Origin of the sequence: Paenibacillus sp. GYB004 (assembly GCF_036577605.1) — a bacterium.
GTDB lineage: Bacteria > Bacillota > Bacilli > Paenibacillales > NBRC-103111 > Paenibacillus_AB > Paenibacillus_AB oceani.
Genome location: NZ_JARBDB010000017.1, coordinates 57,672 through 115,342, shown reverse-complemented (window position 1 = coordinate 115,342; position 57,671 = coordinate 57,672). Strand labels below are relative to the sequence as shown.

Genomic DNA, 57,671 nt, shown 5'->3' with positions numbered 1-57,671 from the left:
TCGCCCATCTGCTTCATCGCCGCGAACATGCCCGTATTCAGGCGAGGGCAGCCGACATTTTCGTTTTTGACCCCGTAGCATGTATGAAAATCCCATACGTCGTTATATTCCGGCAGCGGGATGTGGAAAAAGGCAAGCGCCGGAAGCGGCTCCCCGCTTCGCTGCGTCAACGCCTCCGATTGCCGGATATACCAGTCCACCTGATTGCGCTCGAGCCATGCGTAGCTTTTGATAATATGCTTCGGCGCGCTGCAGCCGGTGTCGAAAAAGTAGAAGGCCGCCTTCGGGTCTTCCCCATCCGCAGCGGATGCGACCGTAACCATGTAGTTGCCGACGCCCGTCACATCGTCCGGCCCTGCCTCCGCATAACAAAGCGGCCGCCGCGAAGCGGCTTCCATCATCTCCTCGCGGGTGCACATATCATGCTCCGAGTCGTGGTTTCCGAACGTAAACGCGTAAGGAATCCCGTACGACTCCGGCAACGCGAGCAGCTCCAAAAACTGTCCGAGCTGGTCGGGACAACGGTTGCCTTTTACCGCATCGCCCGTAAATACGACGAAATCCGGCCGCTCCGCTTCCAGCACCGATTGGACAGCCGCGATCGTGCGGAGATCTTCCGGTACGCCGCCCTCATAGTGAAGATCAGCGATCTGAACGATCTTAAACGTCCCGTCCGCGCGAAATTGAAGCTTCTTCTTCTCCGCCATTCCGATTGATTCTCCCTTCGTACGATTCGTAATTGTGACGCTCCCGGGGCAGTCGGCTCATCCTGCAGCATTCGGCGCCATCGCCGGTTCGCCGGGCTGATGCTCCGGCTGGCTGTACACCGCCGATCCGTCCTCCAGCCGCAGCCAGCTGTCGAAGCCGCGCTTGCCCTCGGACAAGCGGATGATCCGCGCCCCCCGCGAATGTCCCTCTCGTATGTTGCCGTTAAATCCGGTCGTCCGGCCGTAGCACAGCCGGATTCCGGCCAGTTCGCCCCAGTAATCGTTGGAATGGTCGTGGCCGACAAACGTTCCCATCACATCGCCTCTCTCCACCATCGCGGCGAATACGCCCGTATTCAACCGCGGGCAGCGTACCTCCGCAAGCCGGTGCCCGTAGCAGGGACGGGTGTTCCACACTTCCTCGTATTCCGGCAGCGGGATATGGAAAAAAGCGAGCCCCGGAAGCTTGGCTCCGTGCCGCTTCTCGAGAGCCGCAGATTCGGCTGCGAACCATTCGGCTTTATCGCGGGAAATCCATTCGCTTCGCCCGTCCCGGACGGCCCGCTCCGGCGCGTTGCATTCACTGTCGAAGAAATACAGATTCGCCGCCGCCCGCCGGACCGCTTCTCCCGAAGCGATAGGTGGCGGGAGCGAGTCCGCCGGCGCTGTCAACGCCGTCCGCTCATCCCCCTCTGCGATTCCTCTCCGGGCGGCGGAGGCGTCCGATTCCAGCACGGTCAGCGTGTAGTTGCCCGTCCCGCTGACGTGCCCCGGCCCCGCCTCGGCCATACATAACGGCCGAGCGGCCTCCATCTCCATCAGTTCCTGGCGGGTGACCCCCCGGCGGGAATCATGATTGCCGAAGACGAACGCATACGGGATGCCGGCGTTCTCCGCGATCGCCGTCACTTCGCGGAACTGCGCCCGGGGATCGGGTCCGCGGCTGCGAATCTGATCCCCGGTATACACGACAAGGTCCGGCTTCTCCAGCCGCAACACTTCCTCCATCAAAGCGAGCGAGCGCACATCCTCCGGCGCGCCTCCGCCGTTATGCACATCGGCGAACTGCACGATCGTAAACGTTCCGTCGTCGCGATATTTCAAGTTCGGTTTTGTTTTCATTTCCATCGCCTATTCCTCTTGTCAACTTAATCATCATCACGCAAACCGCACCAGCTTGCCCTCGCCGGGCTCGAGAGACACGCTCAGTTTACCCGACTCCGGACGAAGCTCCGTCTGCAACCCCTGCTGCCAAACCTGCACCGGCTCCTCCGGACGGGACAGCCACAGGTTTATCGTATGCGCAGCCTCGAAGCTCTCGTTGACGACCAGCGCGTAGGCGTGGCCGCCGCCGTTCCGGAAGCAGCCGATAATCGCCGCATCGCCCTCCAGACGACGCACCGGACCGAATTGCGTCAGAGTGCCGCCGAACGGCGGCTGTACATTGCCGTGGGTCATCACGCCGACCGACTCAAGCGTCGACAGCACACCGCCCAATCCGGCAATTTCCCGGTTGACCGACTGCACTTCGCCGTAATGCCGGGTCCGGTTGCCCGCCCGGTCGATCATCGCGTCGCCGAACGTCTCTCTGCCGTTATCCGGCGTCCAATAAGTGAAATATTGAATGCCTTTCGCACCGAAAGCGAGGCTCGTATATACTTGCCAACGGATCTCCGCCGCGGAAGGATCGCGGTTCGAGCGGTTGAACGCCAGCGTCTGAATGAACAGCCAGAACGGAACGTTATGCCGCAATGCGGCTTGGCGGATCAACTGCAAGTTGGCGAAATAATCCTTCGTAATCGTCAGCTCGCGTCCCTGGCGCGGAGTCAGAAACGGGTAATGGTCGTAAGACAGGATGTCCGGCCGAAACTGCTCCATATACAGCTCGACGTACCGCTCGTGATCGACGCCTCCCCGCTGCTCGTCGGAAGCGTAGGTCGGAAACAAATTCACATACGCCAATCCGTGCGGCACCGCTTCGGAGTACGCCGCTTTCAAAGCGGTCAGATGCTCGTACTGGGCGACAGACGGTTCATCAATGAACAAATTTCCTCCAAAGGCGGGATGGCCTGCAAATTCACCGGCGATTTCCCCGACTTTGTGCAGGTCGCCCCGGGACAAAGCGAACAGTCTCGTGTCATAAACGAGATACCGCAATCCGTTCGCCTGCGCAGCATCCAGCGCCTTGTGAATATATTCGGTCCCTGCGCCGTATTCGGCCAGGCCGATCACGAACGTAAACCCGGCTTCCTTAATCTCGCGATACCGCTCTTCCGATATATGCTGCGGCGGGGGCGACACCCATAGTCCGATCGGGATTCCGGCCCCCTGCGTCCAAGTCGAATGGTGTGACGGATTCGTCGGATTCGTCGATTTCATCGATTGGCACCTCCCTATGCGCCAGAACGGTTGGGTCCTGGTTAGCGTGATGGGGGCGCCGCAGGTGCAGCGCCCGGCAATGAATCGGCTTTACATCGCGCCGGTTGAAGAAGCCCGGCGTTTGAACGTCGCGCAAGCAGACTGGATTGGATAGATAGCGGGCCCTTCCTTTACCAAGGGTCGAGTCCGACCAGCTTGCGTCCGAGCTCGGTCAACCGGGCGGGGCCGTCGCTGTTTTTCAGCTCCCACTCGCGTTCATCTGCCGGGAACATGGACGGACCTTTGCGATTTTGCCAGCCTTCGACCACTTCCGGACGCGTCACTCCCGGCTTGGCGGGAACCATAGTGATGTATTGGGCAAATCTGGGCTGATCCGTATAATTTTGCCCGTTGCCGTGCGCCAGCAGGAAGTCCCAGATGAGCAGATCGCCGGCCTCGCCGGGAATCGGAACGATCTCATGCCCCTTAACGTCGGGGATCGTCGGATGGCGGTCCTCCGGCTGCGTCTGAAGCCACTGCTCGAAGTCGCGGTAAATGCTCGGCACGCACTGGAATCCGCCCTGATCCGCCGACGTGTCGGCCAAGTACAGCACGCCCTGCACCGGACGCGGCCGGGGAAGCGGGAAAGTCAGATTCGACGTATTCGTATCCCAATGAATAAAGCCGGTATTAAACTGCGTAAAATCGTCGCGCCGCGGCGGCTTCATATTAACCCGGTCAATGCTCACCCACAGCTCCTTCACCTGCATCAGCTCGGCAAACGCCTGATACAGCCGCGGATGCTGACGGTTATCCCACATCGTCTGGTGCTGATACAGCGGAATCATACCCGCGCTCTGGTGTTTCCACAGCGAATCCATCCCGGCGGCAGGCCGGTACCAGCTCTCGGGATCGTCCGGCTGCTGGCCGGTAAATTCCCAGATTGTTTCGATGAGCCGCTCGCAGTTTTCCTTCGGCACTGCATTTTTCACAAGCAAATATCCGTTCGTATGAAAAAAGTCGCGCATCTCCTCAGTTACGACAGCTTCCATCTCTCCACACCCCTTACCGGAATTTGAGAGCCGCGTGTATCGTCCCTTCCTCCGCCGCTCCTTGCCTCACCATGGGTCAACATGCTTATGGTTATGCCTTTGGCCTTATGACCGCCCATTCGTTGAACTTGTGCCGATAATTCCCTTGCCGCCCGTCCGCTTGCGATGTTCCGACCGCTTCATCCGTATAGCCGCCCTGAAGCGGGTTCGGGTTATCTTGCTGCCTCCGTCTCGTGTTCTTGCTGCGAGTGTACGGGAGCCGGCTCGCTTTGCTCAGGCGCCGTTTCGACCGGTTTCGGCGATTCGTCGATGAGCTTGAAGTACCGCGCCAACCAGTACGGGTGCAAATAAACGGTTCCGTCCTCCAGCAAATGTCCGTCGCCTGCGTCGCAAATATAAGGCGTTTTGTCCCAGCGGTGCATCGGACGTTCCTCGTAGGGCAGCGGCTCGCTCAGCAGCTTGTAGCCGTGGCGCTGCAGCTCCGGATGGAACCGGATATCGGCCCGGTGGCTGTTGACGACCTTCCAGTGGATCATGTCGAGCGGCATCTCCGCCAGCGTCTGCACCGCGTTTTCGATATCGCACGCTTTCCCGGTCAACCCGCCGTACACCGAGTTCCAGAACGGGGACCGTTCCCGCCGCTCGAACTGCCAATGGTGCTCCAGACTCATCATATACAAAGCCCGCAGATCCGGATCGGTCTCGTACAGGAGCAGCGGAACGTACGCATGGAAGCCGAGATTGTCGTCGATGCTGCTCGCTTCGCCGAGGTAGGTCCGTTTTTGCTCCAGCGTGTTCATGCCGTAGTGATAACGGGTAACCAATTCGCGGTAAGTCCGCTCGTACTTTTCGTCGCCCGTTACATGCGAAGCCGTCTTCAAAAACGAAAGCAGCTGCAGCGAGTTGATTCCGCGCTGGTCGAGCCATTTCGCGTCGCGGTTCAATTTCTCCGGCGTCCATACCGCCCAGGTTGTCGGCAAGCCGTCCACATCGGTCAGGCAGTAGTCGTGCTCGAGCACGTGATCCATAATCGCCCGGACGCTTTCCCGGATCAGCCGCTTATCGTCTTCGTCCGCAACCAGATCGTAATAGATCGAATACGCGTAAAAATGTCCGGTAAGCTCGTCGCTCGACGTGTCTCCTTTCCATTCCCATTCGCCGTCCGGCGACAAGCGCCATTCGGGATTTTCCCGGTGCTTGCCAAACTGCGCTTCTGTCCGGTGGCAGATCGAGCGGGCAAAAAATCCCGGCCTGCCGGTAACCGCCAGCAGCCGCATCACCGCATGCATGGAGCGCTTCGCCTTCGCCTTTGCATGCTCGTCGCCGGTTACGGCGTAACGGTAGCTTTGGGCCGCTACATAATCGGACGTCCACAACCCGTCGTTGTCGGAGATCCGGACGCTGCCGCTTTCGATATTACCTTCCTCCTTCAAGCCGCGCCGGGTGACATAGTCGTAACGGGTCTCGTACCGCTCGACCATCCGATCGATATGGTCCGCCTTCTCTTCGAGCGTCATCCAGCGCGCTGCGATACGTCCGACGCCGCCGGCCGTGGCGAACCAGGCCGTCCCGTCCGGCTCTAGAGCGATGGCGCGGACCTCGTCGTGAGGCAGCCATCGTTTGGAGGCGAAATAGCGCATCTGCCCGTCTAGCAGCCGGATCGCTCCGCGCGACGTGCCGAACCATCGCGCCCCGTCCCCGCCCCGGACGATGACGCGCACGTCTTCATAGGCGAGACCTTTGGAACCGTCCAGCTTGTAAAACAAATCAGTATTGTCGTGGATGCATATGCCTTTATCGGAGGCGATCCACAGATGGCCCCACTTGTCGGCGGACAGGCCGCGCAGGTCGTCGGTGTCGATGCCGCCGTCTCTGGCCTCCATCTTAAACCAGTGCGGCCGCTTGCCGGAAAGGGCGAACAGCCCCGAATCGGTCGACGCGTAAACGTTGCCCTGACCGAAGACGGCAATGTCCCGCACCTGCGCACGGCCGAACGCCGCTATCCGCTCCCAGCCTTTCGCCCCGGAGCGGTACAGCGCTTCAGGCGTCGCCGCCCAATAGGCGCCGTCGTCGTCCTGCGTCATCGCGACTACCCGGCCATCCGGTCCGTCCTGGCTCCACTTCCCTCGCCGAAGGCGATACAGCGCGTCTCCGGCCGACACCCATAAGCTGCCTTCGGGGTCTGCAAACAGCATCGAGACCGCTTCTCCCGCCGGAGGGCCATTGTCGCGGCCGCCGTCGACCGCCTCCCAACCGTCGCCGCTTAGTCTGGCGAGACCGGCAGACGTCCCGGCCCATACGGTACCGTCTGCCAGCGCTACGGCATTCGTTTCATCCGAAGGCAGCCCTTGCCGGGTCGTATACAACGTTCGCTCCAATTGGGGATAGCGGCCCAGCAAAAGAGTCGCCCTAGCCTGATTATTCATCTTACGCCTCCTCCGGGAATGAATATGTAAACTAATGATCGCAACAGCAGTCCGATTCCTCTAATGCTGAAGCGTGTCGAATCAATTTCCAGGTAACATTCGGTAGTAATCGTACCGCAACGGGGTCGGATTCGGGTTCGGATTCGGATTCGCACGCGAACGATTCTCGCCGTCCTTGGCGCAAACTTGGCGTACTTCCGGCACCATTCACCCAAACTAGCGTACTTCCAGCATCATTCGCCTTAATAGGGGACGTTTGAGACTCTTATTACTCCCAAATCCGCGTTCGTGGCCGAAATAAGATGTGCTAGAAGCTCTTATTCCATGGACGCCCTGCTCAGCCGCCCCCTGCCTTAGCGCTCACTTGGAGAAAAGCGGTTGGAAATCGCCGATGTACCTCAGATCGAGCCCCTGTTCGCCGAAGTGCAGCCAATACATCGTCCCGTTGCTTTGTAGGAAACGGACGTCGCTGCGATGGTCGAGACCGAGCGCCGCGCACAACAACCGGCGGTTAAACCCGCTGTGCGAAAACATCGCCACCCGCTCGTCGCCCGGGAACTCCCGGCGAAGCCGCTCCAGGATGCGCAACGCCCGGTCGTGGCCCATCGCTTCGTCCTCATTGCCCGCGCAATACCATCCCTCGGGCTCCACCTCGTCTTCGAGATCAACTTCCGGGTACATCCGTTTCAGCTCCTGCTCGGAAGGTCCCCGGTACTCCCCTTTGGAACGCACTTCGAACGTCTCGATCCAGACGCGGATCGGCAGTCCGGTCGTCCTTGCCAGCGGCTGCGCCGTCTCAATCGCGCGCATCAGCGGGCTGGAGACGATATGCGTCAGACCGGCTCCTTCCATGCCTGCTCTTACTTTTTCGGCCTGACTGCGGCCGAGCTCGGTCAGTTCTCCGTCAGCCATATCGTAAGAAACGGTATTGCCGATCGACTGCCCGTGGCGAATCAGAAATAAATCCATAATGGCCTCCCCGTCTACTAAACTATTTTCGAATCTATCGTGCCGATCGACACCAAACCAATTAACCCACTTGAAAAAGAAAAAGGATAATCTCCTCGATTATTCAATAGGAAGTGCCCCGGATCGCGGTGGTGCGGAGTCATGATGCAGTTGCCGGGAGGATGATCAACAAAGTGCAGTGACCATTTAATTTACATTTAATTCACAATTAATTTACAATTGATTTCGCATTAATTTAACATACGTTGACTTTTCAAGATCCAAATCAATGTGCAATTCATGGTAGCAGGTCGTTATTCCAATTTAGTTATTGCAACCGCTGGTGCAGTTCATTTTGCGAAAGCAATTCAATCTGCGGTTCATTCCGCGAAACGATGATTCATTTTGCACATTTTGCGATTCATTGTGCAATACTTTGCGATTGATTCTTCTTTCGCAATCCGCTTTGCAATTCATTCTGCAATTCATTCTTCAATCCGCTTTGCAATTCTTTCTTGCAATTCATAATGCGATTCGATGCTACAACTCCTATGGCTAACCATGTTGTTACTCGACGATACAACTCGATAAGTCCTGCCGAGCTGCCCGGTCTCCCCATTCGCCCCCGGGAAGCCGCCCCCTAGAAAAAACACAACAATCCAGCACACACACTCGCCCTGAAATACTCCAACAATCACGATCCAGTGGCCAACAACCCTCCCCGGATCACCCGAAAAACCGCAGTCCCGCCTCCAGCTCGCCCGCGCAGAGCCGCGTCGCCTTCGTTGCCGCCAGCAGCGGGGAACGATCGTATTCGACGCTTTTCATCTCGATGCGGCCGTCCGTGATCGTCATGTAATGGGCGTCCTTGGACGGATCGTCCTTCCTCCGGTAAGACACGCTGCCCGGGTTCAGCCACAGCTCCCGGTCGCCGAGATAATGAACGGCTCTGCGGTGCGTATGACCGAAGATCAGCCGCCGGTGCTCCGCTTCCCGTACGTCCTCTTCCGCATGTGACTGCCAGTATTCGTTGAACTGGTACAAGCTTTCGATCGTCTCGTATTTGTAGTACAGATGCTGCATCCGGTAACCGAAACCGTCCATCCAGAAGGAGACCGATTCCGGAAGCCGCTCCAAAAACGTGATGTCGTCCTCGCCCAGCTTGCCGGCGTTATCGTGCTTCCATTTCCATTCCCCGGCCGGTGTATCCTTCAACTGATTCGGCTGGCGATACAGCGCGGCGACTTTGCGGTCGTGATTGCCTTGCACGCAGACAGCGTGATGCTCGCGCATCCAGGCGATCACTTCTCCCGGAAAAGGTCCGTAATCGACCAGATCACCGGCGCAATAGACGATATCGCTGTCGTTCTCCTTGCTCCATACGGCTTCAAGGGCATAAATATTGGCGTGTACGTCAGATAAGACGAGTGCCTTCAATCGTTCTCCCTCTCTTCCCCGCATCGGCCTCTTGCAGGCCGGTGCCGCACATCCTTCCACATATAGCCGGTCGGCCGACCGGGCGGCAACACATCCCGAGCGGCCGGTTCCCGGCTCCATTCCAGCTATTCCCCGCACGCTTCACACCTTGGAAGCCGCAGGGCCCTCCTGTGTAAATAAAGGCCGCGGTCCCCCGACATACCTGACGACGATCTCCGGCTCCTGCAAGCTCAGCCAGTAAATGCTGCCGTTGCTTTCCTCGAAGCGGACGGCGCTTTGATGATCGAGTCCGAGCGCGGCGCGCAGCAGAAACCGGTTGAACCCGCCGTGGGCGAACAAAGCGACCCGTTCGTCGCCGGGAAATTCGCGGCGCAGCCGCCCGAGCACGGCCAGCGCCCGCCGGTGGCCCAGCTCCGGCGTCTCGTCGCCGGCATACAACCAGCCGTCCGGCTCCATCTCGTCCTCGATAACGATCCCCGGATACGCACGCTCCAGCTCCTGCGCCGTTGGGCCGCGATACAGGCCGCGGTCGCGCACCTCGTAAGCGTCGATCCATACCCGGATCTGCAAGCCGCTGGACCGGGCCAGCGGCTGCGCCGTCTGCAGCGCACGTACGAGCGGACTGGAGACGATATGCGTCAGGTCCGCCCCCTTCATGCACTCCGCCACATACCCGGCCTGCCGCAAGCCCAGCTCCGTCAAGTCGCAGTCGGGCATATCCTCCTTGCACGTATTGCCGACGGATTGACCGTGCCGAATAAGAAACAGCTCCATTACACGTTCACCGCTTCCCCCGTCTCCGCCGAACGGTAGAGGGCCTCCAAAATTTGTTGGACGATGACGCCTTGGCGTGGGGTCGACAGCATCTCGCCCTTGCCTTCCAGCGCATCAATAAACGCTTCGAGCTGAAGCTGATGCGAATCGGGATCGGGCAGCTTCGGAGCCGTAATATCCACGACGGTGCCGAATTTGTTCTGAAAGACGGCCCCGGTCTTGAAATCGCAGCCCCCTTTCGTCCCGTGCAGCAGAACGGTGTTGTTCGTATGATTCGGCATATGCACGATAAAGCTTGACTCGATCAGGAGAGTCGCTCCGTTCTCGAAGCGGATCATCCCCATAGCCAAGTCCTCAACCGTGTAGTTCCGGTAATCCCACGGCGTGGGAACCGTCTCGAACGGTTTCGTGCCGAGCTCCCGGTACGTAGCCCCCATGACCTGCACCGGCTTTGGAAAGTTCATGTACCATAAAGCCAGATCGAGCATATGAACGCCGATATCGATCAACGGACCGCCGCCCTGCAGCTCTTTGTTGACGAACACGCCTCCGGGAATCCCGTTGCGGCGCATGGCCGTAACCCGCCCCGCATAGATGTCGCCGATCTCCCCGTTGTCGATAAAACGTTTGATATACTGCGCCCTACCCTTATACCGGTTGTTAAATCCGTAAGCGAGTATTTTGCCGGACGCTTCCGCGGCAAGCTCCATCTCGACCGCCTCCGCGGCGGTCATCGCCGGCGGCTTCTCGCACAGCACATGGCAGCCCGCGCGGAGCGCCGCGATGGCGGCCGGTGCATGGAACTTGTTCGGGGTGCAGACGCTGACCGCGTCGAGCTCGACCTGCGCGAACATGTCGTTGTAATCGGTAAACGTATGGGCGAATCCGTGCGCCTCGGCGTTATACTTTAGCGTCTGCTCGTTAACGTCTGCGATCGCGACGAGCTCAACCCGGTCGGCGTGTTTTTTGTAATTGGCGATATGCGCCGCCTGAGCGATGCCTCCGCCGCCGATAATGCCGATTTTCAATTTCCCCACAGCGGCTCTCTCCTCCTTTATCGGTTACTTGGTGCCGAGCGATTTCTGGATGTCCGCCTTCAGGCCGTTCAGTTGCCGTTCCATCGTTTCCTCAATTTGCGTCAAGATGGCGCGGGAATCCTGGTTTTTCTTAATGCCTTCCTCCAGCATTTCCGCCCAGATCTTGGAGGCGTCCGCATAGGCGGGAGTGCGCGGCGACATTTGCGACTTCTTGATCGCTTCGACTCCAAAAGCGGCCGCATTTTGTCCGCCGAACCCGGCAATCGAATTGTTTTTCACGGCCGGCAGTTCCCAAGACGGCATATACGGAGACAAGCGCAGCGACTTCACGTATTCCTCGGTCGCAACCTCGGACATAGCAGCAAACTTCGCGTATTCCCATGCCGCTTCCTTGTTTTTGCCTTGCGACGGAATGACGTAGACGTCGAAGCCCCAGCCCTTTGCCGAGCCGAGTGGCAACTGCGCGAGCCGCCAATTCCCGAAATTGTCCGCTTTGTTGCCGCCTTTTTCATAAAAGCTGCCCAGCGAGCCAAGCAGGTTGAAATACGTGATCAGCTTGCCGCTGTTGAGCGCTTGGTCCGTCTCCTCTTTCGAGGCGGTAAAGGCGAGATCGAGCTGTGCGGCACGCTTGGCGAAATCGATCGCTTTGACGTAGGTGTCCCCGTTGCGGAGATATTTCATCGAGCGATCGTAGAAGCTCGTATGCGGAGCGGCGATGTCCGTCACTTCGCTCAGCCGTCTGAACATGTAGTGACCTTTCTGTCTTAACTTCTTCGCCATGTCGAAGAAATTTTCCGGATCGGAGACGAACTTGCTCACCTCGTCAGGCTTGCTCGGGAAGCCGTTCTGCTCGAAAATGTCGTTCCGGTACAGCATGACATAAGGAGAATACGTGTACGGAAGGCCGATCAGCCGTTTCTCGTCCATCGATTTGGACAAGTTCCATGCCGCCGGCAGGAAGTCCTTCTCCAGTTCCTTGGCGTTGTACGGCGGTGCATACAAATCTTCCAGCCCGCTGGCCGTCCCGAACTTCCACAGATGGGCTTCCCACACGCGCGCCACATCGGGCGCTCCGTTGCCTGCGGCCAGCGCGACGACGACGGCGTCGACATGCTCCTTCGGAGCGCTGGATTCGATTTTCACATTGGGATGCAATTTCATGAACGCTTCAGAGACAGCCGGACTATCGCCCCAGACGACTAGCGTACCGGACAGCTCCTTTTTGGCGACAGCCGCCTTCGCCTCGTCCGCGGGCGTTTTCTCCGAACCTCCCGACCCTCCGCACGCGCTGACCGTTAATGAGACGAACAACAAGCTTGCGATCAGCTTCATTCGCTTAACTCCATGCATCGTTCTCGCTCCCTTTTACGAGTTTGGGATAAAACGATAACCAAGGTTCCCGCCGACACTGCGCTTACTTCGCAACAAATTTTTTCATCTCGGCAATTTCCGCCGCCAGCTTTTTCTCGATCGCTTCCTGGGCTTGCTGCATCAGAGCCCGGGAATCCATATTTTTCTTCAGTCCTTCGTCTACGATTTCATCCCAGATGTCCGTTGCGCTGTCATCCGCCTTGACCATCGCTTCATACTTCATGCCGTCCATAATCGAAGCGCCGAACGCCAGCGTGTTCTGACCGCCGAACGCCGGATCTTTCGTATCCTTGAACTCGGGCAAATTCCACGACGGACGGTATGGCGAGATTTGCGCCGTTTTCAGGTTTTCTTTCAAAGCTTCTTCGCCCATCGTAATAAACTTGATATATTCCCAAGCCGCTTCCTTGTTTTTGCTCTGAGAAGGGATCGAGTAGGTGCCGTATCCTTGCCCGTACACTTGGCCAAACGGAGTCGTCGTCACTTTCCATTTGCCGTAAGCTTCCGACTTCGAGCCGTCCTGGAACGTGGAGACGCGGTAGAGCCCTCCGAAGTAAGCGACGAGACGTCCGTTGTTGACCGCCTGATCCGTTTCCTCTTTCGTTCCGCTGAAGACGAGCTGCAGTTGGTTGGCGCGCTTGAGATAATCGAGCGATTTGACGTAAGACTCGGTATTGCGGATATATTCCATCTTGCTATTGAAGAACGTGTCGCCGACGGTAAACGTAGACATATTACCCAGGCTGCGGAAGAAATAATGGCCTTTGCTTCTCATTTTCATCGCCATGCTGAAAAACTGCTCCGGATCGGAAACATACTTTCCGACTTCCTTCGGATCGGAAGGGAAACCGTTCTGCTCGAATATATCAGCGCGATAAAACATGACGTAAGGCGTATACCGCCACGGAATGCCGAACAGCTTCTTGCCGTCAAGCGTCGTCGACATCTTCCAGGCGCCGTCGACGAAATCTTTTCTCAGATCAACGGCGTTGTAAGGAGCCGCGAGCAAATTTTCGAGACCGTCGACTGTACGGAATTTCCAGTAGTGGGCCTGCGACAATTCGACGACGTCCGGAGCGCCGCTGCCGGCGGCCAGAGCAACGATGGTAGCATCCTCATGCTTGCTCGGCGTATCGAGAATAAGCTTGACATTCGGATATTTTTTCTGAAACAGCTCATTCACGGTATCCCCGGCGGAAGATCCCCACACGAGCAGGTCCCCTTTAATATCCTTCGCGGCCTCCGGGTTATCCTTGCCAACGTTCCCGAGCTCCTCCTTGCCTCCACAGCCGCTTAATCCGATCGCAAGCAGTGCGATCGCCGAGAGCAAAACAAAACGCTTCATTTTTTTCGCTCCTTCACCGTATAGTTCCTAACAAATTCATTACCCCTGGCTTGCATGGCTAGACCCACGTTTGCTTCATGCTCAGACCCGCTTATGAATAATCTCTCCAACTGAACTGCGGCTTGTTCGCCGCTGCGCATCCCCCCTCTCGATACCGGTTATTCGCCGGCTATTCCGGTCCTCTCGACGCTTTCCACGAAATACCTCTGCGTGTACAGATACAAGATCAGGATCGGCAGTATCGTCATAAGCGCGCCCGCCATCATCTTCTCATGGTTCGTCGGCAGCTGCCCGATTCCGTCCTTCGCGTCGCCGCTCTCGGAGATCGCCTCTTTCTGCTGACCGAAGTTGGACTCCCGGAAGTTGCCCAGCATCTGATTCAGCGTGAACGTATTCGTCTTCTTCAAGTACAGATCGGGAAAATACGAATCGTTCCAGTGCCAGACGATCGAGAACAGGAACACGACGAGGATCGCCGGCTTCGCCATCGGCAGCATGATCGACAGGAACGTGCGGAATGCCCCCGCGCCGTCGATGCGCGCCGCTTCTTCCATCTGATGCGGCAAGCCGCGGAAAAACTGCATGAACACCATGACGAACAAGGCGCCGCGCAGTCCGTGCCCGAACAAGTTCGGAATGAGCAGCGGACTGTACGTATTAAGCCAATTCAGCCGGCTGAACAGCAGGTACAGCGGGACGACGATCGCTTGCGGCGGCACGAGAAAGGTGAACAGCAGCAGCACGATCAGCACCGTATAACCCGGGAACCGGTAACGCGCGAACCCGTAACCCGCGATCGAGCAGCCCACCAGATGGAGCAAGGCGCCGCCGACGGACAAGATGATGCTGTTGATGAAATGCTCCATAAACCCCATGCCCCGGAAGGCGAAGGCGAAGTTCTCGAAGCTGATTCCTTTCGGAATCCACTGTACCGTACCGTCGGCCGCATCCCGCGCCGTCATCAGCGACTGGCTGATCATGAACAGCACCGGATACAGAAAGACGAACGATAAGCTGAGGATGATCACGTAGTGGAACACCCCGGTCGTGATGTCCGCAGTCCGGCGTGCTCCAGACGTCTGCCAGAGCGGCAAGGCGGATTGCGTCCAACCGGGCAATTTCTTTTTGTAGGCAAGAGTGACCTGCGCTTCCTTCATTGACGCTACCTCCTTTCCTGCGACAGTGCCGTAGTATTGCGGAACAGGAAAAACACGATGCCGATGATGACGAATATGCAGATGGAGTAGATCCAGCCGACGGCCGCGCCGTAAGCGAAGTTGAACTTATTGAAGATCAGTTCGTAAATAAACCGCATCATCTCGTTCGTCACCGAGGTGAACGAGTCGACGATCGAGAACAAGGTGCTGATGAACAGCATCGGCATGAGCATCGGGAACGTAATCTTCCAGAAGCTCTCCCACCCGGTCGCTCCGTCGCACTTCGCCGCTTCGTACAGCGTAGGCGATACGGTCTGCAGCCCGGCGAGCAGGATCAGGATCGGCACGCCCGCGCCCCACATGACGAGGGTGAGCGAATCCATCATCGTCAGCAGCGGGTTCAGCAGCTGCAGCGGGATGTATTCGGCCAGCGTCTCCTTAAGCCCGGCCTGCTGGAAGATCGGCAGCGTCGCCGCCCCCTGCTTCGTCAGCGTCGACAGCGTCTGGCCGGTAGCGATAATGACCGGCAGGAAGAAGACGCCCCGGAAGAAGACCCGCCCCTTCATCGGCCGATTGAGCAGCAGCGCGCTGAACATCGAGAAGATGAGGATCAGCGGCACGTGCACGATCATCTTCACCATCGTCGTCTGCAGCGTCGGCAGCAAGTCGACGTCGACCGTGAAGGCGTGGCGGTAATGCTTGAGGCCTACCGGAGTGGAAGCGAGCTTCCCTCCGGTCAGCTTCAAATCCTGAAACGAATAGATGATCGATTCGATGAGGGGCATCGCCATAAAGACGGCGAACCCGATCACCCATAACGATACGAAGGCGTATCCTTCAAACATCGTCCGCGTACGCAGCGACAGTCGCAGCTTTGTTTTCATCGTCCGCTCCCTCCCTGTACGACGGAAAACCCGCCGGGACTGACCGTAACACCGTTCACGGTCCGGGACAGCTGCCCGTAGTTGACGACGATGGTTACCCCGTTGCTGTAAGTCGTCCGGTATACGTCCTGCATGACGCGCTCATGCCCTGTAATCGTCGCGTCCACGACTTTATTTAGCGCTTCCGCCGCCTTGCGGTATTCTTCGGCCGCAGGTTCGAGCCAAGTGTCCGCTTCCGAGCTGAACAAGCCGTCCATCGGCGTCCGTTTCAGCTTGGAGGAGTTTTCATGCGTCAGCTGATATTTCGGCACGGCTCCGTATTCGACCATACGCAGAAACGACTTCTTCGGATCTTCGCGCAGGTTTCCGGCTTCCGAGGAATACGGGATCAGGCCGTGCAGCGCAATCTGATAAAACGGTACGGTGGCGTCCTCGTACGTGTAATGGCTCGAATCGGCCGGAGCTCCATCGATCCGGTCGGCGAACCCGAACGTATACGCGTTGCCTCCGGTTACCGCTACGCTGCCGAGCTGCTTCCGGGTCAGCTCCATCGCTTCCTGCCACAGCGCAATCGTCTGCTTGCGGTACAGCGGCGAAGATACCCGCAGATCGCTGTACAGCTTCTCGCCCATATAGTTCAGCCGCAGTCCGCTGACGTCCAGCTCGGCATACCGGGCAAGCTCCGGCTTCAAGTAGTCGTTCACGGCTACGCCCGGATTGAGCATATGGTACGAAGTTCCCCGCTTCACCTGCAGGGTGGCCGGATGCGGATCATAAAACGTCAGCACTTCCCGCTTCATCCCGTAGATCGCGTCCTGCGACGCCCGGTAGTCGCCTTTGGGGGCGAACGGCTTCACGTAGTTCGCATCCAGGTACACCGGAATTTGTTTGGATTTGGCGTATTCGATCAGACTCGTAAGTCCGGCGTCGCCGCCAAGCTTGCCGGCTACCGGGAAATGCTGCGGCTGCTTGCCGTACACGCCCCCGTCGGACCAGCCCTCCAGCACCAGCTCCAGCCGGTTCACGCCTTGGGCGGCGAAACGGTCGATCGTTTCCTTGGCCTGCGCAAACGTCGTCATCCCGATATAGGTGCTGCCGATAATCTCGTCGCGGACGACGCCCCCGACCAGATGAAGCCGCAGCGGAAGCTGCTCCTGACGGACCGGCTTCACGCCCCGGTCTTTCATCAAGTGGTCGCGGTACGCTTGCGCCATGCCCACGTATCCGCTCTTGTCTCCTTCGAGCAGCACGTAGCGGACTTTGCGCTCGCCTTCCAGCATCGCGCCTTGGAAGAACGGAACTTCGCCGGAATCCCCGATGAAAATGCTGTCGCTGCTCCGGTACGTGAATTCGACCGACGAGCGGTAGATGTCTACGTTCTGGTAGCCGGAAGGAGCGGCGATAATATTCGCGTCGTGTTCGCCTTCCGTAACGATGCCGACGAAGCCCTGGTCGCCGCGCTTGATGCCGAAGACGGGCAGCGCCACCCGTTCCTGCGGATCGGAGTAGATGTCTTCCTTCGGATTTTTCGTGACGACGCTTTTCGTCTGGCTGTCGAACGCCTCGTCGCCGCCGTAAATCGATTGGTAAAACTGATCGTAGTATTCCAGATGCTCTTTCTTGAACTCCATCAGCGCGCCGGCTCCGTCCGGATAAAACACGAAACCGTTCTCGCTCGGATGTCCCGAACCGAAGTAAGGCAGCGGTTCGACACTGACCACTTTACACTTGTTCTCCTCGACGATTGAATCGAACGGGACGTTCACTTCGAAGCCGTCCGGAGTCAGCTTGTATTCCATGGCAAAGCTGATGCCAAGCGAGATCAGCTTGTAGTTCACCCGGACCCCGCCGTCGATCAGCGCCGGAGTAAGCGTCCCGGCTTCCTTGTACGGGTAGGTCGGGGAAGCCGACGTTCCTTGCGTGTAGCGGAGCGTCACCGGATTTTCCACGATCGGCTTCTGATGGCTCGCGATTCCTTCCTGATTTTCCGGGTATGTGTACCAGCGCTTGCCGGTCGCCGGGGATTCGAGGTAAACCATCCCCTTGCTCTCGTCGTAGTACATCGCCAGACTCCCGTTGCTCGCCACTTTTTTGACTTCCTTACTGGAGCGGCCGTCCAGACCGACCATTTGAATCGGTCCTTCGTCGTTCGTATTCGTACAACTGTTCAAAAACGTCTCTTTTTCCGTTTTCACTCCCGCGTCGCGCGCTGCCTTGGCTCTTTTGGCTTCCTGCGTCAATTTATAGTCGTAGGAGAGAGCGGCTCCGAGCAGTGTGCCGATCAGGATCGTATGAAAGCAGATCCGCGCAATTCGTTTTAACATACCCTCCCCCTCCTCTACACCCTCAGATTCAGCTCTTTTACGATGCCGAACACGAAATTGAACGCCTGATTGACGAGCCCGTAAATCATGATGAAGACGAACCAGATGATCAGCATGCCGACGATGGTCAGAAGCAGAATAAAGATCAGCTTATACAGCGTAAAATCATGGATGATCTTCACCTTCATAATGAGCAGAAAAGCGACCCATACGAACAGGAATCCGGTCAGAAAGACGTAAACGGGCATCTCCTGAAGCGTCATCACGTTCGTCAGCAGCGAGATCGGGATGATCAGCAGGGCGTATGGCGCCAGGGCGTAAGCGCTGCCGACCAGAATCTCCTTGAACCGCCCTTCTCCGTCCTGAATCGTGCTGACCCCCCAGTTGGAGACGGACCATGTCAACCACAGCACAATAATCGAGACGGCTTCGGTCACGAACGAGATCTCGAATGCCTCGCGCTGCTGGTACAAAATGCTGGACAACAGCAGGGAGATCATCCGGAAGGCGATCACCAGGGCGATCATCAGGATGCCGTCGCGGATTCGCGCCCGTCCCGGTTCCTGCAAATCGTTGTAGAAATCGATCGGGTGCGCGAGCACTTGTTTGGTCATATTCAAAAAGCTCATGGCGCGCCTCCTTCCGTCCGCCGGACCGCATAAAACTGTTTATTCAACCGCAGCTTCCGGCGGCGGCGCCAGCCGAGGAACATCCGGAAGACGATGGCGAACAGGATCACTCCGGCGACAAACCATACAAAGTGTTCGCGCATATAGTTTTTGCGGTGCTCCAGGTAAGCGAGCGAATATTCCCTGTAAGAGCGCGCGGTTTTGAAGTATTCCATCGCTTCCTTGTACTGTTCCTGCTTGTATAGCGCCTTGCCGATCGCCAAATACGCCAAGTTGTAGTTGCTGTTGCGCTTCAGCACATCCATCCACGGTTCCTTCGATTGCTCGTACAGACCGTCCGAGTACAAGACCGACGCCCGGTGAACGAGATCGCCGAATTCGGTCGTGCGGAAACGGTCGATCCGGTTTCGCGTCTCGTCGGCGATATAGATGACGCCCTTGGAATTGACGGCGATGCTGGAAGGCGTAATCATCAGTCCGTCCTGCGATCCGATCCCGCCGAACACGAAGAGCAGATTGCCCAGGCTGTCGTACTGGAACGCTTTGCCGGTCATCTGGTCGAGCACCGTAATGAATCCTTGATTGTCGACCGTTACGCTGACGAACACGTGCTTGCGCTCCTGCTGCTTGCCTTTGCTGTCCGTGATGACGCGGAAGCGGGTGTCGCCATAGCGGCCCAGGGCCGATTCCTGGGCGTTCAGCGTATCGACGCCCACGGCGCTCAGCCGTTTCGTCTGCAGCGTATCGATGCCGAGCGTTGTCGTATAGATGAAGCCGTCCCGGTCTTGAAACAGGTTGGAGAACTCGGGCGGCTTCTCCGTAGCCATTTGCGCTTTTTGCTCTTTCGTCGCAATCAGTCTCGTAATGATTCGCGTCACGCTGAAGGGCACGTGGTTCGCTCCGAAGAAACCGGCGAACTCCCCGTTCGGGTCGAGCTGCATCAGCCCCTGATACAAACCGTCGACGACGACGAACATATAGCCGCGCTTATCGACGACGAGCTTGGAGGGGACGAACTGGAATTTGTCCCCGAGCAGCGGGTTTTTCGGATCGCGGTAATCCCGCACGAACTTGCCTGCGGGATCGAAGACGGCGATCCGGCTGTTTTTCGTATCCGCTACATAAACGGTTCCGTCATCGGTGACGAATACCCCTTTCGGACTGTTCAGCTTTCCTTCCCCTTCGTCCGTCCCGAACACCCGGAGCAGACGGTTGTCGCCGGACAGATGGACGACACGGTTGTTGCCCGAGTCGACGACGTACAAGGAGTCGTCCGCCGCGACGAATAAATGCTGCGGCGCCTTGAACGGACCGGACTGCCCGTCGTATCCGTCGATGGAATCCAAATATACGTATCCGTTCAAGGATGGGACCGGATTGTCTTTATGGTCGTACACGTACCCGCTGTAAGGAGTCACGGCGTAAGCTGACGGCGCAGCCAGGACGGAGAGCAAAACTGCAGCGAGTATGAGCGCGACGGTTCGGCTCATCTTCAAAGTGATCCCTCCTATGCTTTGATCCCGGAATGAGCCATCGTCTCCATCACTCTTCGTTGGGTGACGATAAACATGACCAGCGTCGGGATGATCATGAGCAAACTTGCGGCCGCCAGCGCGCCTACCCTGGCTACCGATCCCGCCCCTCCGCTGATCGTTCCGATCGCGTAGGGCAAGGTTTTCATCTGATCCGTCGTCGTGTACAGCATCGCCGGACCGGCGTTGTTCCAGGCGCCGATAAAGGTCAGCAGCGTCATCGTCGCCACCGCCGGCATCAGCATCGGCATGACGACATAGATGAACGTCCGCCATTCTCCCGCGCCGTCCATCCGGGCCGCTTCGAGCAGCGCGTCGGGGACGGAATCGAGATACTGCTTCATCAGGAACAGTCCCATCGGCGCGGCCAGCCCGGGCAGGATGAGCGCGAAGTACGTATCCATCGTGCCGCTCCGCGACATGATGATATACTGCGGAATTTGCGTCACCTGCGGGGCGAACATCAGCGCCAGCACGATCAGCTTGAACAGCGGCTCGCGAAACGGCATCGTCTTATGCTTGCTGAGCGGATAAGCCGCCATCGCGCTGATGAATACGCCGGCAGCCACGATGGCAATCGCGACGAACAAGCTGTTGAAGACGTAACGCGAGAACGGAACGACAGAAGCTTCCGTGGCCGCGAACAAGTCGAAAAAATTGCGCATTGTCGGATTCATGACGAAAAATCGCGGCGGAAACAAAAACAGTTCGGACAGCGGCTTAAACGCCGTTGTAATCAAGTAAACGAGCGGCATCACCATCAGCAGGGCGAACACGGTCATGACGGAGTACAGGATCATCCCGCTCCAATCGAACCGCCCCCCCTTGATCAGCGCAGCGCGGCTGGACATCCGATCAATCCCTTTCCCCGAGTATATTAAAGATGAATCGGTTCAGGCCGACCATCATCATGAACAGCACGACGGCAATTGCCGAGGCGTATCCCATATCGAACCGTACGAACGCGTAGTCGTCGAGATGGTTCAAAATCATATGCCCCGCGTACAACGTACTCGGAGAGCCGGCCAGCTGGGCGCTGATCTCGGACACCTGCAGCGCGTTGACGACCGTGATGACCGCTCCGAACAGCAGCATCGGCTTCATCGAAGGGAGCGTGATGTACCACAGCTCCTGCCAGCGGTACCGCACACCGTCGATCACTCCCGCTTCGTACAGATCGCGCGGCACGTTGGCGAGTCCGGCGAGGAATGCGAGGAACCCTGTCCCCATGCTCATCCACAGAGATACGAGGATGATGACCGGCAATATCGTCTGAACGTCCTGCAGCCAGATGAACGGTTCGGTGAGGACCCCGAGCTTGATCAGCCAATAGTTGATCAGCCCGTACCGGTCGCCGGAAAACAAGTACAGCCAGACGACGGACATCGCGATCGAGCTTGTAATTGCCGGCGTATAAAAGCACAGCGTATACAAAAACCGGTATTTCTGCGGAATCTGACTGATCAGCCACGCCAGAATGAAGGACATGAAGTACCCGATCGGCCCTGTAAATACGGCGAACATCAGCGTATTGGCGATGGCCTTCAGGAAGATGTCGTCGTCAAGGAACAGATTGCGGTAATTGGTCAATCCGATCCAGCGGGGCGGCTCCAAAATGTTATAGTAGGTCATGCTGAGGAAAACCGCGGTGAATACCGGTACGACCGTAAAGATGAAGAACAGGATAAAAAACGGCGACAGAAACAGAAAGGAGGTGCGGTGGCGGATGATGCGCGTCCACAGGCTCGGGTTTGCGCCCGCTGCGGCCTTCGTCTTTTTCGTCTTCTCTATCGCCGGGCGAGTTATGGCTTCGCTCATCGGCTCCCCACCTCCTTATCGGTTCGCATGCCGACCGTCTCCCGGTCGAGCCCGAATTCTTCACGTTTTTTCTTCAGCTCGCGATTGACTTCCTTCACGCCGTCCTCCATCGCTTCGCGGACGTTTTTCCCTTTGAGCACGATCTCGTTCCAGATGTTGTTGACATACCGGGTAGTCAAGTAGTCGCCGGGCACGATTTCTCTTTCCCGGAACCATTCCCATTGCTCGAGAATCGCTTCGATATCTTTTTGCGGCCAAGGCAAGTTCATCAACGCCTCGACGTTGGCCGTATTCCAGCGGGCTTCGACGCCCATCAGCGCTTCCAGTTCGGTTCCGAACCGCTCTTGCACCGGCGCGCTGACCCACCATTTCAGAAACTCCCATGCTTCCTGAGACTTTTTCGTGTTTTTGAAAATAATTCCCGTCTGCGAGGCGCCGCCCACCGACCGGTCGATCTTGCCGTCCGGACGCTTAATTCCCGGCATCGGCAGCATCTCCCACCAGCCCGTCAGTTCCGGAGCCGCGGTCATCAGCTGCACGTATGTCGAGTAGTCGGCTACGCCGATCGGCATCTCCCCGGAGCGGAACCGGTTGTAGAAGCTTGCTTCCTTGCTGATCTTGTAGTTCGTATACAACCCCGTCCACATCTTCATCGCCGCCAGCGCCTCGGCCGAGTCCAGCGCGGACGACTTCCCGCCTTCGCGGTAGAAGTCCCCTCCTTGCTGGAACAGGAACGGAGCGAATTCGCTTATCGCACCGGCCGTGCTGTGGGAGTAGAAGAAGTCCATCCCGTGGCGCTGCAGCGTCGGGATGATGTCCATCACTTCCTGCCACGTTTGCGGAATTTTCGTAATGCCGAGCTCTTGCAGAATATCTTTACGGTAAAACATCATCGAGAAGTTCTGGTTTTCCGGCAGAGCGTAGTTGCCGCCCTGGAACCGGTATGGGATGAGCGCCCCCGGGCGGAAGCGGTTCGCCACTTCCTGATAGTCAGGGTAATCGCTTAAGTTCTTCAAGCCGTCCCGCAGCGCGAAATCGATCGGGATGACCGGCTCGACCCCAAGAGCGACGTCAGGCGCCTTCCCGGAAGTAACCGCGAGCATCAGCAGGTTCATCGCGCCGGCCGGGATGACGTTGATATCGACGTTAATGCCGGTAGCGGTCGTAAAATCTTCGTCGGCCATCTGCTTAATAATTTGCGCCCAGTCGCGGCCGCGGGCGACCCATACTTTCAGCGGCTCTCCCTCGTCTTCCTCGCCGGTGATCCCGATACTCCGGTAATCTTTGGTGAACGAGGTGAAGAAGTCGTACATGCCGACACCCAGCTTCGTCGCGAGGCCTGCCGTCGCTTTCGGCCAAGGCTGGTCCGGCGATTTCACGATCAGGTAGTCGAGCTGAAGCCTTTGCTTGTTCATCGACGTAATCCAGCCGCTCAGCTGCGACTGCGTATCGGACAACTTGTCGGACCGGCCCGCGATGCTGTCGGTATTCGCCGCCAGATCGACGAACAGGTCGCGGGCGGTGGCGATCGAGGCGAGCTCCGGACTGCCTTTCTCGGTTCCCATCTCGTACATGCTCTCAATCGCCTTCTGCAGATCAAGCGCCATCAGATGAAGCCGCGGCACCAGGTTCGGAATATTCCGTTCGAGCTCCCATTCCCGGTTCGGATCGGGATTCGTTCCGATGACCATGATGATTTCCCGGCTCAAGTAAGACAGCCGCTGCGAGACGTCCTGAATCCGCTCGAACACTTGACCGAGCTGGCCGACCTGCACTTCCATGCGGAGATTGTGCTTGCCCTTCTCCAAGTAATACAGATAAGGAGTGTCGCCCCCGCCCAATCCGCTCACCTGCCACCGCTGGGAATACGGGAAGTCGACGGCGTTCATTTCCTTGAAGGGGACTACCCCGTCAATCGTTACGGTCCGCTGAACCGGAATTTCATTCAGCCAGGAAGCGAGAAACCGTGAGCCAATCTGATACAGGCCCGATTCGGGCACTTCGATCTCCCATTCGATCCACTGTCCGCCGTCACGCCAGGAGCTTCCCCCGATCGTATTCAGCAGCGTGGCGCTCCGGTTGAACGGCTCGGTCGCCGGCTCGCGGTTGTCTTTGCGGCGCAGCGTCGGATCGGACTTCAGCTTGGCGTCTTCCGCCTGCACTTTGATCAGGCTGTTGCTGATTTCCTTGTAGCTCCGCTGTTTGTAAGTTTCCAGCACCTCCGCATAGGTCGGGATAACAACCGGCGAAAATACGCGAAGCTCGCCGATCGCAGCCGACTCGCGGGTATGCTCGATCCGGATGTTGTGCTTGCCCTTGGTCAGGTAATAGCGGAACGGTTCCTCCGCCCGCGCTTCCGGATCGCGGAATTCCCGGTACTGCCAGCCGAACACTTCCTCTTGCTTCGGATTGAACTCGTTGCCCATCTCGTCGAACCGGGTCGGAGCCGCTTCCTTCCACATCCGCTGGAACACGATCCGCTTCGACTGGAAGAACGGATATTCGCCGTCGATCCGGACGCTGCGCTGGACGGACGCTCCTTTTTCCTTCATCGCGTAATACAGAATGCCCATCTGATAAAATCCGGACTCAGGGATATCCACCTCGTACTCCACCCAGCCGCCTTCCGCGGTCAGAGCGGCCACGTCTCCTCTGCGTCCTTCCGGATCGCGCTGCCGGGAAGCCCCGGAGCCGCTGATCGCGGTATAATCGGCCCCCTTCACGACGATCTGGTGGCCTTTCGTATCCTTCGCTCCATCATCGCCGGCTTTCTGGTAATAAGCCAGATACGAAGGCTCCAGCCTGGAGCCGATATCGCCCTCGGCGAGAATCGAGCGCTGGTCCACATCACCGTATTCCGGCACGCCGGCCATCGCCGTATCGCTAAATCCCCGGGATTGGTACCACCAGACGAACGCTGCGATGAGCAGGGCGGCCGCCAACAGGGTTACCAAGTTTTTGCGAAGCACCTTGAACATGACACTCCCCCCAACAAGCAAACTCGGGATATTTCTTCCTTCTTGAAAACTTAATTCCTGATCCTAGATGTACCGCGGCCCATTTTCTTACTCGTTAAAGAATGTATACCTTCGTTTAGCGATATCGGCGAAGATCGACATTCTTTATCCGGAGCAAGCCGCTTGCCACAGGCGCATGTGCGCTGCCCGCAAGCTTAGCCCTCAAACTTTTCTTAATGATTAAATTATAGTGCGAGAATGGCTGGAATGCATGTTAATCCCTTGTAAATTTTAGCCTCGGCTTACGTTTCCTTCATCATCCGCTCCGCCGCTCTCAGCCAAACCGCCATTCCCCGTTTGGCCGATTCGTTGGCGCTTTTCCCTTTCCGTGTAAGCGGATCCATCGGAACGCCCCGCAAGGAAGCCAAATATTTGGCCGTCGCCGGATACCCTTTGCCGAGCACGCCGTCGAGGAAGACGAGCAGCTCGTGCAGCCGGTCGACCGCTTCCGCATCCCCGGCCTGTTCCGCCCGCCAGTAAGCGAGCAGCACGTCGGCCGCCGCCGCCGAGGTCGTAGCCATAATTCCCCGTGCACCCCCGCGCACCGCATCCGTCAGATAGGACATATTCGCCTGGAACACGATCCCCCCGGTAGCGCTTTCAATTTTCGCTCGAATGCCTTCGGGTGTGCATGTCGTATCCTTAATGCCCGCAACTCCGTGCTGCGACACGAGGCGCCCGTACACCGCCGCCTCCACTAACCGCGGGGAAGCTAGCGGACATTCGTACAAAAAGACCGGCAGCGGCGACTGCTCCGCCAACCGGGCGAAATAATTCTCGAGCCTGCTCTGGTCTTCCCCCATCGAGCCCGGCGGAATCAGCACGATGCCGGAGACCCCGGTCTCGGCCATGCGCTGCAGCTCCTCCGCATGTTCGTCCGGGTCCGGCTGCACGTTGCCGGTCGCTACCACCGGCGTGCGCCCCGCTCTCGCGGCGGCGCGGCGGGCCAGCTCCAGACGTTCCTGCAGCGTCAGGCATTCCATCTCGCTGCTGCCGCAGACGGCGAACAGCGCATGAGGCTCATGGGACAGCTGCCAATCCACGTAGCGGTCGTACAGACTCCAATCGATCTCTTTGCTCGGCGCAAAAGGGGTGAGCAGCAGCGCATGCACGCCTTCGAACCGTTCCCGTTGCTTCCCGTTTGCCGATGCTTGTATGGACATAACTCCATCTCCTTCTGCTATTGAAGCCGGAACCTTTTATTGCGATTGGTACGTTTTGAGGAGCTTGGCGGTTTCGTCGAACCGGTTCAATATTTCTTGCGGCGTTGCCGATCCAGCGCGACCCAGCTTCCGGACGGACACCGCCGCGGCGAGATGCGCGAACGCCGCCGCTTCCGGTCCGGCGCAGCCGGCGCCAAGCGCGGACAGGAACGCGGCCGTAAACGAGTCGCCTGCACCGACGATATCGATCGGCGGCGCAACGGCAGCGGTCGGGATATGCGTCACGTGGCCGCTCTCGAACCAGAGCGCCCCCTTCTCCCCCATCGTCACGCAGCACGGAGCTTCCACACTTCTGGCGAGCCGCATGCCGGCTTTCATAATCTCGTGCTCCGAGGACGGATGGAATTTCAGGCTGCCGTAACACCAGCGCAGCGCTTCCAGCTCATTGGGCTTCACGATCACTCCCCGGTACTTGCCGATATTCTCCCGGCTGTCGATGACGACCGTCTTGCCTTTGCCCGCCCAGTACCGGAGCCGGTCGCGCAGTGCCGTGCCGATCGCTCCGCTCTTGAGCTGATCGGTTGCGCCGATGATATCGACCTTGGCGGCCATCCGGTCCAGCTCCGCCACGAGCCTCCGCTGCATCACCTCGTAAGGGGCGTCCATGTTGATGAAATCGATGCGCGGCGCTTCCTGCTGCGCATCCTGCAGGCCGTGCAGGATCGTCTTGCAGTAAGCCGGGGTAACCCGGTTCGGATCGGCCAGCATATACGAATCGTCGATCCCGCGGTTGCGGAACGCTTCCTTGAGCAGCGCCCCTCGCCAGTCGTCGCCGACGATGGAGCAGAAGCTTACTTCGGCGCAGCCCAGCTCGCGGAAATTAGCCGCCACGTTGCCGGCGGCGCCGGGCGCGAACTGCTCCCGGATCACCGGCAAGTTATGATGCGGCGTCTCGCGCGACAGCTCGCTGACCGTCATGTCGGCATGCCAGTACATATCGAGACATCCGTCTCCCACTACCCCCGCTTTTAACGTAGAGATGCGGTCCAAAATCTCGATAACCCGCCCGCGGGTCAATCCGCTATATTGTGGAACGGAAGATAAACTCAATAATTCCTCTTCCATCGAATGATTGTCTCCCTTCCCACCTTCGTCTTGGACGCATCCGGCGGTCGTTCTTCCCGTGCAAGTTCAGAGCTTAGCCTATGGGATGAAAAGATGTCGGCCAGCGGCCGGCTCTCCTCTTCAAGCCTCATCTTTCGCTCTGAATTTGAACTAGTGTGCGCTCAGCGCCAGCCGGAACGTCTTCAGCTCGAACGGTTTGAAATAAGCGTTAAAGTGATGCTCGCCATGCTCTACCGCAACCGGCTCCAGCTCCGACAGATTGACTTCCTCGGCTTTGCTCAAGCTATAGTGAACCTGGAACGTGACTTCTCCCCGCTTGCCTCCGTACTCGTAACAGCGCACGATCCATTCATCGGAATCCTCGGCCTTCTTTACCGTGTCGATCATCACGTGATCGCCGCTGACGCTGATCAGGCTGAGCGCCGCAGGAAGCGCCGCTAACGCGGCTTCCGTATCGCCTGCCGGCAGGGCGGCGGCCAGGACCGGCACGTTGAGCCGGTGAGCCTGCTCCACAGTCCCCGCCGCGAACCAGTCTCCGTCGTGCGGAAGCAGCGCGTAGGTGAAGACGTGCTCGCCCTTGTCGCATTCGGGATCGGGTTTGTTCGACGATTTGAGCAGTGTGATTCTCATCACGTTGTCGCGGATGTCGTGGCCGTACTTGCAATCGTTCATCATGCTGACGCCGAAGCCCCGCTCGGACAAATCGACCCACTTGTGCGCGCACGACTCGAACCGCGCGAAGTCCCAGCTCGTATTCCAGTGTGTAGGCCGCTGTACGTGACCGAATTGAATCTCGTAGGTGGCCGCGGTCGCCCTCACGTTCACCGGGAACGCAACCTTCAGCAAAGTTTCCCGCTCCTGCCAGTCTACCCAGGTGGAGAAATCGATGCGCGGATCGTGCGCATACAACAACACGTCCTGACGGATCGTCGTCTTGCCGTATTGCCAGACGAAGCGGATGACCGCCCGCATCGGCCCGTTCTCCAGCACCTCGAACGTGCGGATATCGGTGACGTGGCGCACTTTCTCGGTATAGAAGATGTCGATCTCCCAGTTGTCGTGATTGACCGGCTTATCCTCGTGCACGTCGAACCGGTTGCCCGTCTCGCCTGCGGCGAGCACTTCCCGGCCGGTCCGTTTATCATACAGTCTGGCGATCTGTCCCGCTTCGTTCCATTCGATCTCGTAAAACGGCGTCGATACCGAGCGTCCCTCGAACGTGAAGGCCGGGGCTTCCGCCGCAGCCGGAGCAGCGGCATCCTCCATCCGGATCGTCGTATACCCCATCGCCGGTATGGCGTTTACCCGCAGCTGCAGGCAGTCCCCGTCGTCCAGACCGCTGACCCGCTCGGCGCTTACGAGATTGCCCTCCGCATCACGCCAGCACTTGCCCGCGAACCGCGCTTCCCACGGAAGCTGGACCAGTTCGCTGCGGCTCCAGGGCAGCGAGTTGATCACGATCCAGCCCGGACGTTCGTCCCCGCCTACGAAGGAAGCGAGCCGGGCGACCCCGCCCGTCAATGCCTCTTGCGCCAGCTGATCGGCCTCGGCATATTCCACCCGGCAATCCTCGTACACCGCCGTAATCGACGACCCCGGCAAAATATCGTGGAACTGGTTGCGCAGCACGATTTTCCAGCTGTCGTAAAGCTGCTCCTGCGGATATGACGCGTACCCCGCGAGCGGACTGCCAAAGCTGGCGACGATCTCCGCATCGCGGAGCTTGAACTCCATCCGCCGGTTCATCCGCTTCACGTACCCTTGCGACGTGTAAGTCCCGCGGTGCAGCTCCAGATACAGCTCGCCGTCCCACCGGTGCACATAGCGATCGGTCGACGAGACCGTGCTCTCCAGCTTGTTGAAAAACTCGTCGGCCCGCCCTGTCGTCGCCTTCGGCAAGCCCGGCATGTTCTCCAGCCGTCTGCGCAGCTCGAGCATCGTCCGCGTAGGTCCGCCGCCGCCGTCTCCCCAGCCGTACGAGAGCAGCAGCTCGGAGTCGTTGATTTCCTTGTCGCGGTAATTGTTCCAGATGCCGACGAGCGTCGCGGGAAGCACTTGGCCGTTGTACGTGTAAAACCGGGTGAACGGGCTGTCGGCCAAGTCCGGGTCCGGCGTCGTAATGTAATGCGTCAAGATCTCGGTGCCGTCGATCCCCCGCCAGTAAAACGTATCGTGCGGAAACCGGTTATAGACGTTCCAGCTGATTTTCGTCGTCATGAAATGTTTCAGGCCGCTTTTCTGCAAAATTTGCGGCAGCGCCCAGCTGTAGCCGAATACGTCGGGCAGCCATAAATATTCGCATTTGGCGCCGAATTTCTCCTCGAAATAACGCATCCCGTACAGCAACTGGCGGACAAGCGATTCGCCGGAAGGAATGTTGCAGTCCGACTCGAGCCACATCGCGCCGCCCGCTTCCCAGCGGCCTTCGCTGACCCGTTCCTTGATTTTCGCGAACAGCTCCGGATAATCGTGCTCGATATATTCGTACAGCTGAGGCTGTGTCTGCAGAAACACATAATCCGGAAACTGCTCCATCAGACGGAGCACGGTCGAGAACGAGCGCGCCGCCTTCTCCCTCGTATGTTTCAGCTGCCACAGCCAGGCTACGTCGATATGCGTGTGGCCGATGCAGCGGACCGTAACCGGATGGAACTTCGGCAGAGCGTCCAGCTCGGCCTTCAGCTTCGCGTTCGCTTCCCGGACGCTGGCGTAAAACGCCTCGTCGCCCGGCACCCGCCAATCGAGCAGCAGCAGCGAGCGGTCAAGCGCTTTCAACAGCGCCTGCTTCTCCCAGCTGTTCTCCGGCAGCACCTTGACCGTATGCCATACCGCGAACGCCGTATAATACAGATCGTCCGTTTCCGTGTCCAGCAAGGCGAGGGCCGACATCGTGAAGCGGTGCTCCAGATCGGTCTTCAATCCCGACTCCCCGTTTAATCCGCTCCATATTTTAAATAGAAGCTCGACCTTCTGCCCGACGAACGATTCGGAGAAAAATACTTCTTTATGATTGCTGCCGACTCCTTGATAAGGCGAGCCGTTCACATACAGGAGCGATTCGAACCCCGAGTTGTAGCCGGCCCCGGTTTTCCCGAAGTCGAACAAGCCGACCACAGTCCGGCCCGACCATTCCGGAGGAACGAAAACGTCGGTCTTCAGCCACGCCGTCAGGTCGTAGCCGCTCCACCGCTCGCCTACCGTTATGCGTCCCCACTCCGCATGATCCGGCGGCATGGCGCCGACCTCGGCTTGTTGGTCGATCCACATCCGGAAAGACGGTATTTCGCGATGATCGAGATAGCGGTACTGGTCCAGTTGCGCAATTCGTTTCTTCAGCTTTTCGAACGTTAGAAGCATAGGCCCCTCCTATAAAATCGATCCTAAATTGAATTAATTTAATCATAAAGATAACTATTAATTTTGTAAAGTGTTTTTTCCGGTTTTTTCTATGAAATCTGGCCGGACTTGTCCGCGGGCTCCTTGAATTTCGCCGCCTGTGGCGCCGTTTTCCGCCATATTTCACATTTTTTTATTCACAAAGATAATTTCATTTTTACGAAAACTACACATTACGGACCGAGCAAACATCCGTTTTCGGCACCCGCGGGCTATATTTGCAAAATAGTAAGGAATTCGATGAAATGATGGGATAAAGCATCGTTTGTTAACGAAGCTGACGTAATAAAGCGTCTCCCCCCCTTCAACCGTTCTTAACAATTACCCCGTATGGTTATAAAATGTGGGGGAAAATGTGGCAAATCGCACACATGTTCGCATTTGCCGATAATCACCTAAAAAAAGACGGATGGATGGACCAAGGGGAGGAAGAGCCATGAGCACTGGCGGCGATTCAGGAACGGGTAAGGGTACGCGAACGGGAACGGAAACGGGGACGGGGACGGGGACGAGTACAAGCACGGAGACATCCAAGAAGAAGCTGATCCGGAGGTATTTGCAATTCGTCAAGCCTTATTGGCACTACTTGGCGGCGATCGTCGCACTGGGCATGCTCCAGTATGTCGTGCCGCTGTCAAGTCCGTGGCTGACCAAAATTTTGATCGACGATGTGCTGGGTCAGTCGGATTCCGGTTGGACGCTGAAAAAAGTCGTCGTTATTTTCGCCTCGATTTATGCGATGAGCGTCGTCGTTTCGTTTTTCAAAAGCCTGCTCACGGCGCGGCTGGGAAGCCAGATGGTTGCTTTTGTAAGAAGGCAGGTGTATGAGCACATCCAGAAAATGTCGCAGCGGTTTTATGATAACCAGCAGGTTGGCGGGTTGTTGTCCCGGGTCATTCACGATGTCAACGGAGCGCAAAATTTGGTAGGAAATACTGTGATCAATGTGCTGTTCGATCTGGTCATGGTTATTTTTGCTGCCTTCTTCTTGTTCTCGCTGAACTGGCATCTCGCCCTGCTGTCGCTCTGGCTGCTGCCGATCTACTACTTGTCGTTCACGAACCTGAACATTCGAATCCGGTATGCGTCCCGGGCGGTGAACCGTCAGATGGAGCGCATATCCGGCGTCCTCGTCGAGAGAATCTCGGGGATGAAGGTCGTCCAGTCGTTTAACGGGGAACATACGGAGCTTGAGCGGTTCGACAAGCAGACCGGCCGTCACATCAACCATTCGCTGGCCGCTCAGCTGCTGTCCAACCTGCTGGGGCGGATCAGCGAAATCGTCGGGCATTCCGGTACGCTCATCACTTGGGCGGTCGGCGGGGCGTTCGTGCTGAACGGCGAGATGACCATCGGTTCCCTGATTGCGTTTCAGGCTTTCCTCGGGCAAATGTACGGGCCGATCCAGCGGTTCGCCGACGTGAACGTCACGGTTCAAAATGCGATGACCAATATCGAACGCATCTTCGAGCTGCTCGACGTCGAGCCGGACGTGCGCAACAAGGATAATGCGCTGCCGCTCAAATCGTGTCAAGGCGATATCCGGTTCAAAAACGTTTCGTTTACGTACGAGACGGAGCTTCCGGCTCCGAGAACCGATACGGTCCATAACGATCCCGATCTGGTCGAGCTGCAAAAGCCGGATCGATCGTTCTACTGGTATCCGCCCAAGACGAATCCGACCGTACTGCCGACGACGGTCGAATCACGGACCGCGCTCGAATCGATCAGCTTTCACGCGAAGCCCGGTCAGGTCGTCGCTCTGGTCGGCCCGAGCGGCGCCGGCAAATCGACGCTGATCAATTTCATTCCGCGGTTTTACGATGCCGATCAGGGGACATTGTATCTCGACGGACGGGATATTAAGGAATACGATTTGCACGACTTGAGGAAGCAGATTGCGGTCGTGCTTCAGGATAATATCTTATTCTCCGGAACCGTCTACGATAATATCGTCTACGGACGGCCGGAAGCTTCGATGGATGAAGTGATCGAAGCGGCCAAAGCGGCCAACGCCCATGATTTTATTATGAAATGGGAGAAAGGCTACAGCACCGTGCTCGGGGAACGCGGACTGCGGCTGTCGGGCGGCCAGAAGCAGCGGCTGGCGATCGCGCGGGCGCTGCTCAAAGATCCGAAAATATTAATTCTCGACGAAGCGACGTCCGCCCTGGATGCGGAATCGGAAGCGGTCGTTACCGAGGCGCTCGACAATCTGATGAAAAACCGCACCACCTTTATTATTGCGCACCGGCTCGCCACCGTCGTCAGAGCCGACATCATTCTCGTTATGGACAACGGCCATATTGCCGAACACGGTACGCACGAGCAGTTGCTCCAAAAAGGCGGCTTGTACCGCGAGCTGTACGAGAAGCAGTTGAAGGCGATGCGGCCCGAAGGGCTGGAAATTGCCGAGGCGGCGGCGACGGCGACGGCTTCGGCAGCGGCGTCCCAGACTCAGCAGCCTGCTCCGGTCACCGTCTGATTGTGATTCTGATTCGACAAGGCTGCGGCACGATCCGACATTTTTCATACACTTATACACAAATTTATACACACTATCTACAGGGTAAAAATCCTTTATCCCGTTAATATTCCGAGTTTCATCCACATATCCACAAAAGCGCTTGTCCACAACTTCGCGGATGCGGCTTTATGCACAGGCGGGACATGAAACGGTTCAGAACGGTACGCTATAATCCGACAGGAACGCATCAGATTACGATAAGATGCAACCGAATTGCCTACTTTCCCCGGACGGATTCCGCCTATAATGGGCCTATCCAGGGGAAAGGGGAAACCGAATGTCGACACCATCTGCATTTGTTCCACATACCGCGAAGGGAGCCCGGCCGCACAGGTTTATCCAGTTTCAGGTGAGCGGCGGCGGATATATGCGAATCGAACCCGTCGCACCGCACACGTTCCGGGTCCGGCTAAGCGAGTCGGACGCGTTTCCGGAGCCGCCGCTCGTCCGTTACGGGGTTATTACCCATCCGGAGGGCGAAACGGAGTATGAGACGGATTACGAGACGGACCGGGACGGAGAACGACTGACGATCCGGACGGCCGATGCCATGCTCGACATCGATACTTGCAGCGGCACCATATGTTTAAGGAAACCGGACGGGACGATGCTGACCGCCAGTTCCGTCCCTCCTTGGTCGACCCGCAGCGGATTTGGAGCGGAATTCGTCCTGTCCGAAGATGAACGTTTCTACGGCCTGGGCGATGTCACCCGAGACCGGATCGAGCAGCGGGGACACCGCTTCGACATGTGGGTGCTCAACGTGAAGTCGTATGCGCCGATTCCGTATTTGATGAGCAGCAAAGGCTGGGGATTGTTCGTTAACACCACCTCTCGCCATTCGGTCGATATCGGCAAGACGGTAGCGGATAAATTGAGGTTCTGGGGACGCAGCGGCGAGCTGGACTTTTATCTGATCGCAGCGGACAGCTACGCGGGTCTGCTCAATCATTATACGAACTTGACCGGCAAGCCTCAGCTGCTGCCGATCTGGGCTTACGGACTGACTTTCGTCTGCAACCAGCAGGCAACCGCCCGGGAGATGCTCGACGACGCGGTTCAATTCCGCAGGGAAGGGATTCCGTGCGACCTGATCGGGCTGGAGCCGGGATGGATGGAGCATCGTTACGACTACTCGCTGAACAAGAGCTGGCATCCCGAGCGCTTTTATCTCCCTTATTGGGCGGATCAAGGACCCGGCACCTTTATCGGGGCGCTGGAGAGGCAAGGGTTCAAGCTGAGCTTATGGCTGTGCTGCGACTACGATTTGACGCACCATGAAGAACGTCTGGCCGGAGGAGCGGACGAAGCCGGTCCGGCGGACACCGGCCCCGCCGACTTGCACCCGGACGATTACGAGCAGGATACGCGGCTGCAGGAGCCGACCTACATGGATAAGATCACGAAGCCGGAAGAGCCGTGGTTCGCCCACCTGCAGAAATTCGTCGATCAGGGAGTGGCCGCGTTCAAGATGGACGCCGCCAATCAGACGCTGGAGCACCCCGACCGGAAATGGGGCAACGGGCTGGACGACAACGCCATGCACAATCTGTACCCGCTGCTGCTCGGCAAACAAATGCATACCGGCTTCAAGGAGCGGACCGGGCGGCGCTCGATGATCTACTCGGCCGGCGGATATGCGGGCATCCAGCGCTATGCGGCCACCTGGGCGGGCGATACCGGCGGCGGTCCGAGGCCGCTCGTATCCGTTCTGAATCACGGATTGTCGGGACATACGAATACGAGCTGCGACATGGAGGTTTTCACTCCGGCTGGCATTCATTTCGGATTTTTGCAGCCATGGTCGCAGGTGAACAGCTGGGCTTACTGGCGCCACCCTTGGCTGCTCGACAAGAAACAGCTGCGGATGTTCAAGCTGTACGCCAAGCTTCGCTACCGGCTGCTGCCTTACATTTATTCCGCAGCCCATACCGCCGCCCGGACCGGACTGCCGATCGTACGCGCGATGCCGCTTGCTTACCCGGACGATCCGAATTGCGCCAATTTGCTGCAGCAGTACCTGTTCGGCGATTCGCTGCTGGTCGGCGCCTTTACGGAGACGATTTATTTGCCTGCCGGCGAATGGATCGACTATTGGACCGGCGCCCGGTATACCGGCGGACAAGAGCTGCAAGTGAGTGTTCCCGGCCATGCCGGCGGACCGCTCTTCATCCGCGCCGGCGCCATTCTGCCCGAATGGCCGGAGATGGACTATGTCGGCGAAGTTTCGTTGGAGCGGATCGGACTGCGTGTTTACCCGTGCGGAGACAGCGAGTTCACGCTTTACGAGGACGACGGGGCGACGTACCGGTATTTGGAGGAGCAGGTGGCGGTCACCCGCATCCGGAGCCAGCACGCCGGCGGGCGCACCGTTATCGGGATCGGCCCCCGGGAAGGCCGCTATGAGGGGATGCCGGACACCCGCACATTCGAGCTGTTCGTGCATGTGAGCACAAAGCCTGCACAGGTCACGGTTAACGGCCAGCCGTGGCAGGAGGAGCCGAAGCGGACATCCGGCGAGGAACAATCGGCGGACAGCCCGGCGACCGCATGGACGTATGACGATGAAGCAGCCGCCGTCCGCTTGCTCGTAACCGAGGACCCGGCGAGGCTGGCGGGCGTGACCGTCGAGCTTCTGCAGAAGTGAGCCTTCGCCCTTGGCAGAGCTGGCTGTATGACAACACCAACCACCAGATTTCACTCTGCCGGGGAATCTGGTGGTTTTTTTGTTCGGCCAGGAGCATCGGCGGAATCAGGCCGCTCGGGTAGCTCTGGTAGCTCAGTTAGTTCAGTTAGCTCAGGTGGCTCAGTCAGCTCAGTCAGCTCAGTCAGCTCAGTCTGCTCAGTCAGCTCAGTCAGCTCAGTCAGCTCAGTCAGCTCAGTCAGCGAGGTTTTAGCAGCTCTTATTTTTGGAAAATTACCCTTTTAAATCTAATAAAGGATGGTTACACCTCTTATTTTTATCAAAATCAACGATTGGGAGAGTTTACCCTCAAATAAAAGTTTCTATCATCTCTTATTTCGAGATTTGATCGATTTTGCCGAAAATAAGAGCTGCTAGAGACCGTTAATTCCAAAAAGGTCGGTAACGAACGTCATGAAGGCCCTAGCGGCCCAAACTGATACCAATTCCAATCCTTTCCCGGATTTTATGGGGGGCTCTTGGCGTGAGCGGGGGCACAATTGGGTTAATACCCGTTTTACGCGAGATTTATTCGGGGCTGATATGCGGCAAGGTTGCGGCTGCGGCTCTGACTACAGCCCGGTTAACCTTGCGGCTCGACATCGAATCGCCCGCTCCGGTCCGTCTTCCCTCCCGGACTCGCTGCACTCGCGATTCCGCACAAATCAAAAGCCTGCGGACATCCGCAGGCCTCCAACTTCAATTTCAATTTCAATTACCAGCCGCCGCATTCGGGTAAAGGCAAGGGTAAGCGCTGCCCCGCCTTACTTCTTGGCCGCTTTCGCTTCGGAGATCCCTTTGTTGATCAGCTCCTCGGCCGTCCGTAAAGCCGTGTTGGCATCAACCTCGCTGCCTTCGACGATCATTTTCAACACTTCGCCGATCAGGATGGATTGCGATTTGGTGAAAGGCGTAAGACCCGCCGCTCGGATCGGAGGCTCCGGAGCCGGCTTGTTGTAGAAAAACGAAGTGACGTGTTTTCCTTGGTAAAGCGGATTGTCCTGGTTGAACGCTTTCTTCATCTCTTCCGGCATTTGGGCCAGCGGCGGAGCGATTCCCACCTTGGACAGCTTCAGCAGCACCTCATCCGAAGTCAGATGCGACATGACGTTAAAGGCCGCCTCCTTCTCCTTGCTCGTATTCGTGATGAAGAAATAGCGCGCGCTTCCGGCAAGTCCGATGTTCGGTTTATCCTTATAAGTCGGAACGGATACGATATCCCACTCGAACGTTTTGTAATTATCCGGCCGGGCAAATACGGTCATCGCGGAGACGCCGGTCTCAAATACTTTCAAATCCTCCTCGGTGTAGCCGGTTTTGGAGTCGAATTTCAACCCGGGCAGCTTGTAGAACCGGACGATCCCGTCGACAATCTTTTTCCATTGGTCGGTATTGACGGCCGCCTTGTCTTCCTTCGGATCGAGATACGGCAAGGAATACTGGTTGAATTCCATGAAGATTTGGTGCCACCGCTCGCTGTAGCCGCGATACTGGACGCCGTCCTCGAAACGCGTCATCTTTTTGGCAATCTCATACACGTCGTCCCATGTCATGCCGTCCTTCGGATACGCCACGCCGAACTTATCGAATAACGTCTTGTTGTAATGCAGCGCATTGGCCGGGGCGTTGACGGGAAGTCCGATTACTTTGCCGCCGGCGTAACCTTTCATCGCATCGATGAAGACCGGCTCGATACGGGTCAAATCGTACTTCCGGGTTTTGATCAGCTCCGAGATATCTTCCGACAGCCCGTATTCTTCCATTACAAAAGAGATCGTTCCTTTGGTACCGACGACGATGTCGGGCACGGAGCCGGCTGCGACGAGATTTTGGATCTCCTGGCCTTTGACCGCCGGTTCGGCTGTTTTTAATACATAATTCGGATATTTGGCCTTGATGATCGGCGCATAAATTTCATCGAATTCTTTCTTGGTCATCGAATTAAGGTAAAATGTAAGCTCGGCCGCTTTCTGATCGTCCGTAACGGACGGAGCTGCCTTCCCGTCCTTTTCTCCAGCGGCCGGGGTGCCGCCTCCAGAGCTGCAGGCCGAGAGGATCAGCGCAAGAATGGCGGGAACGAGCACGGTGCGCGGATGAATAACGCGAGACTTTTTCATCATGAATGGTTACCCCCTGTGATGTATGATTAATTCGAACATTAGAGCCATTATACGATGTATTCGCTTACATCACATAGGGAGTCTCATTGCAGAGCATCGTAATTTCATGAGGGAATGGCGCATTCTATGCTATAATATTTCGTAAATTACAGTTGTCCTAAGGGGGGATCTCGTGCTCGGAGAACAACGCGAACATCCTGATGTTCAATTTCGGACCGCCACTGGGGCTTATGTTCGTCTGCAAGCCATCACCCCCCGCACGTTTCGCATCCGTGTGAGTGAAACGGAGCGCTTTCCGGAGCCGCCGCTGGTCCGTTACGGAATCGTACGTCTGCCCCCCGATCCGGCAGCGATTGAAGTGGAAGAAGACGGAGACCGGGTTACGATAAGGACCGGAGCCGCCGCTCTTCAGGCAGACCGCCGCGAGGGTACCTTTACGCTGCACGGGGCGGACGGCCAAGTACTCACCCACCAGATTGCGGCTCCCCGAAGCGTGGCGGAGTCCTGCTTAGGAGCCAGCTTCCGGCTGTACCCGGACGAGCTCCTGTACGGACTCGGCGACGAAACCCGCGACAAGCTGATGAAGCGCGGACATCTCGCTCACATGCGGCTCCAGAAACGGGAAGCGCACGCACCGACCCCGTTCCTGATGAGCAGCCGGGGCTGGGGATTATTTATCCATACGACACTTCATCACGAGATCGATATCGCGCATACGGATTCCGACCTGATCCGCTTTTGCATCCCCGGAGACCAGCTGGACTATATGCTGTTCACAGGAAGCAGCTATGCAGATCTCCTTTACGAGTATACGGGGCTTGCCGGACGACCGCAGCTTCTTCCGATCTGGGCGTACGGTTTATCCTTCATAAGCAACGAGCAGGCCAATGCCCGCGAACTGATCGAGGATGCTCTGAAATTCCGCCGGGAAGGAATCCCCTGCGATCTGATCGGCCTGGAGCCGACCTGGATGGAGAAGCGCTACGATTACTCGACCTCCAAGAGATGGCATCCGGAACGATTTTATATCCCCGGCTGGAGCCCGAAGGGGCAGCATACGTTTATCGGGACGTTGAAAGGGATGGGCTTTAAGCTTAGTTTATGGTTATGCTGCAACTACGATCTGAGCCGGTACGAGGAGCAGGCTCTAGCGCAGCGGCATCTTGCTCCGGTCGGCGGCGGAATCGCGCCTGTTCAGGAGGAACTGCCGGAAGAGCTGGACGAAGGCTGGTATGCCCATCTGAAACCCTTTGTAGATCAGGGTGTAAGCGCATTTAAACTAAGCGAAATGAGCCAGCTGCTCGGGCTGCCGGACCAGATGTGGAGCAACGGGATGAGCAACAGCGAGATGAATAATCTGTATCCGCTGCTGCTTGCGAAGCAGATGTACGACGGCTTCAGGAGCCAGACGTCGACACGCCCTATGATCTTTACCGTTGCCGGATATGCCGGCATCCAACGCTTCGCTTCGATGTGGACGGGCGGACTCGGCGAAGGAGTCGGCGGGGACTACTCCTTGATCACCCTCTTAAACGACAGCATGTCCGGCATCTCCAGCGTGACGTACGAAATGGACATCCACACTCCGGAAGGCATTCATTTCGGCTTTTTGCAGCCATGTTCCAAAGTAAACAGCTGGGCGTACTGGAGACATCCGGCGCTGCTGGACGCCGGCCTCCGGGATCTGTTCAAAAAGTATGCGAAGCTTCGCTACCGGCTGCTTCCTTACATTTACTCAGCCGCGCATACGGCTTCCCGAACGGGTTTGCCGATCGTCAGAGCGATGCCGCTGATGTATCCAGGCGATCCGAGGGCTCGCAGCCTGACGATGCAATATATGTTCGGCGACGCTTTTCTGGTTGCGGCGTTTACGAACCGGGTTTATTTGCCGGAAGGGACATGGATCGATTTTTGGACAGGCGAACGTTACATCGGACCGCTTGATCTGGAATACGACGCGCCGAAGGATACTGGCGGACCGCTGTTCGTCAAAGCCGGTACCATCCTTCCCATGTGGCCGGAGATGGATCATATCGGGCAGAAACCGGTCGAACCGATGAGTCTGCATCTGTACCCGCATGGGGAGAGCGGGTTTACGCTGTATGAGGACGACGGCGTTACTTTCGGCTATGAGAACGGAGAATTCGCCCTCACGGAGTTTGCTTGCGCGAGCAGCGACCGCCGGACGTCCGTATCGATCGGCTGCCGCAACGGGCGTTACAACGGCATGCCGGCCCGCCGAAGCTACGAAGTATTGCTGCATCTCGGCAGCGCAGGCAAGCCGTTGAAAGTTAAAGTAAACGGAACCGAGTACAAGGAAACGTCCCGATCCAAAAAAGGCTCCGCAGCCGCCGGCTGGCTGTTCGACCGGTTATCCGGAGTGGTGGCGGTGCATGTCCAGGAAAACGAGAACGATTCGGAGCCGGTCCGCATTGAGCTGATCCACGCCGCTCCCGCCTCGCGAAAATCCGGTGCCGGTTCGCCCTCTAAGCGTGCGGCTTCGCCGGCGGAACCGCCCGATCCGGAGAAAATGCTGGAGATCGGCCTCGAGACGGGAGACCCCCGGAAGACGAGGGCCGCCATGGAGAAACTGCTGGAGGAGCGGCTCGGCCCGTCGCCGGCTCCCGGGGAGATCCGCGGACATTTTCTGTATCTCGGCGGTCTGCTCGCCCGGTTTATGGAACGCAAAGGCTGGACGATGAACGAGGCGGTCGGGGAAGAATACGATTCGTTTCTGGACCTCCACTCCGTCTCGCTGAAAGAGGAAGGCTGCGACAGGCTGATCCGGGCAGCCGTGCGGGTGGCGGAATACTCGGGCAGGATGCGAAAATCGTCCGTCCATCCGCTCGTCCAGCGACTGAAAGATATGGTCGAGCAGGAGATGGACCAACAGTTCTTCACGCTGAGCGTAGCGGCCGAGAGGCTGCATGTGAACGCCTCCCACTTAAGCCGGCTGTTCAAGCAGGAAACGTCGCAATCGTTCTCGGACTACGTGATGGAGAAAAAGATGAACTACGCGAAACGGCTGATGGAGCAAGGTTGTAAGGTCAGCGACGCTTCCGCCATGGCCGGCTTTAAGGATACCGGTTATTTTATCCGCGTCTTCCGCAAATATTGGGGAGTCACGCCCGGCGAGCTGAAGCTGTAGGCGGAATCCAACGGACATCCGGGCGATACAGCCCAGCGACAGAGCCTGGCGTAAGAGTCCAGCGATAGAGTCAACAATACAGCGCAAGACGGCACGCACCGTCCTCCTCAGGTCCGGGAGTTACGGCGCATGCCGTCTTGCGTTTTTCGGGTTTATCAAGCCAATTCCTGGACAAATCGTCTGTATGCCTCCGCAGTCTCACGGTCCGGTTCGATGCCGAGGTCCGTGTGAAGCACCCGTACAAACGATTCGTACTGGCTAGTAAGCGAACCGTAATCTTTCAAGGACGCATACGCCTTCATGAGCAGCAGACAGCATTCCTCTGAATAAGGCTCTTTCTCCTGGACCGCCCCGAGCCGGCGGATCGCCAGCCGCTCCCTGCCGGTAGCGAGCTCGTAAGCGGCCGTATGCAGACTGAGCTGGACGAAGCGGCGGGAAAGCTCTCCTCTAGCCGCTTTCGCCCAATCGTAATCGTGCTCCTCGAGATAATCGCCGCGATAGAGGGCCAACAGCCGGTCATTGCGCTGCCAGCCGCTCTCCGTCGTCACCGGTTCGTCCGCCTCCCCCTGTTCGAATTGCTCTACGTCCGTCGCAATCCCGTCCAGGATAATGCGGTAGCTGTCCTGGGAATATTCCACTCCCGCCGAGACCGCTCCCCATTCCTTCAGCATCCTCCGGATCTGGTATACTGACGTGTGCAGGTGCGTAATCGCCTTGTCCTGCTTATACTCCGGCCACAGCTGATCCATAATCGCATCCTTCGTCACCCATTGCCCCCGCATATGGATAAGATACGCGAGCAGCTCCTGCGCTTTTTGCGTCCTCCACTTCAGCCTGTCGCCGGCACCGGCGGCATCCTGCAGCGTAAGCCGCTTCAAGCAAAGCACCGCCGGCTCCTGCACGACTGCTGCCGGACGCAGGCTCCGGCGTCCGACGTCTTCTTCGATCCGGGCGATCGTCTTGGCGAAGCGAAGCGGATCGACCGGCTTCAATACGTAATCGAGCGCGTTCAGCTCGAAAGCATCCAGCGCATAATCCGCATACGCCGTCACGTATACGATCCGGATGTCGGGATCGATCTGCTGGATGTATTCCCCCGCCTGAAGTCCGTTCATCTCCGGCATCCCGATATCGAGAAAGACGATGTCGGTTTTGTCTTTGGCGAGGTGAGCGAAGCCATCGCGGGGGTTCATATAGGTCCCCGTGACGTTGACCCGGCCGTCCGTCTGAATCATCCGCTCCAACTGCATAAGCGCCGGCTTTTCATCGTCGATCAAAATGGCTTTCATCTGCACTCTCCCACCTGTTCCGTTTGCGCCAGGAGGCCGGCAAACTTTTGGGCACCTCAAAGCTTACCCGTGTCCCGCGCTTCCACTCGGTCTCGATCCGCAGTCCCTGTCCGTACAGCGTCAGCAGCCTTCCGTGGATGTTGCGGATGCCGACACCTCCTTCGGAAAGCTCGCCTGCCAATACGGAAGCGAGCCGTTCCTCCGTCATGCCTACCCCGTCGTCCTCAACCGTTACGCTGATTGCAGATCCGGTGTCCTTCACCTTGACGAGCACCGTCCCCCCGGACGCTTTCTGCATGACGCCGTGCCGGATCGCATTTTCGACGATCGGCTGGATCGTAAGCGGAGGGATCATGGCGAGCGAATCGTTGTCGATCTCGTATTCGACCTTCAGCCGTTTATCGAACCTTGCCTTCTCCAACGAAACGTACGACTGAATCAGCGCGACCTCTTTATGAAGCGGAGTCAGTTGCTCCCTGTTGCGGAAATCGAAGCTGGCCCGCAAATAGTTGCTCAGCTCGACGAGCAGTCTCGTCGCCAGCTCCGGATCGGACGGACAGAAGGCGATAATCGTATTCAAAGCGTTGTACAAAAAGTGCGGCTTGATTTGCGCCTGCAAAAAAGCAAGCTCCGACAATACCGCCGAGCGTACCGAATTTCGCATTGCAAGCAGCGTATGTACGCGGGCGCGCAATTCGTCGGCGTCGACCGGCTTGCTGAGAAAATCGTTCACCCCCGCCTGAAAGCCGACCCGGATATCCTCAGGCAAGCTTCTAGCCGTCAGCATCAGCACCGGAAGCTCAGATAGCGAATACCGGCTGCGGATCGCGCGGCTCAGCTCGAGTCCCGACATCTCCGGCATCATCCAATCGGCCAGAACGAGATCGACCGGCCGGCCCGAGGTGACGATGTCCAGCGCTTCCCGTCCGTTATCGACGGCGATGACTTCGTAGTTTTCTAGGGCGAGCAGATTGATCAGCACTTGCAGATTGACCGGATCGTCATCTACGAGCAGCACGGTGGAGACAGTCTCCCGCCCTTCCTGGCGAGTCCCCCGCTCCGCCGCCGAAGCGGCCGTTTGCCTGAAAACTTCGGCAGGGCTCGCCCCGCCGGGAACCGGCTTTCTGGATTCGGGCGTCACCGGAGGTCCGTCCGATGCAGCCGGAAGCGTAAAGTGAAAGACCGAGCCGCGTCCCGGCTCCGATTCGGCCCAGATTCGTCCTCCGCCCAGCTCCACCAGCTTCTTGGAGATGCTCAGCCCAAGTCCGGTTCCCCGGCTGGCCGTATCGCTTTCCACGGGATCGGTCTGGTCGAACGCTTTGAAAATATCGGCCATCCGCTCCGGCTCGATCCCGACGCCCGTATCGGCAACGGAAATACGCACGTGACCGTCTTCCGCTTCGGCGCTGATCCGGATCTCGCCCTGCCGCGTAAACTTGACGGCATTGCCGAACAAGTTGTACAAAATCTGGCGGAGCCGGTCCTCATCCGTATGCAGACCAGGCAGCTCCTCCGGCCATTGCTGAACGAAGCGGATTTTTTTCGGGGTGGCGAGATGTCCGACTACTTCCAGTACCGATTGCGATACCGCCTTGAGATCGACGTATTGACGGCGGAGCGTAATTTGCCCGTTCCGCAGTTTGGCGAAATCGAGAATATCATTAACCAGCAGCGACAATCGTTTCCCGGTCGAGACGACCAGAGCCAGATCGGAGGACATCTTCTCGTTCAGCTTGCCTGCCGCACCCTCCAGCAGCGACTGGGAAATATTGATCATTCCGTGCAGCGGCGTGCGCAGCTCGTGGGATGTGTTCGCCATAAACTCATCCTTCAGCCCGTCCAGCGTAAGCAGTCTCTGCGACAGCTGCTCTACCTGCACGAAGGAATTCGCAAACCGCTTCGCAAGCAGCAGCGCCTGTGTCGTGACGAACAAAAGCATCTCGAACGGAATCAGAATCTGATCCTCGAACACGACCAACAGGTCCACCAGATAAACGACAATTATGACGACGATGCTGAGCATGCTTAACAGCATAAGGAGCGAATCCTCCGAACGGCTTCGCATTCCTTTCCACATGGCGGCAACCACGTAGCCGATCGTGACGACCGAGATCGCCAGAAACGGAACGAACTTGGAAATCCAAATGACCGGAAAACCTACGGCAATGATAATCGTGCCTGCAGCCATGATCCGCGATAACACAAGAGCGATTCCGGAATAGGACAACGGAACGATGACCATAACGTACCGGAGCAGAAAATAATACACGTACACAGAGGAAATCGTCTGGATTCGGGTGAACGTCTCGTAGTTCATTCCCGGGATCAGTCCCGCCATCAGCTTCTCCCCGTGAGTCAGCACGTACACGAGAGCGGCGCAGCAGAACAGTCCCAAATAAAGCAGCGCCGTTTCCTTGCGCCGCAGACGGTGCAGGACCAGGAAATAGATGCAGGGAATCAGAAAGCCGGCGGCAGTGACCCAATCCCCGAACAACGCTTCTTCCCGGCTGTCCATAATCGACTTCTGGTCGCCGAATAACATCGGATAAAAAAAACCGCCCGGCGAATAGATATAGTTCGCCACCTGGACAATAATCTCGACCTGACCGCCCGGGATCGAAGCGAAGGCCACGTACGGGACGTTGCCCGACTTGCCCTGCCCGGCCGATATGCCGGGATCTCCGCTGGCGCCCGCTTCCTTGTCGTTCATAAACACGCGGTTGGCGGAACGAATATTGGTAGTCCGGATTCCGTAGATCGCATCCTCGCCTTCCCCCAGCATAATCCGTAAACGGTAGGTCGCATAGCCGGCCGAGGAAGGCTGCCCGTCTTCGGCGATGTAATCGTCCCACTTGCCGGGAACGTGCATGATACCGGTCAGTTCCGGCTTCTGCCCGCCAGTCCCTGCCGCAGCTGCGAAATCGTCCGGCGTCAACAGCTGGTTCCGGTAAAATTCCCACTCGCCGGTCAGCCGGACTTCCCCGTCCTTGCGGAAATTCCACTCGCGCAGATCGAGCCATCCCTGCACGGAGCTCGGGTTCCGGTCGACCGAGACGGCAAACTGGATCAGGCTGTAAATTGGCAGAGCCAATACCAGGGCAATCCCCGCGATAACTAGAATCCATTGCTTCTTCATCGAAGTCTCCTTGCTTGCTTGCTGGCTGTTCATCCCTCTTTTTTTCGAGAGGGACCGGCTGTATTCCTTCCTGCCTGGCGGCGCAATCGCAGAAAAACCGGAGGCGGGGCCTCCGGTTTCCAGATCGTCGATATAGGTTGAGTGTGCTCAAAGCCGGACCCGTCATCCCATCTTCATTCGTGCGCCGGTCCGTTTTACGGCGCGATCGCGGACAGCAGCCGCTCGAGCCGGGCGCAAAACGTCTCTTCGCTTTCCAGCCCGGCCCAATACAGGCGCACTTCCTTCTCGATCATCCGCATCTCGATCTCTCCGATGTTCATCTCCGTAAAGAACCGGTACGATGGCACGATTTCCCGGAACAGCGAAAACCGGGACGGCCGGTAGCCGGCCTCCTCCCCGACCCATTCCGCTGCGGGCTTCAGGGCCGGCAAGCTGTATGTATGCCGGCGGATCTCCAACTGTGCGGTGTAAGAGGTCAGGTAGCGAAGCAGCGTCATAGCCGCTTCCTTGTTCGGCGATTTCCGGTTGACGGCGAGGCCGATACTCATCAGCAGCGTAGCCGGGTCCCCGAAGTGAGGCACGGGGGCGATATCGAACGGAATTGGGCTGTCCTTCAGAAAATTAAGGTGGAAATAACTCGTCATCATGACCGATACTTTGCCTTGCATGAACAGCTGCTCCGAATCGCCGTTGGCGATGTTCTCCGACAAGATCGGGAAATGCTCCTGCACTTCGCGGCAAAAGCGAAACGCCTCCATCATCGGAGTGCCGTACAGCTTCAGCTCGCCGCCGTCATCCCGCTCGAACGACCGGCCGCGCTGCAGCAGAAACACCGACCAGCGGTTGGCGGACAGAAAGTGGTAGTAAAACCCGAGTCTCTCGCCCGGTATCGCCAGCTTGGAAGCGTTGTCGAACAAGCGCTCCCACCTCCAGCCCCCGTCCGGCTCATGCACGCTTTTTTCCAGAAAATGCTCCCGGTTGTAGCAAAGAATAACCGGCGAGAAAATAAAGGGCATGACATGCTGCTCGCCGCCCGACGTATACGCTTCCGTCAGGAACGGGTAAATGTCCGGGTCCGATTGCACCGGCTCCCAGATGTTCGCCCACCCCTTCTCCAGAAAGTAGCGGTAGTGATTGTAATTCAGCGTGATGACGTCGAGGATGCCGTTATCCATAAATTGCTTGATCACATCCGGGTGCTCGTTCGTAATCGGAATCGCCTCGACGCGGATGTCCGGGTGCAACTCGTGGAACTGCTCCAGCAGCGAACCGATCCCGGCTTCGCGGGGAATCGAGGTGTTATAGCCGATCCGGATTAGGGCAGGCCCGCTTTCGCGGGCCGAAGGACCGGTCACCTTATTGCCGACTCTCGGAATTTTATCGATCAGCCCTTCGGCAACAAGCTGTTCCAGTCCTTTGCGGACGGTCAGATTGCTGAGATTGTATTGCTTGGAAAACTCCCTCTCGGACGGAAGAAACTCGCCGGGCACTCGTTGCCCGGAAGTAATCTCGTCGCGAATCGTGTTGACGAGGTCATCCAATCGGGAGCGGAACATTTTGCGGCTGGAACGGCTTTCCATGCTTTTGACCTCCAGAAAGTTCAAAACCGGATGCTGGACAGGAACGGATATTTCTCCAAATCATATCATGCGTAACATTTCTGGACAACATGACAGGCGATCCGGCCCGGGAGGAACTGCTTCCGATTTTACTCCATTCCGCGGTACGTTTGCGTTCCTACCGGCAAGCTTTTTTGATGGCAGATTCCGTAATCAGGCGACAGCAGCAACCGGCATTAGTTGGATTCCGCTATTTTTTTGTTGAGCGCTTCGTCCGCTTCACGCAAAGCCGAGTTAATATCGGTTCCGTTCATCACTTTCTTGAATGCTTCCTGCGAGATCGCCTGCCCTGCCGCTCCGTCCTTGCTCGGCGGCACCGGTGCGGCCGGCTGCGTCAGGAAGATCGCCTTCAAGTTTTTGCCCTGCAGGTACGGAATGTTTTTGCCGAACTCGTCTTGGATCGCCTTGTTTTGCAGGATCGGGAAACGGCCGTTGCGCGACATGTCCATCTGCACGTCCTCGGACAGAATCGAGGCGAGCACCTGGAACGCCTGATCCTTGTACTTGCTTTGCTTCGTGATGTGCAGAATCCACTCGTCCACCTGCATGCCGGTGTTCGGCTTGTCTTTGAATTGCGGGTACTGGACGATATCCCAGTTCATATTTTCGACGCCTTTAAAGTTCGGGAAATGGTTCAAGCCCGGGTACATGGCCAGCGTCCGGCTTTTGATAAACTGGTCGAAGGCGCTCGGCACCCAAGCGTATTTCTCATTGCCCGGAATTTCGTAGACCGACTTCATATACTCGAACGTCCGCTTCCAGCCTTCCGTATCGAGCGTCGCCTTTCTCGTCTTCGGATCGACGAATCCTGCCGAGAGAACAGAAGCCATCCGGCTCGGCACATCGGGCTCCAGCCCGCGGAACTGGATCTCGCCTTCTTTTCTCGTCACTTTTCTCGCGAGTTCTCTCATCTCTTCCCACGTCATGCCGTCTTTCGGGTAGGCCACGCCGAACTTATCGAAAATGTCTTTATTGTAATAGGTCGCGTTAAAGGCGATCGTCCAAGGCAAGCCGGTCAAATAGTCTTTGCCGCTGGAGATTTTGACGGCGTCCAGTCCGACCTTGCTGATTTTGGACGTGTCGAACCTGTGCGTTTTAATAAGCGGCTCGATATTATCCTCAAGACCGAGGTCCGAGAACGTATACATAATCGGGTTGGCCGATTGAACGATATCCGGTACGGTGCCGCTGGCGATGACTTTATCGAGCGCCATCTCCGTCAGGTTGATGAATTCGATCGTAATGTGCGGATATTTCTTTTTAACCGGGTCCACAATGTACATTTTCCGCTCATCTTCGCCCAGCCAGGAAAAGTTGATGGCGAACTTTAGCGTTACCGGATCAGTACTCACCTTGGACGCGGCTGCGGGCGGCGTCTCGGTGCCCGGATCTTTCCCGCCGCTCGGCTGAGCGGCCTTCTCGCCGCTGCAGGCGGACATCAGCATGACGGCGCTCATCATGGACAGCCATAAGGTCGACTTTCTTTTCATTTCGAACTCCTCCTTCTTATTAACCCCTGATATGTTGTATTAGAAAAGCTTCGGATGAAGCTATTTCCACCATGAATGAACTGGTGCAAACAGTAACTTTTCTCTCTCGCCAGCCGATCGTTCTTGGACCAGGCCCGATCGTGCAAGCATCAGCAGCGCTGATTCTCCGGTAGAAGTGAGAATCGTATAACCGCTTCGTGATTTCTTCGGTTCCATGTCCACAGATGAAAATTTCATTCGTGGAAGCGCTTTCTAATTAGGCGATTGATGAATCCGCTTCCATTCCGGCTCGACAAAGAACACCAGCAACTATTCTCGCTGATTTCGTACTCTTCTTTTGGACCGGTTTGGGGAACTGATGAAATGAAATGGAACTTGAAGCATGATTGCCGGGTGTCGTCATGAGAGGTCTAAGAGGTAAGTTTGAGGACAAAGATCTTTTGTGATTCTCTATTGATTTACTTTATATCGTGATTATAGGTTCATTCCGTTATGAAGTCAATGCTGATTTATTCATCTCCGCCATTATTTTTACAAATCGTTCAATTTGTACGTTTGTGATTTACTTATGATTTCCATTCAGGTTTATGTTCGCGGAAAATTGATTTTCGAAACCGAAAACACCCTCCCATTCTTACTTGCGAACCTCCCCCTTCTTGAATGGGGACAAAAAGTGAAACTTTTTAAAGAACAGGACGTATGGTTTAAGGAATTTAAGGAATTTCCCAACTATCTTTTACAAGGAGAGGAGTAACCGTAATGAAAAAAATTTGGATTGCCTCGATTGTCGGAGCATCGCTGCTCGTCGGAGCGAGCGCAGGCGTCTACGCCGGTGCCAATCTGGAGGAAATTAAGGCGTACTTGAACCATGATCTGAAAGTAAAAGTCAACGGCGTACAAGCCCAATTGAAAGATGAGCAAGGCAATGCCGTATTGCCGATCACCTATGAAGGCAATACCTACTTGCCGGTCCGCGCTGTCGCAGGCGCTTTGAAAGTGGCTGTCGACTACGATGCCGCTACCGCCACCGTGCTGCTCGGCGAGAAGGTCGAAGGAGTTTCCATCGCGGGGGAGGAATATGATGCGGGCAATTATTTGACCAGCGATCCGAGCCGGACTACGTACAAGGACAAAGACTATAAGGAAGTGCTGTACAACAAAGCGAAAACCGATACGGAGGATGGTGCCGGTTCCTTCATGCTGGTCCCTGATAAAAAATATCAGAAGCTGTATCTGCAGGTCGCAGCCTTGGATCAGGACGCCGAGGTCAGCATCTATGAGAGCGGCTCGCTCAAGCTGCTCAAAGAGACAAAGGTCCTTGCCCAGGACGGGATGGCAACGATAGAAGCGGATATCGGAGGGATCTCTGAGATTTACGTCGAGGTTCATTCCAAGGGCGGCGGATTTGTTATTCCGCTCAGCACATCCTACTATAAATAATTCGGTTTCCTATCGCCGGCATCATAATAATCAACGCCCTCCCGGACGGCCTTTTTAGCCAAGGGGAGGGCGCTTTTTTTAGAGTACAGCGAATCAGTTCGACGGAGTCCAACCCTAGTTACGGGGTATCGGTCAGATCAGCCGGCACCGTTAAGCGGAACCCGGTCTTCATTCCATAGATGCAGTCATACAGGCACAAGCTTCAAGGAATTGCCCGCGTAAACCTTGTCCAGCACGTCTTGCGGCAAACCGAGCGTATTCAGAAACTGCTGCAAGTTATTGTCCCAGTCGTCGCGTCCGTATAAGACGCGGTCCTGGAATTCGATCAGAAATTCCCGCGTATAGTCGGAATCCCGCTTCAGCGCGTTCAGCCCGGAGCCGGCCGACAGATCGCAGTACAAATTGTCGTGCTTCCGCATCATCTCGTATACTTTACCCCCTGGGATGACCGGGCCCGACGGGTAGCTGTGCTCCTTGTACAGCTCGTCGTTCGAGATATGCGCCCAGAATCCGGGACCGTGCCCGAGAAAGGCGGTATCCGGACACTGGGCCACAGCCCGCTCGAAAGCGTCGATGCCGCCCCCGTACCAGTACCCTTTCGCTGCATACGGGCCGCCCTCCCCGATGCCGTAGTTCACTTCCACGATGACAGGAAGCCCCCGTTTGCCGCAATACTTGAAGACGCTCACCGCATCGGGATTGTCATACATCATGCGCAGCATAATTTCCCCGTATACGCGGACGCCGTACGATTCGATCGCGGCGTGAAGCTTGTCCAGCGCATACGGCTTGCGCGGATCGGGGGCGTAGCCGAGCACGAACTTATCCGGCTCCTTTTCCACGCAAGCGAGGCAGTTTTTGAACGGAATCGGGCCCGATTCGTCGCCCCATGTGAGCCGGTGATAGGCTGGAGCATATTCGTACTCCGGCGTCTCGAGCGTCAGCAGCCACGTCCTGTCGATGCCGCATTGCTTCATGTTCTCCACAATTTTCTCGCAAGTCATGTTCAAATAGTTCGGATGATTATGCGAATCGATGATCATGCCGATCGCTCTCCCTTTGCCGGTTCATGGCCGGCTGGTTTCATTTTCCGGTTGGCCGTCAGCTCCATCATACCCGATACCCGGAGGGCTGTAAACGATTTCAAAACTGCACAATTCCGCCCCCGGAAGTTCGGGAAGTTCGGACGCCGCCAGCAAAAATAAAGAGCCGCGATGCGGGGTATCGCCACCGTACTATCGAATGAAGTACAGCGTATATCCGCTCGTGACACCGCCAGAATGACGGCGCTGAAAGAAGCCCCGTTCTGGAAAAAATCCGCGGCGCAGGCACAACAGATTTGAATCCGGCTTTGCGCGAAGCGGAAGATGAAAGCAATCCATATCTCCCAAGCCAAGCAATAACGGCAACCGGAACCGGGAAGGAGATTCGCCGCTTGAAAAAGCCGAACATTTTACTCGTTATGACCGACCAGCACTGCCGGGATGCGCTGGGCTGCTACGGCAACCGCGTCGTCGAAACGCCGAATCTGGACTGGCTGGCCTCCGAGGGAACCCTTTTTACAAACGCTTACTCCTGTACGCCTTCGTGTATCCCTATCCGCGCTTCGCTGCTCACCGGCATGGACCCTTGGAATACGGGGATTCTCGGCTCCGGGCGGGGTCAAGGACGCATGGGTCTCGGCTTCGAGCATACGATGCCGGGCGAACTGGCTAAGGCGGGTTACCATACGCAAGGGGTCGGCAAAATGAATTTCCACCCGCTGCGCGCGCTGAACGGGTTTCACCGGACTGTGCTGGACGAGTCCGACCGCGTCGCGACGCCGGGATGACGGAGGACGGCCGGCTCGTCTGCCAGGCCGGCAAGCCGCCCCACGTGTCGCCGAAGTACCGCGAACGGCAGGAGCGGTGGCAGCCTTCGGCGCGGTAGCCGGGGAGCGGAAGAATCGTTTCCGTTATTCCGGCAAATTGTCGCTCTAGCCACGAATAGCGGAAGATTTCTTTCCGCTATTTTCCGTTTTCGGGCCCTTTCTCCCCGATCCTGCCGAAATAACGGAACTATTTGTTCCGCTATGCGGTCCAATCCGTCTTCCGGTGATAAATAGCGGAAGTCAAACTTCCATACCTTTCTTTCACCGCTGTTATGACAGCAGGAGGGTTGTTTTTGATTCGTTGATCGTATAGCTCCCGCTTGCGACCGGCTCCCAGCCTGCCCCAAGCCTGCTCCCCTCCCCCTGCCGCACGGAACGAACAGACCGGATGCGCTCCGTTTACACGGTCACAGCAGCTCTGCGCTCCAGCAGGACGATCCGGTCGCAGATCGCATCCGCGTCTTCTTTGTCGTGGGTGACGAGAATCGAGGTGATGTTGGCCGCTCGCAGCAGCTGCTTCAATTCGTCGCGGATTTTGCCTTTCAGATCGGCGTCGAGATTGCTGAACGGTTCATCCATCAGCAGGATGGACGGCCTCGGCGCGAGCGCCCGCGCGAATGCGACGCGCTGCTGCTGTCCTCCGCTAAGCTCGTGGGGGTAACGCTTGGCATATTCTCGCAGCTGCACGAGGCCGAGCATCTCGTCCAGTCTGGCCGCCCGCTCTTTTTTCGCCAGCCGGTGCAGACCGAACAGGATGTTGTTCTCGACGGTCAGATGCGGGAATAACGCATAATCCTGAAAGACCATCCCGACGCCGCGCGACTCGGGACTGACGAATACGTTCGAATCGACCATCGTCGTCCCGCCTATCGAGATCCGGCCCGAACGCGGCGCCTCCAGCCCGGCTATTAACCGCAGCAGCGTACTTTTCCCGCAGCCGCTCTGTCCGAGCACGCCTACGACCTCGCCTTGCTCCAGCTGCATCGAGAACCCGCTCAGCACGTGTTCGTTTCCTTTGTCGTATTGAAAAGTAAGGTTGGATATCTCAAAAAAGGTCATGGGGATCGCTTCTCTCCTAACCAGTGATAGAAAAAGACGGACAGCATGCCGACGGCGACAATGAGCAGCGAAGGCGCCGAAGCTTGATGGATCTGCTCGTCGCTTGCGTACTGATAAGCTTTCGTCGCCAGCGTATCGAAGTTAAACGGCCGCAGCAGCAGCGTCAGCGGCAGTTCCTTGACAATTTCCATAAACGTCAGAATACATCCGGTAAAAACGGCGCCCTTGATCATCGGCAGATCGACCTTGAAAAACGTCCGGGTCATCCCCATGCCGAGCAGGCGCGACGCCTCCGAATACCGGTTGCCAATTTTCTCGAACCCGGCCTCTACCGAATTAAACCCGACCGCCAAAAATCGGATGATATAAGCAAAGACGAGCATCGCCAGCGACATGCTGAGCACGAGCTTGCCGTCCCCCCAGCCGAGACCGGCATACAGGCCGCTGAGCTTGTTGTCGAGCGAAATGAATACGGCCAGCACCCCGATGGAGAGCACGGCCCCGGGGATCGAATACCCCATGGAAATCAGTTTGGACAGCGCCAGCGTATACCCGGTCCGGTGCAACCGGCAGACGTTCGCGACAATGACGGCGACCAGCATAAGCAGCACGATCGATACGACGGAGATGAACAGGGTGTTCCATAACAGTCCGGCGAATTTGGCGTTCAGCACGTCCCGGTACGTCCAGGTCGCCCACACGATCAGCTGTACGACCGGGATGATGAAGGAAAACGATACGATCACCGCGCCGAACAAAAATGCCGCAACGGCCGGAACCCCTCGAAGTCTTCTTCTCGCAAGCGGCCTCATTTTACTGGTAGAGGAGTTGTACCTCCTGCGCCTGCGCAGCAGCCGCTCGATCAGGAATACGCCGACGATGAAGCACATGAGCAGTGCCGCGAGCCGCAGCGCCGAGTCGACGTCGGACATGCCGAACCACGTCTTGAATATCGCGGTCGTAAACGACTGAATCCCGAAATGCTTCGTAACCCCGTAGTCGTTTAACACTTCAAAGGCAACCAGGCTCGCTCCCCCGACGATCGCCCCTTGCGACAGGGGAAGGACGATCCGGAAAAAAATATGAACCGGATTTTTGCCGAGCAGTCTCGCATTTTCGATAAAAGCGGCGCTTTGCTTCTCCAGAAACGTCTTCGTAATCAAGTATACGTACGGAAATAAAAACAAAGTAAAAATGAAGACGGCGCCCTTCATGGACATGATGTCGAAATATTTCTGATCCGGCGTCCAACCGACCACGTTGCGGAAAAAGATCTGAACGCTCCCGGTATAACTGAGCATATCCCCGTACGTATAAGCGGCGATATAAGGCGGGATCGCCAAAGGCAGCACGAAAGCCCAGGCAAAAAAGCGCCTGAGCGGGAAATCGTATGCAGCGACGAGCCAAGCGAGCGTAACGCCGATCAGCACGGTGAAGAAGACCGTTCCGAGCACGAGCCATAACGACTCGAGCGCGTAATCGAGCAGCAAGTAATCCTGGATATGCTGCCAGTTTTCATTCGGCTTCCGGAAGAGGCCGATCAGAATATATAGAGACGGAAGAAGGGCCGCGAGGGCCCCGGCTACGCTTAGGAAGACCCAAGCGTTGCTGTTCCGTTTTATAGTACGCCATAACGTGTTGACCTTCATTGTAAGTTCCAGCCTACTTCCAGCCTACCTTGTTCAACAGTTCGGTAGCTTTTTTGTTATGATCGCCGAGCTTGCCGAAGTCGATCTGTTGGGTTTTGAACGTTCCCCACGATTTCAGCAGCTCCGGCTTGTCAGCCGTCTCGTTTACCGGGAATTCGAAGCTGCCATTGGTCAGCATCGTCTGCCCTTCCTTGCCGGTAATGAACTCGACCAGCTTGATTGCATTTTCTTTGTTTTTGGCATGTTTGGTCAAGCCGACGCCGCTGATGTTCAGATGAGTGCCTGTCGTGCCTTGGTTCGGGAAAAACACCCCGATGTTTTGCGCGACTTTCACTTCTTCGGCGTCTTTCGAATTCAGCATTTGACCGACGTAATACGTATTCATGATCGCAACGTCGCCGACTTTGGCGGCAATCGCCTTCGCCTGGTCGCGGTCTCCGCCCTCCGGCTTGCGGGCCAGGTTCGTCACGATGCCCTTCGCCCATTCCTCCGCCTTCGCCTCGCCGTTCAACTCGATAAAGGAAGCGAGCAGCGACTGGTTGTACAAACTCGACGAGGAGCGGACGAGCACTTTGCCCTTCCATCTGTCGCTGGCCAAATCTTCATACGTTGACAGCTGCTCCGGTTTGACGCGGTCTTTCGCGTATACGATGACGCGGGCGCGCGTAGCGACTCCGACCCATTGATTGTCCTTGTCGCGGAATTGCTTCGGAACGTTTTTGTCGATCGCCGCGGAAGTGATCGGCTGCAGCACGCCGTTTTGCTTCGCGTAGTTGAGCACGCCGCCGTCCACGGTGACGAACAGATCCGCCTCCGTGCTGGCGCCTTCCCGCTTCAGCCGTTCGACAAGCTCCTCCGCCGTCCCTTTGACTTCATTAACTTTAATGCCGGTTTGCTTCGTAAAAGCATCATAAAGCGTGCTATCCACATCATAATGCCGTGCGGTGAAGACGTTGACGACCTGCTCCTTGCCTTTGGCTGCATTCGCCGCATTGTCCGCCTGTTTGCCCGCGTTCGGGTCGGCCGTACTGCCGCCACTCTGGGCTCCGCCGCAGCCGGCTATTACAATCATCGCCATTGTCGTCAGCAGCGCAAGGCCGCCGGTAAGTTTGTTTCTCATCGCTATTACCCCTATTCTTCTATTGTTGGATAAATGGTTTTATCGCTTTGCAGATCCTAGCAAAGTTCCATTAAGAAACAATCAATTAGTTATCATGTTTGTTGATGATAATATTCATTCTCAGTGGAGGGCCAAAAAAAATGGCGGCCTGCAAGTTTCGTACCTTCTTCCGGCCCTTTCATTTAAACAGCCGCTGCTTTCTTCTCCTTGATCGGAGCGGCCTTCGCCTGTCGGCGTTGTATGTATCATGGCTTCCCTCCAGCCGTTTTCCATTATCATTGATAATGAATATCATTACCATTGAAACGAACAATTTACATTGTAACCGATGAAAATGAGAAAACGATGTGAAAACGAAAAAAAGTAGATAAGCTTCCATAGAAACTTACCTACCCGCGTTTATTTGCCGTTATTTGGAGGTACTGCCGGTAATAATACGGTCACTGTCGTGCCTTCGTGCTCCACGCTGTCGATCTTAATAGTGCCGTCGTACCGCTCAATCAGCCGTTTGGCGATCGCCAGACCGAGTCCGTGGCCGCCCTGCTCCCCGCTTCTGGCCTTGTCCACCCTATAGAACCGGTCGAGGACGCGAGGCAGCTCGCTTGCCGGAATGCCCGCGCCCTGGTCGGACACTTGAATGCACACTTGCCCGTCACGGACCGTCCCCGTCACCCGGACCGATTTCCGGTCCGGCGAATATTTGACCGAGTTGTCGATCAGAATATGCAAAATCTGCTCCAACTGCTGCTCCGGAATACCTACCGCCACGCCGGTTACCTTGTCCGTCACGGCTTCGAACCGGAACGCGGGGAAAACGACCGCGCTGTTCCGGACGATCTGCCGGATCGTCTCGGCCGGATCTGCAGCGGGCCGCTCCCCTTCGGGAAGCGCCGCTTCCGCGCGCGACAAAGCGAGCAGCTCCTGAACGAGCCCCTTGAGCCGGGCCAGCTCGTGAATGGAAGCGTCCAGCGATTCTTCCAGGATGGCCGGGTCGTTTTTCCCCCAACGCCGCAGCATCGCCAGATGGCCTTCGATAATCGCGACCGGCGTCCTCAGCTCGTGCGAGGCGTCTTCGACGAACTGCTTTTGCTGGAGAAACGATCTCTCCACCTGATCCATCATCTTGTTGAACATACTCATCAGCGTATAAATCTCATCCTGATTGCCGCCGAGCGGCACCCGCTCATGCAGCCCTTTCCGCTTGATCTTGCGGATCGTATCGGACATCGATTGCAGCGGCTTCAGCACTTGGCGGGCCAGCATCCAGCCCCCGAACCCGCTCAAGAAAACAGCTCCAAGCCCGCACAGCAGCATGACGCGGGAGAAAGCCGCGATTAATTCGGCGAAGTCCTCCGTATTGCGGACAATCTCGATCGTGCCGGTAAACTCAAAAATGGTGAGCGGGCTTCTCATGATCAGCAGATTATCGCTCCGCTGCCACGTCCCCGCGATCTCGCCGCCCGCTGACGATCCCGGCGTCTCGCCCCAACCGCCGCTTAACCCGTTCGAGACGGACACGATGACGCTGCCGTTCGCGTCAAGCACGCGAATCCCTTGATTTTGCCCGTTTACCCGTTCGAGAAAACCGCGAATCGGGGCCAGATCGGCCCCCTTGAAGGCGAATTCATTTTCCAGGAAATAGTTAAGCGCCGCTCGCATCGTCTGCTGGACGCCGGTCTTCTCCCGCTTGATCATCCATTGCTCCACATACACGTACTGAACGGCGTTATACGCCGCGAACAGCAGAAACAACAGCAGGGACGACCATAAGGTCAGCTTCCACTTGATCGGGAGATGCAGCCAGGTACGCGTTAATTTTCTCATCTTCGCATCACGTAGCCGGTACCCCGGAGCGTCTGAATATAGCTCGTTTCCCCCGGTGCATCGATCTTGTTACGCAAATACCGGACATACACATCCACGACGTTCGTATCGACCGCCGCTTCATATCCCCATACCATGTCGAGCAGTGTTTCGCGCGTCAGCACCCGGCCCGCGTTTCTGAGAAACGCAACGAGCAG

Annotated in this window: 38 protein-coding genes (2 of these 38 cut by a window edge); 5 read left to right on the top strand and 33 right to left on the bottom strand. The window is 57.1% G+C overall.

Translation table 11 applies throughout. The features are described from left to right. From PV433_RS09780 to PV433_RS09675, 22 genes are all read right to left on the bottom strand, one after another. Nucleotides 1-707, bottom strand: the 5' portion of a protein-coding gene (locus PV433_RS09780) for a metallophosphoesterase family protein (RefSeq protein WP_332071964.1). It extends 325 nt beyond the left edge of the window; the window shows 707 of its 1,032 coding nt (coding positions 1-707); it begins with the start codon at nt 705-707; its stop codon lies off the left edge, out of view. A 57-nt stretch (nt 708-764) separates the two neighbouring features. Then, complete coding sequence (locus tag PV433_RS09775) at nt 765-1,835, bottom strand: metallophosphoesterase family protein (protein ID WP_332071963.1); 1,071 nt, start codon at nt 1,833-1,835, stop codon at nt 765-767. Nucleotides 1,836-1,865: 30 nt separating this feature from the next. Continuing rightward, entirely contained in the window at nt 1,866-3,086 is a 1,221-nt protein-coding gene (locus PV433_RS09770; protein ID WP_332071962.1) for a beta-galactosidase, read from the bottom strand. Between the two features lie 170 nt (nt 3,087-3,256). After that, the gene (locus PV433_RS09765; protein ID WP_332071961.1) at nt 3,257-4,117 is read right to left on the bottom strand and encodes a phytanoyl-CoA dioxygenase family protein; all 861 of its coding nucleotides are present in this window, start codon (nt 4,115-4,117) and stop codon (nt 3,257-3,259) included. A gap of 212 nt (nt 4,118-4,329) precedes the next feature. After that, nucleotides 4,330-6,543 carry a ligand-binding sensor domain-containing protein gene (locus PV433_RS09760; protein WP_332071960.1) on the bottom strand — a complete coding sequence of 738 codons (2,214 nt, stop codon included), beginning with the start codon at nt 6,541-6,543 and terminating at the stop codon, nt 4,330-4,332. 360 nt (nt 6,544-6,903) lie between these two features. Beyond that, nucleotides 6,904-7,512: a histidine phosphatase family protein gene (locus PV433_RS09755; protein ID WP_332071959.1), complete on the bottom strand. Its 609-nt coding sequence runs from the start codon at nt 7,510-7,512 to the stop codon at nt 6,904-6,906. Between the two features lie 705 nt (nt 7,513-8,217). Further along, nucleotides 8,218-9,048: a metallophosphoesterase family protein gene (locus PV433_RS09750; RefSeq protein ID WP_332071958.1), complete on the bottom strand. Its 831-nt coding sequence runs from the start codon at nt 9,046-9,048 to the stop codon at nt 8,218-8,220. Between the two features lie 21 nt (nt 9,049-9,069). Then, nucleotides 9,070-9,702: a histidine phosphatase family protein gene (locus PV433_RS09745; RefSeq protein ID WP_332071957.1), complete on the bottom strand. Its 633-nt coding sequence runs from the start codon at nt 9,700-9,702 to the stop codon at nt 9,070-9,072. Further along, on the bottom strand, nt 9,702-10,739 hold the full coding sequence (locus tag PV433_RS09740) for a Gfo/Idh/MocA family protein (protein ID WP_332071956.1): 1,038 nt from the start codon (nt 10,737-10,739) through the stop codon (nt 9,702-9,704). The genes PV433_RS09745 and PV433_RS09740 overlap by 1 nt, the downstream gene beginning before the upstream one ends. 24 nt (nt 10,740-10,763) lie before the next feature. Continuing rightward, complete coding sequence (locus tag PV433_RS09735) at nt 10,764-12,071, bottom strand: ABC transporter substrate-binding protein (protein ID WP_332071955.1); 1,308 nt, start codon at nt 12,069-12,071, stop codon at nt 10,764-10,766. Nucleotides 12,072-12,153: 82 nt separating this feature from the next. Next, complete coding sequence (locus PV433_RS09730) at nt 12,154-13,455, bottom strand: ABC transporter substrate-binding protein (RefSeq protein ID WP_332071954.1); 1,302 nt, start codon at nt 13,453-13,455, stop codon at nt 12,154-12,156. A gap of 158 nt (nt 13,456-13,613) precedes the next feature. Continuing rightward, nucleotides 13,614-14,612 (bottom strand): carbohydrate ABC transporter permease, encoded by a 999-nt coding sequence (locus PV433_RS09725; RefSeq protein ID WP_332071953.1) that lies wholly within the window; start codon nt 14,610-14,612, stop codon nt 13,614-13,616. 5 nt (nt 14,613-14,617) lie between these two features. Continuing rightward, nucleotides 14,618-15,496, bottom strand: a complete 879-nt coding sequence (locus PV433_RS09720) for a carbohydrate ABC transporter permease (RefSeq protein WP_332071952.1) — start codon at nt 15,494-15,496, stop codon at nt 14,618-14,620. Then, nucleotides 15,493-17,820 (bottom strand): DUF5696 domain-containing protein, encoded by a 2,328-nt coding sequence (locus PV433_RS09715; RefSeq protein ID WP_332071951.1) that lies wholly within the window; start codon nt 17,818-17,820, stop codon nt 15,493-15,495. The genes PV433_RS09720 and PV433_RS09715 overlap by 4 nt, the downstream gene beginning before the upstream one ends. A gap of 14 nt (nt 17,821-17,834) precedes the next feature. Further along, nucleotides 17,835-18,449, bottom strand: a complete 615-nt coding sequence (locus PV433_RS09710) for a YIP1 family protein (RefSeq protein ID WP_332071950.1) — start codon at nt 18,447-18,449, stop codon at nt 17,835-17,837. Continuing rightward, nucleotides 18,446-19,939 (bottom strand): hypothetical protein, encoded by a 1,494-nt coding sequence (locus tag PV433_RS09705; protein ID WP_332071949.1) that lies wholly within the window; start codon nt 19,937-19,939, stop codon nt 18,446-18,448. Before PV433_RS09705 ends, PV433_RS09710 begins: the two co-directional genes overlap by 4 nt. Nucleotides 19,940-19,956: 17 nt before the next feature. Continuing rightward, complete coding sequence (locus PV433_RS09700) at nt 19,957-20,832, bottom strand: carbohydrate ABC transporter permease (protein WP_190925614.1); 876 nt, start codon at nt 20,830-20,832, stop codon at nt 19,957-19,959. 4 nt (nt 20,833-20,836) lie between these two features. After that, a complete protein-coding gene (locus tag PV433_RS09695; protein ID WP_332071948.1) occupies nt 20,837-21,799 on the bottom strand; it encodes a carbohydrate ABC transporter permease in 963 nt (320 codons plus the stop codon). Beyond that, nucleotides 21,796-24,777 (bottom strand): extracellular solute-binding protein, encoded by a 2,982-nt coding sequence (locus PV433_RS09690; protein WP_332071947.1) that lies wholly within the window; start codon nt 24,775-24,777, stop codon nt 21,796-21,798. The genes PV433_RS09695 and PV433_RS09690 overlap by 4 nt, the downstream gene beginning before the upstream one ends. A gap of 281 nt (nt 24,778-25,058) precedes the next feature. Further along, nucleotides 25,059-25,979: a dihydrodipicolinate synthase family protein gene (locus tag PV433_RS09685; RefSeq protein WP_332071946.1), complete on the bottom strand. Its 921-nt coding sequence runs from the start codon at nt 25,977-25,979 to the stop codon at nt 25,059-25,061. A gap of 36 nt (nt 25,980-26,015) precedes the next feature. Further along, the gene (locus tag PV433_RS09680; RefSeq protein ID WP_332071945.1) at nt 26,016-27,104 is read right to left on the bottom strand and encodes a bifunctional heptose 7-phosphate kinase/heptose 1-phosphate adenyltransferase; all 1,089 of its coding nucleotides are present in this window, start codon (nt 27,102-27,104) and stop codon (nt 26,016-26,018) included. Between the two features lie 150 nt (nt 27,105-27,254). Continuing rightward, a complete protein-coding gene (locus PV433_RS09675; protein WP_332071944.1) occupies nt 27,255-30,461 on the bottom strand; it encodes an alpha-mannosidase in 3,207 nt (1,068 codons plus the stop codon). A gap of 475 nt (nt 30,462-30,936) precedes the next feature. On the opposite strand from PV433_RS09675, the gene PV433_RS09670 reads away from it, so the two are divergent. After that, nucleotides 30,937-32,985, top strand: coding sequence for an ABC transporter ATP-binding protein (locus PV433_RS09670; RefSeq protein ID WP_332071943.1), 2,049 nt, complete (start codon nt 30,937-30,939; stop codon nt 32,983-32,985). Between the two features lie 319 nt (nt 32,986-33,304). Beyond that, a complete protein-coding gene (locus PV433_RS09665) occupies nt 33,305-35,674 on the top strand; it encodes a glycoside hydrolase family 31 protein (RefSeq protein ID WP_332071942.1) in 2,370 nt (789 codons plus the stop codon). A gap of 800 nt (nt 35,675-36,474) precedes the next feature. Here PV433_RS09665 and PV433_RS09660 read toward each other — a convergent pair. Continuing rightward, complete coding sequence (locus tag PV433_RS09660; RefSeq protein WP_332071941.1) at nt 36,475-37,830, bottom strand: ABC transporter substrate-binding protein; 1,356 nt, start codon at nt 37,828-37,830, stop codon at nt 36,475-36,477. 172 nt (nt 37,831-38,002) lie between these two features. Between PV433_RS09660 and PV433_RS09655 the strand changes: the two genes are divergently transcribed. Continuing rightward, entirely contained in the window at nt 38,003-40,978 is a 2,976-nt protein-coding gene (locus tag PV433_RS09655; protein ID WP_332071940.1) for a TIM-barrel domain-containing protein, read from the top strand. A gap of 155 nt (nt 40,979-41,133) precedes the next feature. On the opposite strand, the gene PV433_RS09650 is transcribed toward PV433_RS09655, so the two are convergent. The 4 genes from PV433_RS09650 to PV433_RS09635 form a co-directional block, all read right to left on the bottom strand. After that, a complete protein-coding gene (locus tag PV433_RS09650) occupies nt 41,134-42,267 on the bottom strand; it encodes a response regulator (RefSeq protein ID WP_332071939.1) in 1,134 nt (377 codons plus the stop codon). After that, nucleotides 42,242-45,403: an ATP-binding protein gene (locus PV433_RS09645; protein ID WP_332071938.1), complete on the bottom strand. Its 3,162-nt coding sequence runs from the start codon at nt 45,401-45,403 to the stop codon at nt 42,242-42,244. The genes PV433_RS09650 and PV433_RS09645 overlap by 26 nt, the downstream gene beginning before the upstream one ends. A 194-nt stretch (nt 45,404-45,597) precedes the next feature. Continuing rightward, nucleotides 45,598-46,983 (bottom strand): extracellular solute-binding protein, encoded by a 1,386-nt coding sequence (locus PV433_RS09640; protein WP_332071937.1) that lies wholly within the window; start codon nt 46,981-46,983, stop codon nt 45,598-45,600. 215 nt (nt 46,984-47,198) lie between these two features. Then, nucleotides 47,199-48,512, bottom strand: coding sequence for an ABC transporter substrate-binding protein (locus PV433_RS09635; RefSeq protein WP_332071936.1), 1,314 nt, complete (start codon nt 48,510-48,512; stop codon nt 47,199-47,201). 759 nt (nt 48,513-49,271) lie between these two features. Here PV433_RS09635 and PV433_RS09630 point away from each other — a divergent pair. After that, the gene (locus tag PV433_RS09630) at nt 49,272-49,952 is read left to right on the top strand and encodes a stalk domain-containing protein (protein WP_332071935.1); all 681 of its coding nucleotides are present in this window, start codon (nt 49,272-49,274) and stop codon (nt 49,950-49,952) included. 185 nt (nt 49,953-50,137) lie between these two features. Here the strand turns inward: PV433_RS09630 and PV433_RS09625 are convergent, their stop codons facing one another. Further along, nucleotides 50,138-50,995 (bottom strand): amidohydrolase family protein, encoded by an 858-nt coding sequence (locus tag PV433_RS09625; RefSeq protein WP_332071934.1) that lies wholly within the window; start codon nt 50,993-50,995, stop codon nt 50,138-50,140. 392 nt (nt 50,996-51,387) lie between these two features. On the opposite strand from PV433_RS09625, the gene PV433_RS09620 reads away from it, so the two are divergent. Beyond that, nucleotides 51,388-51,783, top strand: a complete 396-nt coding sequence (locus PV433_RS09620) for a sulfatase-like hydrolase/transferase (RefSeq protein ID WP_332071933.1) — start codon at nt 51,388-51,390, stop codon at nt 51,781-51,783. A 438-nt stretch (nt 51,784-52,221) separates the two neighbouring features. Here PV433_RS09620 and PV433_RS09615 read toward each other — a convergent pair whose 3' ends face one another. The 5 genes from PV433_RS09615 to PV433_RS09595 all read right to left on the bottom strand — a co-directional run. Beyond that, the gene (locus PV433_RS09615; protein WP_332071932.1) at nt 52,222-52,881 is read right to left on the bottom strand and encodes an ABC transporter ATP-binding protein; all 660 of its coding nucleotides are present in this window, start codon (nt 52,879-52,881) and stop codon (nt 52,222-52,224) included. Further along, nucleotides 52,878-54,530, bottom strand: coding sequence for an ABC transporter permease (locus PV433_RS09610; protein WP_332071931.1), 1,653 nt, complete (start codon nt 54,528-54,530; stop codon nt 52,878-52,880). The genes PV433_RS09615 and PV433_RS09610 overlap by 4 nt, the downstream gene beginning before the upstream one ends. 13 nt (nt 54,531-54,543) lie before the next feature. Beyond that, entirely contained in the window at nt 54,544-55,650 is a 1,107-nt protein-coding gene (locus PV433_RS09605) for a Fe(3+) ABC transporter substrate-binding protein (protein ID WP_332071930.1), read from the bottom strand. 399 nt (nt 55,651-56,049) lie between these two features. After that, entirely contained in the window at nt 56,050-57,474 is a 1,425-nt protein-coding gene (locus tag PV433_RS09600) for a HAMP domain-containing sensor histidine kinase (RefSeq protein WP_332071929.1), read from the bottom strand. Next, on the bottom strand, nt 57,471-57,671 hold the end of the coding sequence (locus PV433_RS09595; protein ID WP_332071928.1) for a response regulator transcription factor. 477 nt of this gene lie beyond the right edge of the window; 201 of the gene's 678 nt are visible here — the last part of the coding sequence; its start codon lies beyond the right edge, outside the window; the stop codon is at nt 57,471-57,473. The genes PV433_RS09600 and PV433_RS09595 overlap by 4 nt, the downstream gene beginning before the upstream one ends.

Excerpts from the sequence above, each read along its gene's own strand:
- PV433_RS09775 (WP_332071963.1), bottom strand. The coding sequence starts at position 1,835 with ATGGAAATGAAAACAAAACCGAACTTGAAATATCGCGACGACGGAACG.
- PV433_RS09770 (WP_332071962.1), bottom strand. The coding sequence starts at position 3,086 with ATGAAATCGACGAATCCGACGAATCCGTCACACCATTCGACTTGGACG.
- PV433_RS09765 (WP_332071961.1), bottom strand. The coding sequence starts at position 4,117 with ATGGAAGCTGTCGTAACTGAGGAGATGCGCGACTTTTTTCATACGAAC.
- PV433_RS09760 (WP_332071960.1), bottom strand. The coding sequence starts at position 6,543 with ATGAATAATCAGGCTAGGGCGACTCTTTTGCTGGGCCGCTATCCCCAA.
- PV433_RS09755 (WP_332071959.1), bottom strand. The coding sequence starts at position 7,512 with ATGGATTTATTTCTGATTCGCCACGGGCAGTCGATCGGCAATACCGTT.
- PV433_RS09750 (WP_332071958.1), bottom strand. The coding sequence starts at position 9,048 with ATGGAGCCGGGAACCGGCCGCTCGGGATGTGTTGCCGCCCGGTCGGCC.
- PV433_RS09745 (WP_332071957.1), bottom strand. The coding sequence starts at position 9,702 with ATGGAGCTGTTTCTTATTCGGCACGGTCAATCCGTCGGCAATACGTGC.
- PV433_RS09735 (WP_332071955.1), bottom strand. The coding sequence starts at position 12,071 with ATGAAGCTGATCGCAAGCTTGTTGTTCGTCTCATTAACGGTCAGCGCG.
- PV433_RS09730 (WP_332071954.1), bottom strand. The coding sequence starts at position 13,455 with ATGAAGCGTTTTGTTTTGCTCTCGGCGATCGCACTGCTTGCGATCGGA.
- PV433_RS09725 (WP_332071953.1), bottom strand. The coding sequence starts at position 14,612 with ATGAAGGAAGCGCAGGTCACTCTTGCCTACAAAAAGAAATTGCCCGGT.
- PV433_RS09720 (WP_332071952.1), bottom strand. The coding sequence starts at position 15,496 with ATGAAAACAAAGCTGCGACTGTCGCTGCGTACGCGGACGATGTTTGAA.
- PV433_RS09715 (WP_332071951.1), bottom strand. The coding sequence starts at position 17,820 with ATGTTAAAACGAATTGCGCGGATCTGCTTTCATACGATCCTGATCGGC.
- PV433_RS09710 (WP_332071950.1), bottom strand. The coding sequence starts at position 18,449 with ATGAGCTTTTTGAATATGACCAAACAAGTGCTCGCGCACCCGATCGAT.
- PV433_RS09705 (WP_332071949.1), bottom strand. The coding sequence starts at position 19,939 with ATGAGCCGAACCGTCGCGCTCATACTCGCTGCAGTTTTGCTCTCCGTC.
- PV433_RS09700 (WP_190925614.1), bottom strand. The coding sequence starts at position 20,832 with ATGTCCAGCCGCGCTGCGCTGATCAAGGGGGGGCGGTTCGATTGGAGC.
- PV433_RS09695 (WP_332071948.1), bottom strand. The coding sequence starts at position 21,799 with ATGAGCGAAGCCATAACTCGCCCGGCGATAGAGAAGACGAAAAAGACG.
- PV433_RS09690 (WP_332071947.1), bottom strand. The coding sequence starts at position 24,777 with ATGTTCAAGGTGCTTCGCAAAAACTTGGTAACCCTGTTGGCGGCCGCC.
- PV433_RS09685 (WP_332071946.1), bottom strand. The coding sequence starts at position 25,979 with ATGTCCATACAAGCATCGGCAAACGGGAAGCAACGGGAACGGTTCGAA.
- PV433_RS09680 (WP_332071945.1), bottom strand. The coding sequence starts at position 27,104 with ATGGAAGAGGAATTATTGAGTTTATCTTCCGTTCCACAATATAGCGGA.
- PV433_RS09675 (WP_332071944.1), bottom strand. The coding sequence starts at position 30,461 with ATGCTTCTAACGTTCGAAAAGCTGAAGAAACGAATTGCGCAACTGGAC.
- PV433_RS09670 (WP_332071943.1), top strand. The coding sequence starts at position 30,937 with ATGAGCACTGGCGGCGATTCAGGAACGGGTAAGGGTACGCGAACGGGA.
- PV433_RS09665 (WP_332071942.1), top strand. The coding sequence starts at position 33,305 with ATGTCGACACCATCTGCATTTGTTCCACATACCGCGAAGGGAGCCCGG.
- PV433_RS09660 (WP_332071941.1), bottom strand. The coding sequence starts at position 37,830 with ATGATGAAAAAGTCTCGCGTTATTCATCCGCGCACCGTGCTCGTTCCC.
- PV433_RS09650 (WP_332071939.1), bottom strand. The coding sequence starts at position 42,267 with ATGAAAGCCATTTTGATCGACGATGAAAAGCCGGCGCTTATGCAGTTG.
- PV433_RS09645 (WP_332071938.1), bottom strand. The coding sequence starts at position 45,403 with ATGAAGAAGCAATGGATTCTAGTTATCGCGGGGATTGCCCTGGTATTG.
- PV433_RS09640 (WP_332071937.1), bottom strand. The coding sequence starts at position 46,983 with ATGGAAAGCCGTTCCAGCCGCAAAATGTTCCGCTCCCGATTGGATGAC.
- PV433_RS09635 (WP_332071936.1), bottom strand. The coding sequence starts at position 48,512 with ATGAAAAGAAAGTCGACCTTATGGCTGTCCATGATGAGCGCCGTCATG.
- PV433_RS09630 (WP_332071935.1), top strand. The coding sequence starts at position 49,272 with ATGAAAAAAATTTGGATTGCCTCGATTGTCGGAGCATCGCTGCTCGTC.
- PV433_RS09625 (WP_332071934.1), bottom strand. The coding sequence starts at position 50,995 with ATGATCATCGATTCGCATAATCATCCGAACTATTTGAACATGACTTGC.
- PV433_RS09615 (WP_332071932.1), bottom strand. The coding sequence starts at position 52,881 with ATGACCTTTTTTGAGATATCCAACCTTACTTTTCAATACGACAAAGGA.
- PV433_RS09610 (WP_332071931.1), bottom strand. The coding sequence starts at position 54,530 with ATGAAGGTCAACACGTTATGGCGTACTATAAAACGGAACAGCAACGCT.
- PV433_RS09605 (WP_332071930.1), bottom strand. The coding sequence starts at position 55,650 with ATGAGAAACAAACTTACCGGCGGCCTTGCGCTGCTGACGACAATGGCG.
- PV433_RS09600 (WP_332071929.1), bottom strand. The coding sequence starts at position 57,474 with ATGAGAAAATTAACGCGTACCTGGCTGCATCTCCCGATCAAGTGGAAG.